The organism is Actinobacillus lignieresii (genome assembly GCF_900444945.1).
In the GTDB taxonomy this organism is placed as follows: domain Bacteria; phylum Pseudomonadota; class Gammaproteobacteria; order Enterobacterales; family Pasteurellaceae; genus Actinobacillus; species Actinobacillus lignieresii.
Map to the genome: position 1 here is coordinate 879,898 of NZ_UFRM01000001.1, position 57,671 is coordinate 937,568.

General features: G+C 41.1%; 46 protein-coding genes, 1 tRNA gene and 1 riboswitch (2 of these 48 only partly in view). Of the genes, 26 read left to right on the top strand and 21 right to left on the bottom strand.

Annotated features, from left to right (window positions below; all coding sequences use genetic code 11):
• On the bottom strand, window positions 1–813 hold the 5' portion of the coding sequence (gene mepM, locus DY200_RS04030) for a murein DD-endopeptidase MepM (protein ID WP_115587012.1). Its footprint begins 678 nt before the window's first position; the window shows 813 of its 1,491 coding nt (coding positions 1–813); it begins with the start codon at window positions 811–813; the stop codon falls past the left edge of the window.
• A gap of 203 nt (window positions 814–1,016) precedes the next feature.
• Here mepM and znuC point away from each other — a divergent pair, with 203 nt between their 5' ends.
• From znuC to sucD, 6 genes are all read left to right on the top strand, one after another.
• Window positions 1,017–1,817: a zinc ABC transporter ATP-binding protein ZnuC gene (gene znuC, locus DY200_RS04035; protein ID WP_005596575.1), complete on the top strand. Its 801-nt coding sequence runs from the start codon at window positions 1,017–1,019 to the stop codon at window positions 1,815–1,817.
• A gap of 242 nt (window positions 1,818–2,059) precedes the next feature.
• Complete coding sequence (gene sucA, locus DY200_RS04040) at window positions 2,060–4,870, top strand: 2-oxoglutarate dehydrogenase E1 component (RefSeq protein WP_115587013.1); 2,811 nt, start codon at window positions 2,060–2,062, stop codon at window positions 4,868–4,870.
• Window positions 4,871–4,989: 119 nt separating this feature from the next.
• A complete protein-coding gene (odhB, locus tag DY200_RS04045; protein ID WP_115587014.1) occupies window positions 4,990–6,219 on the top strand; it encodes a 2-oxoglutarate dehydrogenase complex dihydrolipoyllysine-residue succinyltransferase in 1,230 nt (409 codons plus the stop codon).
• A 142-nt stretch (window positions 6,220–6,361) separates the two neighbouring features.
• Window positions 6,362–7,228 (top strand): VirK/YbjX family protein, encoded by an 867-nt coding sequence (locus DY200_RS04050; protein WP_115587015.1) that lies wholly within the window; start codon window positions 6,362–6,364, stop codon window positions 7,226–7,228.
• A 143-nt stretch (window positions 7,229–7,371) separates the two neighbouring features.
• Window positions 7,372–8,538 (top strand): ADP-forming succinate--CoA ligase subunit beta, encoded by a 1,167-nt coding sequence (gene sucC / locus DY200_RS04055; protein WP_115587016.1) that lies wholly within the window; start codon window positions 7,372–7,374, stop codon window positions 8,536–8,538.
• A gap of 2 nt (window positions 8,539–8,540) precedes the next feature.
• Window positions 8,541–9,413, top strand: a complete 873-nt coding sequence (gene sucD / locus DY200_RS04060) for a succinate--CoA ligase subunit alpha (RefSeq protein ID WP_115587017.1) — start codon at window positions 8,541–8,543, stop codon at window positions 9,411–9,413.
• Between the two features lie 134 nt (window positions 9,414–9,547).
• Here the strand turns inward: sucD and DY200_RS04065 are convergent, their stop codons facing one another.
• Both DY200_RS04065 and DY200_RS04070 read right to left on the bottom strand, forming a co-directional pair.
• Window positions 9,548–10,519: a substrate-binding domain-containing protein gene (locus DY200_RS04065; RefSeq protein ID WP_115587018.1), complete on the bottom strand. Its 972-nt coding sequence runs from the start codon at window positions 10,517–10,519 to the stop codon at window positions 9,548–9,550.
• Between the two features lie 204 nt (window positions 10,520–10,723).
• Window positions 10,724–12,241, bottom strand: coding sequence for a Na+/H+ antiporter NhaC family protein (locus DY200_RS04070; protein ID WP_115587019.1), 1,518 nt, complete (start codon window positions 12,239–12,241; stop codon window positions 10,724–10,726).
• Between the two features lie 124 nt (window positions 12,242–12,365).
• Window positions 12,366–12,537: riboswitch (Lysine riboswitch) on the bottom strand.
• Between the two features lie 260 nt (window positions 12,538–12,797).
• On the opposite strand from DY200_RS04070, the gene DY200_RS04075 reads away from it, so the two are divergent.
• The 5 genes from DY200_RS04075 to DY200_RS04095 all read left to right on the top strand — a co-directional run bounded on the left by DY200_RS04075 (window position 12,798) and on the right by DY200_RS04095 (window position 18,406).
• Complete coding sequence (locus tag DY200_RS04075) at window positions 12,798–13,205, top strand: H-NS family histone-like protein (RefSeq protein ID WP_005600535.1); 408 nt, start codon at window positions 12,798–12,800, stop codon at window positions 13,203–13,205.
• A gap of 467 nt (window positions 13,206–13,672) precedes the next feature.
• Window positions 13,673–15,268, top strand: coding sequence for an L-lactate permease (locus DY200_RS04080; protein WP_005600534.1), 1,596 nt, complete (start codon window positions 13,673–13,675; stop codon window positions 15,266–15,268).
• Window positions 15,269–15,437: 169 nt separating this feature from the next.
• Window positions 15,438–16,163: a (Fe-S)-binding protein gene (locus DY200_RS04085; protein ID WP_005596552.1), complete on the top strand. Its 726-nt coding sequence runs from the start codon at window positions 15,438–15,440 to the stop codon at window positions 16,161–16,163.
• A 9-nt stretch (window positions 16,164–16,172) separates the two neighbouring features.
• Window positions 16,173–17,582 carry a LutB/LldF family L-lactate oxidation iron-sulfur protein gene (locus DY200_RS04090; protein WP_005611665.1) on the top strand — a complete coding sequence of 470 codons (1,410 nt, stop codon included), beginning with the start codon at window positions 16,173–16,175 and terminating at the stop codon, window positions 17,580–17,582.
• 125 nt (window positions 17,583–17,707) lie between these two features.
• Complete coding sequence (locus DY200_RS04095; protein ID WP_005596547.1) at window positions 17,708–18,406, top strand: LutC/YkgG family protein; 699 nt, start codon at window positions 17,708–17,710, stop codon at window positions 18,404–18,406.
• 272 nt (window positions 18,407–18,678) lie between these two features.
• On the opposite strand, the gene DY200_RS04100 is transcribed toward DY200_RS04095, so the two are convergent.
• Together DY200_RS04100 and DY200_RS04105 are read right to left on the bottom strand one after the other, a co-directional pair.
• A complete protein-coding gene (locus DY200_RS04100) occupies window positions 18,679–29,319 on the bottom strand; it encodes a YadA-like family protein (protein ID WP_115587020.1) in 10,641 nt (3,546 codons plus the stop codon).
• A 259-nt stretch (window positions 29,320–29,578) separates the two neighbouring features.
• A complete protein-coding gene (locus DY200_RS04105; RefSeq protein ID WP_115587021.1) occupies window positions 29,579–30,268 on the bottom strand; it encodes a SanA/YdcF family protein in 690 nt (229 codons plus the stop codon).
• A gap of 291 nt (window positions 30,269–30,559) precedes the next feature.
• On the opposite strand from DY200_RS04105, the gene metX reads away from it, so the two are divergent.
• Window positions 30,560–31,636, top strand: a complete 1,077-nt coding sequence (gene metX / locus DY200_RS04110; protein ID WP_115587022.1) for a homoserine O-acetyltransferase MetX — start codon at window positions 30,560–30,562, stop codon at window positions 31,634–31,636.
• A gap of 79 nt (window positions 31,637–31,715) precedes the next feature.
• On the opposite strand, the gene DY200_RS04115 is transcribed toward metX, so the two are convergent.
• From DY200_RS04115 to gap, 7 genes are all read right to left on the bottom strand, one after another.
• Window positions 31,716–32,513, bottom strand: a complete 798-nt coding sequence (locus tag DY200_RS04115) for a class II glutamine amidotransferase (protein WP_115587023.1) — start codon at window positions 32,511–32,513, stop codon at window positions 31,716–31,718.
• Window positions 32,514–32,691: 178 nt separating this feature from the next.
• On the bottom strand, window positions 32,692–33,477 hold the full coding sequence (gene znuB / locus DY200_RS04120) for a zinc ABC transporter permease subunit ZnuB (protein WP_115587024.1): 786 nt from the start codon (window positions 33,475–33,477) through the stop codon (window positions 32,692–32,694).
• A gap of 81 nt (window positions 33,478–33,558) precedes the next feature.
• Entirely contained in the window at window positions 33,559–34,899 is a 1,341-nt protein-coding gene (locus DY200_RS04125) for a replication-associated recombination protein A (RefSeq protein WP_115587025.1), read from the bottom strand.
• Window positions 34,900–34,911: 12 nt separating this feature from the next.
• Complete coding sequence (gene mreD, locus DY200_RS04130; RefSeq protein ID WP_005596506.1) at window positions 34,912–35,400, bottom strand: rod shape-determining protein MreD; 489 nt, start codon at window positions 35,398–35,400, stop codon at window positions 34,912–34,914.
• Window positions 35,400–36,449, bottom strand: a complete 1,050-nt coding sequence (gene mreC / locus DY200_RS04135; RefSeq protein ID WP_005596505.1) for a rod shape-determining protein MreC — start codon at window positions 36,447–36,449, stop codon at window positions 35,400–35,402. Before mreC ends, mreD begins: the two co-directional genes overlap by 1 nt.
• Before the next feature lie 116 nt (window positions 36,450–36,565).
• Window positions 36,566–37,618 (bottom strand): rod shape-determining protein, encoded by a 1,053-nt coding sequence (locus tag DY200_RS04140; RefSeq protein ID WP_115587026.1) that lies wholly within the window; start codon window positions 37,616–37,618, stop codon window positions 36,566–36,568.
• A 195-nt stretch (window positions 37,619–37,813) separates the two neighbouring features.
• A complete protein-coding gene (gene gap, locus DY200_RS04145) occupies window positions 37,814–38,818 on the bottom strand; it encodes a type I glyceraldehyde-3-phosphate dehydrogenase (RefSeq protein ID WP_005619027.1) in 1,005 nt (334 codons plus the stop codon).
• Window positions 38,819–39,040: 222 nt separating this feature from the next.
• On the opposite strand from gap, the gene msrB reads away from it, so the two are divergent.
• A complete protein-coding gene (msrB, locus tag DY200_RS04150; RefSeq protein ID WP_005619026.1) occupies window positions 39,041–39,436 on the top strand; it encodes a peptide-methionine (R)-S-oxide reductase MsrB in 396 nt (131 codons plus the stop codon).
• A gap of 123 nt (window positions 39,437–39,559) precedes the next feature.
• On the opposite strand, the gene leuB is transcribed toward msrB, so the two are convergent.
• Window positions 39,560–40,642 (bottom strand): 3-isopropylmalate dehydrogenase, encoded by a 1,083-nt coding sequence (gene leuB, locus DY200_RS04155; protein WP_115587027.1) that lies wholly within the window; start codon window positions 40,640–40,642, stop codon window positions 39,560–39,562.
• A gap of 114 nt (window positions 40,643–40,756) precedes the next feature.
• On the opposite strand from leuB, the gene DY200_RS04160 reads away from it, so the two are divergent.
• Window positions 40,757–40,987 (top strand): YceK/YidQ family lipoprotein, encoded by a 231-nt coding sequence (locus DY200_RS04160; RefSeq protein WP_005613725.1) that lies wholly within the window; start codon window positions 40,757–40,759, stop codon window positions 40,985–40,987.
• A 45-nt stretch (window positions 40,988–41,032) separates the two neighbouring features.
• Here DY200_RS04160 and DY200_RS04165 read toward each other — a convergent pair.
• The 3 genes from DY200_RS04165 to DY200_RS04175 form a co-directional block, all read right to left on the bottom strand.
• A tRNA-Ile gene (locus DY200_RS04165) sits at window positions 41,033–41,109 on the bottom strand.
• A 97-nt stretch (window positions 41,110–41,206) separates the two neighbouring features.
• Window positions 41,207–41,944: a peptidoglycan editing factor PgeF gene (pgeF, locus tag DY200_RS04170; protein WP_115587028.1), complete on the bottom strand. Its 738-nt coding sequence runs from the start codon at window positions 41,942–41,944 to the stop codon at window positions 41,207–41,209.
• 27 nt (window positions 41,945–41,971) lie between these two features.
• On the bottom strand, window positions 41,972–42,361 hold the full coding sequence (locus DY200_RS04175) for a RidA family protein (protein ID WP_039196471.1): 390 nt from the start codon (window positions 42,359–42,361) through the stop codon (window positions 41,972–41,974).
• A gap of 92 nt (window positions 42,362–42,453) precedes the next feature.
• Between DY200_RS04175 and yejK the strand changes: the two genes are divergently transcribed.
• From yejK to DY200_RS04195, 4 genes are all read left to right on the top strand, one after another.
• Entirely contained in the window at window positions 42,454–43,455 is a 1,002-nt protein-coding gene (yejK, locus tag DY200_RS04180) for a nucleoid-associated protein YejK (protein ID WP_115587029.1), read from the top strand.
• 70 nt (window positions 43,456–43,525) lie between these two features.
• Window positions 43,526–43,870 (top strand): outer membrane protein assembly factor BamE, encoded by a 345-nt coding sequence (gene bamE, locus DY200_RS04185; RefSeq protein ID WP_005596488.1) that lies wholly within the window; start codon window positions 43,526–43,528, stop codon window positions 43,868–43,870.
• 303 nt (window positions 43,871–44,173) lie between these two features.
• Window positions 44,174–45,514 carry an NADP-specific glutamate dehydrogenase gene (gene gdhA, locus DY200_RS04190; protein ID WP_115587030.1) on the top strand — a complete coding sequence of 447 codons (1,341 nt, stop codon included), beginning with the start codon at window positions 44,174–44,176 and terminating at the stop codon, window positions 45,512–45,514.
• A 95-nt stretch (window positions 45,515–45,609) separates the two neighbouring features.
• Entirely contained in the window at window positions 45,610–46,068 is a 459-nt protein-coding gene (locus DY200_RS04195) for a DUF5358 family protein (protein WP_005596484.1), read from the top strand.
• Window positions 46,069–46,136: 68 nt separating this feature from the next.
• Here the strand turns inward: DY200_RS04195 and purF are convergent, their stop codons facing one another.
• From purF to argG, 4 genes are all read right to left on the bottom strand, one after another.
• Entirely contained in the window at window positions 46,137–47,654 is a 1,518-nt protein-coding gene (gene purF / locus DY200_RS04200; protein ID WP_115587031.1) for an amidophosphoribosyltransferase, read from the bottom strand.
• A 13-nt stretch (window positions 47,655–47,667) separates the two neighbouring features.
• Window positions 47,668–48,171 carry a CvpA family protein gene (locus tag DY200_RS04205; RefSeq protein WP_005600518.1) on the bottom strand — a complete coding sequence of 168 codons (504 nt, stop codon included), beginning with the start codon at window positions 48,169–48,171 and terminating at the stop codon, window positions 47,668–47,670.
• 156 nt (window positions 48,172–48,327) lie between these two features.
• Window positions 48,328–48,789, bottom strand: coding sequence for a ribonuclease HI (gene rnhA / locus DY200_RS04210; protein WP_005596479.1), 462 nt, complete (start codon window positions 48,787–48,789; stop codon window positions 48,328–48,330).
• A 122-nt stretch (window positions 48,790–48,911) separates the two neighbouring features.
• Window positions 48,912–50,243: an argininosuccinate synthase gene (gene argG / locus DY200_RS04215; protein ID WP_011848374.1), complete on the bottom strand. Its 1,332-nt coding sequence runs from the start codon at window positions 50,241–50,243 to the stop codon at window positions 48,912–48,914.
• A gap of 243 nt (window positions 50,244–50,486) precedes the next feature.
• Here argG and DY200_RS04220 point away from each other — a divergent pair, with 243 nt between their 5' ends.
• A complete protein-coding gene (locus DY200_RS04220; protein WP_115587032.1) occupies window positions 50,487–51,515 on the top strand; it encodes a glycosyltransferase family 9 protein in 1,029 nt (342 codons plus the stop codon).
• Window positions 51,516–51,606: 91 nt separating this feature from the next.
• Window positions 51,607–52,428, top strand: a complete 822-nt coding sequence (locus tag DY200_RS04225; protein WP_115587033.1) for a D-alanyl-D-alanine carboxypeptidase family protein — start codon at window positions 51,607–51,609, stop codon at window positions 52,426–52,428.
• A gap of 62 nt (window positions 52,429–52,490) precedes the next feature.
• Here the strand turns inward: DY200_RS04225 and DY200_RS04230 are convergent, their stop codons facing one another.
• Window positions 52,491–53,249, bottom strand: a complete 759-nt coding sequence (locus DY200_RS04230; RefSeq protein WP_115587034.1) for a glycosyltransferase family 2 protein — start codon at window positions 53,247–53,249, stop codon at window positions 52,491–52,493.
• A 121-nt stretch (window positions 53,250–53,370) separates the two neighbouring features.
• On the opposite strand from DY200_RS04230, the gene yhbY reads away from it, so the two are divergent.
• The 6 genes from yhbY to DY200_RS04260 all read left to right on the top strand — a co-directional run.
• Entirely contained in the window at window positions 53,371–53,688 is a 318-nt protein-coding gene (gene yhbY / locus DY200_RS04235) for a ribosome assembly RNA-binding protein YhbY (protein WP_115587035.1), read from the top strand.
• 91 nt (window positions 53,689–53,779) lie between these two features.
• Window positions 53,780–54,484, top strand: a complete 705-nt coding sequence (locus DY200_RS04240) for a phosphatase PAP2 family protein (RefSeq protein WP_172539925.1) — start codon at window positions 53,780–53,782, stop codon at window positions 54,482–54,484.
• Window positions 54,485–54,486: 2 nt separating this feature from the next.
• A complete protein-coding gene (gene nagK / locus DY200_RS04245; protein ID WP_005596465.1) occupies window positions 54,487–55,404 on the top strand; it encodes an N-acetylglucosamine kinase in 918 nt (305 codons plus the stop codon).
• 58 nt (window positions 55,405–55,462) lie between these two features.
• Window positions 55,463–56,170, top strand: a complete 708-nt coding sequence (gene gloB / locus DY200_RS04250) for a hydroxyacylglutathione hydrolase (protein ID WP_005611589.1) — start codon at window positions 55,463–55,465, stop codon at window positions 56,168–56,170.
• Between the two features lie 171 nt (window positions 56,171–56,341).
• Entirely contained in the window at window positions 56,342–57,055 is a 714-nt protein-coding gene (locus tag DY200_RS04255; RefSeq protein ID WP_005619022.1) for an undecaprenyl pyrophosphate synthase, read from the top strand.
• Window positions 57,056–57,079: 24 nt separating this feature from the next.
• Window positions 57,080–57,671, top strand: the 5' portion of a protein-coding gene (locus DY200_RS04260) for a phosphatidate cytidylyltransferase (RefSeq protein WP_005596459.1). The gene runs 278 nt beyond the window's last position; the window shows 592 of its 870 coding nt (coding positions 1–592); the start codon lies at window positions 57,080–57,082; its stop codon lies beyond the right edge, outside the window.

The following is a 57,671-nucleotide window of genomic DNA, read 5'->3' on the forward strand; positions in this document are numbered from 1 at the left end:
TCCGACCGCCAACTGATTTACTTGCCGTTCCGAAAGCCCCACTTCTTTAAGACTTGAAGAAAAAGAACCGCTAATTACACCACGTACCACATCTTGTCGCCATTCGCCTTTCTTCTCTATTTTTTGAAAGACCCATTTACCGTTATCTTTACGCTCATAAATACGTTCTTCTTTTTCAGATACCAACCAGTTCATATATTCCAACTCGCCGTGGTTATCCAAAATCCAGTAGAATTGCTGACCGCCGTCTAAATTAGCCAATTCCGGAAAACGTTTAATCATAGCTCTGGCATCACTTGCACCTAAACCGGACTGCTCCAAAACATCTTTGAGCTTATCACCGCGACCGACGGTATAACTGAATTGATCCTGAATGCGTAACGCTTCGTCCGCGACGTCTAAAATATCGTTTAAGACTTTCTCAGCCTCTTGAGGCAACTTTTCTTCATTCTCTTTATTTTCGACTTTAGAGATCTCGCCCTCTTGCCCTTCAACCTCATCATCTTCCGCTAAAAGATCATCATAAGAGGTTGCGGAGTTATCTTCTGCGGCTAATTCCGAATTTTTCTCGTCTTCGGAAACTTCTTCATTAGCTTCCGTATTTACATTATTAGTAGAGGTCTTATCCGCTGCTGGATCCTGATCTTCTGCGGATGTTAATTGTGTCGTCTCTTCCGGTTGTTCCGGATCATCTTTTTGATCCGCTTGTTGCTCGTCCAATACAACGTATTGTTCGTAATTCGCCGTTGTATTTATAGAAGGTTGATTTTTTAACGCAAGTACAATACCAATAAAAATTGATAAGATCGCCATCAAAAAAACCAAACCTTTTAACCGAGATTTTTTCCGACGTCGATCTCTTGCCAATATAACGTGTTGCAAAATATGTCCTATCGTATCATTTATTTCTTACAGGAGAATCCGACAAAATTTCTTTCTTAAAATTCATTCTTGTCAGAATCTAAAAAATCCGCTAATTTGTCACTTATTTATTATATCCCTAAAATTTTTAAATAATGCAAATTAAACGACTTACGCCCGTCCCTAAAGAAAAATCCAAAGGTCATCCGCTAGTTCAGCTTCAACAAATCGAAGTATCCTTTAACGAGCAAAAGGTTCTGCACAATATCAATTTAGCGATTTATGCTAATTCCATTACGACCATTGTCGGTCCTAACGGCGGAGGTAAATCCACTTTATTAAAAGTATTATTAAAATTACTTACGCCTGACAGCGGTAAAGTTATTCACCAAAAAGGCTTAAAAATCGGCTATGTACCGCAAAAATTGCATCTTGATCATTCCATGCCGATCACCGTTTGGAAATTTCTATCCTTGAAACCTGACGCTACGACGCAAGCGATTCAAGAGGCGCTTTCGCTATTCTCTATTACGCATTTAGCGCAAAACAGTATGCAAAAACTCTCGGGCGGCGAACTTCAACGCGTATTACTCGCCAGAGCGGTACTAAATAAACCGCATTTACTGGTTTTGGACGAGCCGATGCAAGGTGTGGATATTACAGGGCAAACCGAACTCTATCAACTATTAAATAATACTCGTTCGTGGTTAAATTGCGCAATTTTAATGGTTTCGCATGATTTGAATATCGTAATGGCGAATACCGACGAAGTTTTATGCGTCAATAAACATATTTGTTGTGCCGGTACGCCGGAAATGGTCACTAACGATCCGCATTTTATTCATTTCTTTGGCGACCAATTCGCTAAAAATGTGGCGTTTTATTCACATCACCACAACCACCATCATAATTTGCACGGCGACGTATGTAGCGGTCAATGCGAATGCCAACATTAGTCCTTCTTCCAAGCGGTTAAATTTTTAAAATTCTTTGTAAAAGAACGCAAAATTTAACCGTTTTGTTATCAATTTGTTAAAAACAAGACTTAGCTCACATTCTTTTCTTTTATTTTAAGGCATAATATAAATATCGCTTTATAAATTGATTAATTACACGGAGTTTTAATCCAATTTATTCGCATTAGCGTATATAATGACGCCCATAACTCGTAAACACATCAATACAAGGTTAGGTCTATATGCAGCATAAAAATTTTGAAGATTGGTTGGCTTCTTCTCCGTTCGGAGGTTCCAACCAGACTTATGTTGAAGAAATCTATGAACAATATCTAGAAAATCCGGCAAATGTCGATGCTAGTTGGCGTGTCATTTTTGATACCCTTCCGAAAACGCAAGTCGTAGAACAGCCCCATTCTCAAGTACGTGATTATTTCCGTAAACTCGCCCGTGAAAACGTCCCCGAATCCGTTACCGTGATTGATCCGGAAGCCAGCGCAAAACAAGTGCGTCTATTACAATGGATTAATGCTCATCGTTTCCGCGGATACTTGGAAGCAAAACTCGACCCAATCAACTATTATCGCTGGAAAACGTCCGTCGTGCCTGAGCTGGATTATCGCCATCATGGTTTTACCGAGGCGGATTTGAACGAAACGGTAACGATCGGCAAATATGTTTACGGCAAAGAAACCATGAAGTTCGGTGAGCTCGCCGATGCGTTAAAACAAACCTATTTAGGCACAATCGGTTTAGAGTTTATGCACGTGCAAGATATGGAGCAACGTAACTGGTTACAAGCTAAAATCGAAAGTACTTTAAATAAACCGTTATTTACGCATACCGAAAAAGTTAATTTACTGACCGAATTAACCGCTGCCGACGGGCTTGAGCATTATCTCGGTGCGAAATTCCCCGGTGCAAAACGCTTCTCATTAGAAGGTAGCGATGCGTTTATTCCAATGATGAAAGAGATTATTCGCCATGCCGGTCGTCAAGGTATGAAAGACGTAGTAATGGGTATGGCGCACCGCGGACGTTTAAATATGTTAGTAAACGTACTAGGTAAAAGACCGGCGGAATTATTTGATGAGTTTGCAGGTAAACACGCCGACGATAACCGTACCGGTGACGTAAAATATCACCAAGGCTTCTCATCCGATTTCGATGTGGACGGCGAACGCGTACATTTAACTCTTGCTTTTAACCCGTCGCATTTGGAAATTGTGAGTCCGGTGGTTATCGGCTCGGTACGTGCACGCCAAGAACGTATTCGCGATACCGAACATAATAAAGTCCTAGCGGTCACGGTACACGGTGATTCTGCGGTAGCAGGCCAAGGCGTAGTACAAGAAACCTTAAATATGTCGAATGCTCGCGGTTATAAAGTCGGCGGTACAATTCGTATCGTGATCAATAACCAAATCGGTTTTACCACCTCTAACCCGAACGACACTCGTTCAACCGAATTCTGTACCGATATTGCCAAAATGATTCAGGCACCGATCATCCATGTAAACGGTGATGATCCGGAAGCGGTCGCTTTTGCCGCTCGTATGGCGGTCGAATATCGCACCTTATTCAAACGTGATATTTTTATCGATTTGATTTCTTATCGTCGCCACGGTCACAATGAAGCGGACGAACCGTTAGCTACTCAGCCGATGATGTACAGCATCATCAAAAAACACCCGACACCTCGCAAGGTCTATGCGGATCGTTTGGTTGCCGAAGGCGTATTAAATCAAGACCAAGCGACCGAAATCATGAACAACTACCGTGATGCGTTGGATAACGGCGATCGTGTCGTACCGGAATGGCGCGAAATGGATATGGCGGCGGTGGATTGGTTGCAATATCTCAATTATGACTGGACAGCACCTTATGAGAGCAAATTCCCGCAAGATCGTTTCTACACCTTAGCTAAACGTGTGTGCGAATACCCTGAAAGTTTACGCCCGCATTCTCGTGTCGAAAAAATCTATAGTGACCGTAAAGAGATGTACGAGGGCAAAAAATTGCTGGATTGGGGTATGGCGGAAACCATGGCATACGCAACTCTATTAGACGAAGGCACGCACGTACGTTTATCGGGCGAGGATGCCGGTCGCGGTACGTTCTTCCACCGCCATGCGGTTGTACATAACCAAAATGACGGTACGGGCTATGTTCCGCTTGCGCATTTACACGCCAATCAAGGACGCTTTGAAGTATGGGACTCGGTACTTTCCGAAGAGGCGGTCTTAGCGTTTGAATACGGCTATGCGACAACCGATCCGAAAACATTAACCATTTGGGAAGCGCAATTCGGTGACTTTGCCAACGGTGCGCAAATCGTAATCGACCAATTTATCAGCTCCGGCGAACAAAAATGGGGCAGAATGTGCGGGCTAGTGATGTTGTTGCCGCACGGTTATGAAGGACAAGGTCCGGAACATTCTTCGGCAAGATTGGAACGTTATTTACAGCTTTGCGCACAACAAAATATGCAAGTGTGCGTACCGAGTACGCCGGCACAGGCTTACCATATGTTACGTCGCCAAGCGATTCGTAAAATGCGTCGTCCGTTAGTGGCAATTACACCGAAATCTCTGTTACGTCATCCGCTGGCGGTATCATCTCTCGAAGAACTGACCGAGGGAGAATTCCAAAATGTAATTGGTGAAATCGATAGCAATATTACGGCGAAAAAAGTAAAACGTGTGGTGATGTGTTCCGGCAAAGTTTATTACGACTTACTCGAACAACGTCGTCAAAACGAACAAACTGATGTGGCGATTATTCGTATTGAGCAACTTTATCCATTCCCATATGAGGATATGAAAAAAGTATTAGAACCTTACGCACACGTGAAAGATTTCGTTTGGTGTCAAGAAGAACCGCAAAACCAAGGCGCATGGTATTGCAGTAAACATAATTTTGAGGCTTCGATTCCTGAAAAAGCGAAATTAACCTATGCGGGTCGTCCTGCTTCGGCTTCACCGGCGGTAGGTTATACCTCTTTACATGCTCAGCAACAAAAACAACTTGTCGATGACGCCTTAACACTTTAAGCATAAATAAGCGGTCGATTTTTAATAAACTTTTGCAAAAAATCTTACGAAAACGACCGCTTACTCAATTATCGGTTTAGGTAAAACCTATACCGGCAAATTAAGAAAGGAACCAAACCATGACTATTGAAATTTTAACTCCCGTGCTACCCGAATCCGTCGCGGATGCTACCGTTGCGACTTGGCACAAAAAAGTAGGCGATACGGTTAAACGTGACGAAGTACTTGTTGAAATTGAAACGGATAAAGTCGTTTTAGAAGTGCCGGCACCGAATGACGGCGTATTAGCGGAAATCAGCCAAGAGCAAGGCGCAACCGTTACTTCTAAACAGTTACTTGGGAAAATCTCAACCGTTCAAGCGGGAGATTTTACGCAAGAAACTATCAAACAAGCTAACGAAGCGACTCCCGCCGATCGTAAATCCGCCGCCATCGAATATGATCACTCGGATGCCGACTCTCAAGGTCCGGCGATTCGTCGTTTATTAGCGGAACATAATATCGAAGCGCATTTAGTCAAAGGTACCGGTGTCGGCGGTCGTATTACCCGTGAAGATATCGAACACTATCTTGCACAACGTCAGGCTCAAAAAACCAAACAAGCGATGGCAAGCGAACACAATACGGTAAGTACCGTAGCTTACTCCGCTCGTAGCGAAAAACGCGTGCCGATGACACGTTTACGTAAACGTATTGCCGAACGTCTGTTAGAAGCGAAAAACACTACTGCAATGCTGACCACCTTCAACGAGGTGGATATGCAGCCGATTATGAGCTTACGTAAAACTTACGGTGAGAAATTTGAAAAACAACACGGCGTGCGTTTAGGCTTTATGTCGTTCTATATTAAAGCGGTGGTAGAAGCGTTAAAACGTTATCCGGAAATCAATGCTTCGATTGACGGCGATGATGTGGTATATCACAACTACTTCGATATTAGTATTGCGGTATCCACTCCGCGCGGATTAGTCACGCCGGTGATTCGTAACTGCGATAAATTATCGATGGCGGATATTGAGAAAACCATTAAAGCACTTGCCGAAAAAGGACGTGACGGTAAACTAACCGTAGAAGACCTAACCGGCGGTAACTTTACCATTACTAACGGCGGCGTATTCGGTTCGTTAATGTCCACTCCGATTATCAATCCGCCGCAAAGTGCGATTTTAGGTATGCATGCGATTAAAGATCGCCCTGTCGCAGTAAACGGTCAAGTGGTGATTCGCCCGATGATGTATCTTGCCTTGTCTTATGACCACCGCTTAATTGACGGTCGTGAATCGGTAGGTTTCCTCGTTGCAGTCAGAGATTTATTAGAAGATCCGACCCGTTTACTACTTGAAATCTAATTGTCGTTTTACACTCATTTTTAACCGCTTGTACTTAAACAAGCGGTTATTTTTTGCAAGAAAGTAATATTCACCGAAATTTGTAAGATATGTAAACTTATGTTATAGTAAATGTATAGAACGCTTACTTAGACTGAAATTTATGACCTATTATTACCCGACGGCAAATAACGTTTATCCCGATCAACCTCATAAGTCTTACCGACTAAAACGCTTTCGCTTTTGGTTGCGGTCCGTCTTACATGCTTCACAAGTCAAAAAATTTAGTCGGTTTGCAAACCGACACCCTGAACTTTCCGAGTTGCTTAAAGCTTACCCTAATTATAGTTATCCGGTCATTCATCGTTTTTTGGATAAGCGTTTTAATGCGGAGCAACGTTTGGAAATTGTGTGTGATAACCTTACTTTTTTACCTCAAAAATTTGCGCAGTATCATCTTCCTCCGCTTTGGGTTAAACCGATCAGCTTCGGCGAATTTATTCCTGATTTTGAAATCCGCTTAAATATAAACGAATATCAAGCGATGGAAGGTTTTTGGGCGTTGGAATTACGCCAAAAAAGCAGCCGCCGGCTCGTTTATTTATTAACATTCGGCAAAATAGAACAATCACTGCTTATCGGAGTGATTCAAGGCGCCAATACGGAAAACGCCAAAGATTTAGTTAAGTTTTTAACCAAACAATGTCACGGCTTACGTCCCGCATATTTATTAATCGAAGTCATGAAGTTACTCGCTCATACGCTCGGCTACCAGTTATTAGGTATTCCGCACAAATACCAAAATAAGTCGCGCTTTATTCAAAGCAAACGTTATACCGTCAATTATGATACGTTATTCAGCGAATCGGGCGGGTTACTGCAAGAATACTGGCAATTACCGCTTGCTTTAAACAAAGACTTGACGGACGTACCGAGTAAAAAACGTTCAATGTATCGTAAACGCTTTGAAATGTTAGACAAATTAGCGGACGTCATTCAGCAAACATTTCCGTTACCGCCGTCTTCATAGCCATAAATAACAGACCGTTTTACAAGCGGTCTTTTTTCTTTGATTTTTTGCCTATCTCCTCCTATTTTAACGTTTGCTTTTTTATAGTAGATGGATTAAATTCTTGAACATTATCCTAATCATTATCCTATACAGGAAAGCTTATGAATCTACACGAATATCAAGCAAAACAAATTTTTGCACAATATCGACTTCCCGTAAGTAAAGGTATTGTTTGTCATTCTCTCGATGACGCCGTTTCAGCCATTCACACATTAGCTGGCGACACTTGGGCGGCGAAATGCCAAGTTCACGCCGGCGGTAGAGGCAAAGCGGGCGGAGTAAAATTAGTGCGCAGTGAAGCGGAAATTCATGAGTTTTGTAATCAATGGTTGGGACAGCGTTTAGTCACTTTTCAAACCGATAAAAACGGACAACCGGTAAATACGATTTATCTCGAAGAAACGTGCCTAATAGAACGTGAATTATATTTGGGTGCAGTAATTGATCGTTCTTCACAAAAAATTGTTTTTATGGCGTCAAGTGTCGGCGGTATGAATATTGAAGATGTCGCCGCACAAACACCGGAGCTTATCCATAAAGCGACCATTGATCCGCTTACCGGTGCGCAAGCTTTTCAGGGTCGTGAATTAGCTTTTAAACTCGGTCTGTCCGGCGATCAAATCAAACAATTCGCTCATCTTTTTGTACAACTTGCCAAATTATTTATTGAAAAAGATCTTGCCTTACTCGAAGTAAATCCGCTCGTATTGACCAAACAAGGTCAATTACTTTGTTTAGATGCCAAAATGGTAATTGACAGTAATGCGCTTTATCGCCATCCGGAGCTAAAAGCCCTACAAGATCCAAGCCAAGAAGATGCGCGAGAAGCCGATGCGGCAAAATGGGATCTTAACTATGTCGCATTAGACGGCAATATCGGTTGTATGGTTAATGGTGCAGGCTTAGCCATGGGAACCATGGATATCGTGAAACTACACGGTGGTCGTCCGGCAAACTTTTTAGATGTCGGCGGCGGCGCAACGAAAGAACGTGTTTCGGAAGCCTTTAAACTGATTCTTTCCGATCAGAATGTTAAAGCCGTCTTAGTCAATATTTTCGGCGGCATCGTCAGATGCGATTTAATTGCGGAAGGTATTATTGCGGCGGTTAATGAAGTCGGGATAAACATTCCGGTCATCGTGCGTTTAGAAGGTACTAATGCGGAATTAGGTCGTGAAATTTTAGCAAACAGCGGCTTACGTCTCATTGCGGCAAATACATTAACACAAGCGGCACAACTTGCAGTCAAAGCAGCGGAAGGAAAATAAACATGGCGATTTTAATTGATAAGAATACTAAAGTGATTTGCCAAGGTTTTACCGGCGGACAAGGCACATTTCATAGCGAACAGGCTTTAGCATACGGTACGAAACTTGTCGGCGGCGTTTCGCCGAACAAAGGCGGTACAACGCATTTAGGTTTACCGGTATTTGATACCGTACGTGAAGCGGTCGAAAAAACCGGTGCGACTGCAAGTGTAATTTACGTTCCCGCTCCCGGCTGTAAAGATGCGATTTTGGAAGCGATTGATGCAGGTATCCAGCTTATCGTTTGTATTACCGAAGGTATTCCTACGTTAGATATGGTTTGTGTCAAACAGAAATTAAAAGAAAGCGGTGTACGAATGATTGGTCCGAACTGTCCGGGAATTATTACCCCTGACGAGTGTAAAATCGGCATTATGCCGGCGCATATTCATAAGAAAGGTAAAATCGGTATTGTTTCTCGTTCCGGCACGCTTACTTATGAAGCGGTAAAACAAACCACGGATGAAGGATTCGGGCAATCTACCTGTGTCGGTATCGGTGGTGATCCGATTCCAGGCTCAAGTTTTATCGACATTTTGAAACTCTTCCAAGCCGATCCTGAAACCGAAGCGATCGTAATGATTGGTGAAATCGGCGGTAGCGCCGAGGAAGAAGCCGCCGAATTTATCAAAATGCACGTAACAAAGCCTGTTGTCAGTTATATCTCCGGCGTTACCGCACCGAAAGGAAAACGAATGGGACACGCAGGTGCAATTATTAGCGGCGGTAAAGGCACGGCAGATGAAAAATTTAAAGCATTAGAGAATGCCGGCGTGAAAACGGTGAGAAGTCTTGCCGAAATCGGTAGCGCATTAAGAGAATTGCTGCACAAATAAATCTCGTTCAATAATCGGTCGTTTTTTCATAATGATTTGCAAAAATGATAAGATGACCGTAATTGAGTTCAAACGAAAGGACTGAGTTGCGATAAATATCCCATCCCTCAGTCCTTAATATCTTTTAGATAGTATTAAAAATCGCTAATATTGCTTCTATCGATAGACATTGCCGGAATCCGCAACACTCTGTTCTCAAGTTTCCATTGGCTATTTTCCGGTAATTCCCCTTTTGCAAGTAAGCGAGAAAAATCAATAATCGCTCTACTTTGAGAACGCCAATCGTTGGTGACCGTACCGGCTAATTTTCCTTTTCTGATTAAATTAAGTGCTTCCGGGGTCGCATCCACACCGTAAATAGGCAATGCTTTATTTTTTTCGGTTACCACCTCTAACGCACCTATCGCCATACTATCGTTATTAGAAATAATCACTTCAATATTATTTTGCGGTGTCGATAACCAAGCGTTTACTTTAGTTTTCGCAATTTCTTTATTCCATACGGCGGATTCTAATGCCAATTGTTCCGTCTTAATACCCTGTATTTTTAATTCTTCAATTACGGCTTTGGTACGTTTTTCCGCATCCGGATGCCCTACTTCCCCTTTTAATAACGCATATTGCATTTTTCCGTCGTGATTTAAATCTAACGCTTCACTGCTTTTCCAATGATTGGCAATCATCTTAGCCTGTGCTTTTCCTGCTTCTTCCGGATTAGACCCGACATAATAAACCTTTTTATAACTATTGATTGCTTTCGCGCCCGGATCTTTATTGAACAAGATAATCGGTAAGTTCGCATCTTTAGCCTTACCGATCACTGTTGCCCATGCATTCGGATCAACTAAATTTACCGCAAGCACATCTACTTTATGATTAACTAAAGTTTGTACTTGGTTATTTTGCATAAATTGCGAATTTTGCGCATCATTCATTAATAGAGAAAGAGAAGGATTTTCTGACGTATATGCGATTAATTCATCATGCATTAATCGAATAAAATTATCGTCGTACTGATATAAGCTCACACCCAGCGTATCTTGAGCGATAACGGAAGAAGACAAACTTATCCCGACGGCTAATGAACATATTGCTAATTTTTTCATATTATTCCCCCTCAAGATTATCAATAAGACTTTTAAATTAGAACTACTATATAAAAGATAGTACACAATTAAATAGGGAAATAATGTGAGGTAATTCACACATTTCAGAAATCATTACGAATAAGCAACAATAAAAAACAAGCGGTGAAATTTGCAAAAATTCTTACAAATTTCACCGCTTGTCAAAAAGGATTGCATTAAACCTTAAGCCGTCATTTTTTTAGATCTAAAGATAAAAATCAATACCATCATCACAACAGCCGTGGTAATAAATCCGGATACGGCGGATCCGGTAAAGCCAAGCACTAAATATCCGATAATGGAAGCAACCGCAACAAGTAACGCATAAGGTAACTGTGAAGTTACGTGATCGATATGGTTACATTGTGCGCCGGTTGAAGATAGGATCGTCGTATCAGAAATCGGAGAACAGTGATCGCCACATACCGCCCCTGCCATAACCGCAGACATACACGGAATTAAAAGGCTTGCATCCACATTAATCGCCATTGCCGCGGCAATCGGTAACATAATCCCAAATGTCCCCCAGCTTGTACCGGTTGCAAATGCCATAACGGTCGCAAGCACAAATAAAATAGCAGGTAAAAAAGCCGGATTAATATTGCCGGCAACAAGCGTAGATAAATAATCACCGGTATGCATATCTTTTACGACACTACTGATTAACCAAGCAAGCGTTAAAATTAAAATCGCACCGAACATAGATCTGCAACCTACCCAAATCGCTTTCGGATAATCTTCCGCTTTAATTAAACCGAGCGTACAAAGCATTACTGCCAATACCCCCGCCGATCCGCCGATAACTAAAGAGAGATTGACATTGGTATTTTCAAACGCACCCAATAAGCTAAAGGCTTCCAATGCCTGCGCTCCGGTATAAATCATCGAAGTAACGGTGGTTACAATCAACACAAGAATCGGTACGATTAAAGCATATACTCGACCTTTGGATTCGACATCCGCATCTTCATTCGTATGTGTTTCCGAAGCCAACGCTTTTCTTTCAAAACGACTCATCGAACCGATATCAAATGAGAAATAAGCTACGATAAACACCATAATTAAGGCAAATAACGCATAGTAGTTCATCAAACTCATTGAAGCAAATGCGCTGATCGCCGTATATTCGGTAATATTATAAGTCGCCAATAAACCGCCGATTGTTGCGATAATTGAAGCTCCCCAGCTGGAAACCGGCATAAGCACGCACATCGGTGCGGCGGTCGAATCAAGAATATAAGCTAATTTTGCACGCGAAACTTTAAATTTATCCGTTACCGGTCGAGCAATCGCCCCAACAGCCAGACTATGGAAATAGTCGTCGATAAACGTCACGAAAACTAAACAGGCAGTTAATAATTTCGCACCGCGGCGCCCTTTAATATGTTTCTTCGCCCAATTGGCAAAAGCCTGATTACTGCCCGAATACGTTAATAAAGAGGTAAATACGCCTAATAAAAGTAAGAAAATTAAGATCTGTACTTTTCCGAACGAATATTCGCCGTCAGCATAAACCAAACCGATAGCAATATTTTTTAAATAAACGAAACCGTCCGCAAATGTTGCCGAAAGCATAAAGGCACCGACTAAGATACCGACACTTAAAGACAGCAGTACTCGTCGAGTAACCATAGCCAATAGTAAAGCAAGCGATGCCGGTATAATCGACAGCAACGAACTTGAATAATCAATTAAATTCATAAAACCTCTAAAAAAGTTACTTTGTAATGAAATACTAGCCAAACAAAGAAGAGGATCTACTGAGAGAATTTATGCAACGCATAAGATGAGGTAGGCAATCTGAAATAATAAGAATAGAACCGACCCTAGCAGTAGCACTCCGTAATACAAGGATTACGACAGTGTCGTCCCTTTCGGTAACGACCCCAACCAATTAAGATGACGCTTAACTGATTTCGGCAAATACGCCTTTCCTTTTTCCTCCTCGTTCTCCACTCAGAAAAAGTACTTATCGGATTTGCACCTCTACGATTTGTAGGACTTTGTAAGATTACCTTAATCTGCCTCGATTGCCAATAGCTAAACGCTATATTTTTATTAACATTTCGCGAATAACCAGACGAATAATAAATTATTCCATTTCATAAAATTAAAAAATAATGACTCGCTTACTTTACCTTAAATAACTATTCCGTTAATATATAAAATATATTTTCAGGATAATTATCATTCTGAAATGTCACAATAATTATACTATTTTCTATTATTTTATATGGTCTTTATTTGGAGATAAAAAATGTCAGACATTTTAAAAACGTTATCAAATATCCGTAATCTAAGAGCGCTTGCGAAAGATTCAACCTTAGAACAAATGGAATCTTTACTTGAGAAAGTATCGATTGTCGTTGAAGAAAAGCGTGAATTAGTAAAAGCGCAAGAACTTGAGCAAGCGAAAGTCATGGAAGGACTAAAGAAATATAAGGAGTTATTAGCACAGGACGGAATCTCGGCCGAAGAACTCGTAGCATTATTGAATAATGCCACGGAACACAAGAAACGTGAGCCTCGCGCACCTCGTCCTGCAAAATACAAATATGTTGATGAAAACGGCAATGAAAAAACTTGGACGGGACAAGGACGTACGCCTCGCCCGATTCAAAAAGCATTGGATGAAGGCAAAAGTTTAGCATCGTTTGCTATATAATTTTTCATCATAAAAAACGGGACTAATATAATATTAATCCCGTTTTTTTATTTTACTTAATTTATATAATATTAATCTTTTAAAATAACCAATAATTATTTCTCTATAATATCAAAGGCTAACGCTTAATATTCCCCATCACTTATAATGCTACATTTTTTAAATAAAGTCTATTAATTTCTACATTTCATATTACATAGTTTAGGAATTAAATCATCTTCCTACAAAATTTTGTGTGCTTCCATAATAACTATTTATTACCTAACTCATTAGAGTTAAAACAAAAAAATAGTAAAAATTCCACTAATTTTAGTGGTCATTTTTTAATCAATCATTATAAAAAAGTGTGATCTTCATCATAAATTTACACATCCCCTCTATTTTTTTGAAAAATCTTACATACAATGCAGTTACCTATTTAACATTATTTTAACCATTCATTATTAAATTGCATTACGAGGCTTTTTATGGCGTTATTCCTTAGTATTTTCCCAATCGTTTTACTCATTTATTTAATGGTAAAACGTAACGCATTACCATCCTATGTTGCATTACCGTGGGTTGCGGTAGTCGTACTGATTATCCATCTGCTTTTCTTTGCAACCGATATTACCATTATCAGTGCAAATATCTCATCAGCTATTATGTCGGTATTTACTCCGATTACCGTTATCTTCGGTGCGATTTTATTCAACCGCTTCTCCGAAGCGTCAGGCGTAACCAATACATTACGCAAATGGTTAGGTACGATTAACCCGAATCCGGTGGCACAACTTATGATCATCGGTTGGGCGTTCGCATTTATGATTGAAGGTGCGAGCGGTTTCGGTACGCCGGCGGCAATTGCCGCACCGATTTTAGTCGGTTTAGGCTTTAACCCGATTAAAGTGGCGATCCTTGCATTAATTATGAACTCAGTGCCGGTATCATTCGGTGCGGTAGGTACGCCGACTTGGTTCGGTTTCGGTTCGCTAAACTTAGCGGAAGCGCAAATTCTTGAAATCGGTTCAATGACCGCATTAATTCATGCTTTTGCCGCATTAGTGATTCCAGTAATTGCTCTAAGCTTTATCGTCACTTGGAAAGAAATCCGTCAAAATATCGTATTCGTTTATTTAAGCGTATTTGCTTGCGTTATTCCTTATTTCTTCCTTGCACAAGTAAACTACGAATTCCCGTCGTTAGTCGGCGGCGCAATCGGTATGTTTATTTCGATTTTCCTTGCAAATAAAGGCGTAGGTTTAGCGAAAGTTGAAAATACATTAGATAACTCGTCAGTAACGGCAAAAGAAGTCGCAAAAGCATTACTTCCTACCGGCTTACTAATCGGCTTCTTAATCGTAACGCGTATCCAACAGTTACCGTTTAAAGCGATGATGAACAACACGACCGCTTGGATCAGCACTCAATTAGGTTCATTAGGTCAATTTGAAATCAGCCAAGGTTTAGTATTCAGTTTAAAAAATATCTTCGGTACGACGGTAAGTGCAAACTATAAATTACTTTATGTGCCGGCATTAATCCCGTTTGTAATTACCGTATTAATTTGTATCCCGTTATTTGCGTTAAGCGGTTCAAAAGTAAAAGACGTATTTGCAGGTAGCTTTAAACAAACCAAAAACCCATTTATCGCATTAGTCGGTGCGTTAATCATGGTGAATTTAATGTTAGTCGGTAACGACGGTTCAATGGTGAAAATCATTGGTAAGAGCTTTGCAGCGGCAACCGGCGAATATTGGACAATCTTCGCTTCATACTTAGGTGCGGTAGGTGCGTTCTTCTCCGGTTCTAACACGGTATCTAACTTAACTTTCGGTAGCGTACAGTTATCAACCGCAGAAATTACCGGCTTATCCACTTCATTAGTGCTTGCATTACAATCCGTAGGCGGCGCAATGGGTAACATGGTATGTATTAACAATATCGTAGCGGTAAACTCAGTATTAAATATTCAAAATCAAGAAGGCGCAATCCTTAAGAAAACTGTCTTACCGATGTTTATCTACGGCGTGATTGCGGCAATCGTTGCTTTAACGATTATTCCAATCTTCTTTAACGTGTAATAACAAAGTGGTAGAGAAAGATTTCTAAAAGACGTGATACACTAACAAGCGGTTAAATTTAAACTTTTTCTACCTATATTAAGTAAAAGGAAGTCAGCTGACTTCCTTTTGTCATTTTTGGCATTTTAAATACGATTGTTTCTTATTTTTATTTAAGTGGGAATTCTTTATGAACGTAAATTTCTATGTGACCTGTATTGCCGACATTGTCAAAGCCGGCGTAGCAAAAAACAGCGTACTTTTACTCGAAAAATTGGGTTGTAACGTTGTTTTCTTAGAGAAACAAGGCTGTTGCGGACAACCGGCAATGAACAGCGGCTATGCGAAACAAGCGATTCCAGGTATGAAAAACCTTATCGAAACTTTTGAGGTAAACGACTACCCTATCGTTGCACCGGCAGGTTCATGCGTCTATGCAATCAAAAACTATGCGGAATACTTAAACCGTTTCGGCGAACCGGAATGGGCGAAACGTGCGGAAAAAATTGCCGCACGTCTATACGATTTAACCGATTTTATCGTAAACGTATTAAAAAGAACGGATGTCGGCGCAAGCCTCACCGGTAAAGCGGTTTACCACCCGTCTTGCAGCTTAAGTCGTAAACTTGGCATTGTGGACGAACCTCTCACCCTTTTAAAAAATGTTAAAGGCTTAGAATTACTTCCGATTCACAACCAACAAACCTGTTGCGGTTTCGGCGGCACGTTCTCGGTAAAAATGGCTGAAATCTCAGGTGAAATGGTCACTGAAAAAGTGGTTAATATTACCGAAGTGGAACCTGAATATCTAGTTGGAGCGGATGTTAGTTGCTTAATTAACATTGCCGGTCGTTTAAACCGTGAAGGTAAAAACGTAAAAGTTATGCACATCGCAGAAGTATTAATGCAAGAGTAAGGAAGCCCTATGTCACATTTACAAACCAGTACCCTACCCTTTAAGCAACGTGTAGAACAGCAAGTTCATAACGACATCATGCGCAAGGCGGTGGTAAAAGCACAAGAAACCATCGGCGCAAACCGTCAAAAAATGGTGGATGAACTTGGAAATTGGGAAGAATGGCGTGATCTTTCAAAACAATTCCGTAACCACGTTTTAGCAAATTTAGACGCTTATTTATACCAATTAAGCGAAAAAGTGACTCAAAACGGCGGCCACGTCTTTTTTGCAGAAACCGCTGAAGAAGCGACCGCTTATATCCGTAAAGTTGCGCTTGAGAAAAAAGCAAAGACCATCGTTAAATCCAAATCAATGGTAACCGAAGAGATCGGCTTGAACCACGTATTGGAAGCGGAAGGCATGAAAGTGGTGGAAACCGACCTTGGCGAATACTTGCTTCAAATCGTGGGCGATAAACCTTCTCACATCGTGGTACCGGCGATCCACAAAGATCGTCATCGTATCCGCAAAGAATTACACGAGGTATTAGGTTATGAGGGAACCGAGCAACCGGAAGAAATGAACGCTTTCGTACGTAAAACGCTACGCAAAGACTTCTTAGCCGCCGATATCGGTATTTCAGGTTGTAACTTCGCCGTGCCGGAAACCGGTTCCGTTTGCTTAGTAACCAATGAAGGTAACCTTCGTTTAGCCACAACCCTACCGAAAACACATATTGCGGTAATGGGGATGGAACGTATTGCTCCGACTTTCAAAGAAGTGGACGCACTGATTACTATGTTATGTCGTAGTGCGGTAGGTGCAAAATTAACCGCTTATAACACTTGGCTGACAGGTCCTCGTCTTGAAGGCGAAACCGACGGTCCGGAAGATTTCCATCTTGTGATTGTCGATAACGGTCGTTCAAAAATTTTAGAAAGCGAATTCTCGGAAGTTTTACGTTGTATTCGCTGCGGTGCTTGTTTAAACACTTGCCCTGCTTATCGTCAAATCGGCGGTCACGGCTACGGCTCCATCTATCCGGGTCCGATTGGCTCGGTTATTTCGCCGTTACTTGGCGGTTATGAGGAATTTAAAGAATTACCGTATGCTTGTTCGCTATGTACCGCATGTAATAGCGTTTGCCCTGTAAAAATTCCTCTAGCGCAATTGATCCTTAAACACCGTGAAAAAATTGCCGAAGCCGGTTTAACGCCGTTCTCGGAACGTCTTTCAATTAAAGGTTTCACCTTTGCCAACTCAAATCCGTCCGTATGGAATATGGGAGTTAAAGTGGGTGCGAAGATCGCCGGTAAATTCATTAAGAACGGTAAAGCGCCGATTCAAGTCGGTGCCTTAGCCGAATGGACAAAAGCGCGTGACTTACCGGCAGCGGACGGCGAAAGCTTCCGTGAATGGTTTAAAAATCGTAAATAATTTGACTTGAACCACAGCCTCTACAAACAAGCGGTTATTTTTGAATAAAAATTTGCAAAAATTCCGCCGAATTTAACCGCTTGTCAACGAGGTAAAATGTATTGTGGCAAAAATAGGACAGCACAATGGACTTACAGAATCGTGAAAACTTTTTAAATAAACTGGCGCAACGTATGGGCAGAGAACGTAAATTAGTCCCTGACCAAATGGAAGCACCGGTAAATAATCATCCGACAACCCGCTTAACCCATCTTTCTCAGCAAGAACTTTGCAACGAATTTATGAATTTCGCAAAAGTGTTATTGGTTGATGTGGTTGAAACCAAAGAAGCTGACGTAGCACAAGCCGTATTAGAAGTTTGTGAAAAATACGGCGGTGGAAATATCGTATTAAATAACGATGCTCGCCTTGAAACTTTAGGCATTACCGATGCGGTAAAAGCGAAATTCGACAGCTATATCTGGGATTTTACCAATCGTGAAGAAAATATTTCTCGTTCGGAACAAGCAAATATCGGCATCGTCTATGGCGAATACGGTTTAGCCGAATCGGGCGGTATCGTGTTATTCGCCTCTAAAGATAACGGTCGTTCAACCAGCTTACTACCGACAACATCTATCGTCATCGTACGTAAAAGTACCGTATTACCTCGCGTAGCACAGCTTGCGCAAATTCTGCATGAGAAAGCTCAAGCCGGCGAACGTATGCCGTCTTGCGTAAATATCATTTCAGGTCCGAGTGCAACCGCCGATATTGAATTAATCAAAGTGGTCGGCGTACACGGTCCGGTATCTAAAATCTATGTTGTGATTGACGATCTATAATTAGTTATCCCATTACTGAGATAAATGACAAGCGGTCTGATTTGCAAGAAATTTAGCAAATCAGACCGCTTGTTTATTTCAAGTGATATATCCATTTCATCATTTTTCTTTTATTAATCATATCTGTTCTAACAATCTTTTTTCATCCTCTCAATTGGATAAAGTCAATCTCATTCTTTTCTCTATTTAATATATTTGACCATAATTTGGGTATAAAAAAATGCAGCCCGAAGACTGCATTTTTATTAAGTTAAACTACAAGAGCCGATTAATTACCACTGATAACCTACACCGACAGAACCACCTAAGTCGCCTCGTGTATTAGCGTTACCTTGAAGTTTCAAGATAACTTTTCCGTTATCACTTGAACGTGAATAACCTACCGCTAATGCACTTTCGTTCTTATAAGTACCCGCCGCGACGGCCATCATTGATTTACCAGGCATATAAGCTTGAGGTAAGCCTGCCGCTGCATTCGCACCCGCAATACCTGCACGTAAATCTTTGTTCACTTTATTGATACGTTGATTTACATAACCAACCGCACCCTTTAATTGAGATACATTCACTGCATCCGTATCGGCTTGACCAGCTTTAACGTTAGTAATTCGATTACCTGCAGCGTTAATACCCGATTTGGTTACGCTTGGACCGTCTTTGATAGTTACACCATCAGAATTAATCGTCGTATCGCCCGCTTTTACGGTATTAGCGTTTACTGTATTTGCATTTACAGTTTTCGCTTCTACTGAATCAACTTTGATATCTTTAGCCAATTTAACAGCAAGCGTACCTTTACCATCAGAAACTACCCCGATATTATTTTCAGAGAGTTTAGAAGAATCTTGTACACCGCCCTTAATTGTTACGGTAGAACCAAGTTTACGCTCAGAAGCAGCACCCGTATCACCAGCAAAGGTTAGCGGTTTAACCACTTCGTTATTTAAGTTGGTAATTGCATCACCGACATTATTTGCAGTCGTTGTATTGCCATCAACTTTGGTAATCGTATAAGTCGGAGCAATTACATTACCCTTATCATCAAGTTTAGAACCGCCGCCTAAGTAGTTAGCAATGTTTTGGTTTGCATCATAAAGCTGCGAACCATTGATCGCTTGCGTACTATTCGGTGAAATATCACCGTCAGCTACGCCGCTCACTTTACCGTTTGACGATACAGTAACATCACCCACTTTCACTTTATCATTATTGATAGTGGTATCACCGATTGTGAGACTACCGTCTTTACCCAAGTCCACATCCTTGTTCAAGTTCACGGTTAATGCACCGTCTTTTACCTCCGTACTGATGTTCTTACCGTCACCTTTCACAGGGATAGTCTTACCTAAGTTTTGTTTCACTTCTTGACCGTTGTCATCCGCTAATCCAAAACCGCCGCCTTGTGAGGCATCCGTTACGCTAGACACCGCCGTTTGTAAGTCGCCGATATTCGCCGCATTGGTTAAAGTATCACCCTCAGCTTCCGACAGTTTCTTACCGCCTAAACCGCTTGCTACGTTGGTGATTTGTTTGTCGCCAGCATTAATGCCGGTTGTTGCTGAAATGGTCACATTACCAGCTTTTAAACCGTCTTTGGTTAAACTCACGTTATCACCGACTTTCACACCTTCATTGTTCACGAGGGTATCGCCGGCTTTGATGCTACCGTCTTTACCTAAATCAACTTGTTTCACTAAGCCGACAGTGACTTTAGTTCCATCGTTAGTAATTGCGATGTTGTCACCGTTTACAAAGTTCACGGTATCGCCCGGTTTAACGTTGGTTGTATCGTTACCGTTAGTTTGGATGTTCCAACCTTTATTCGCCACTTCGCTGACCGCATACAATTGGCTACCGTTTACCGCATCCGTACTGTTTGCGTTCACGTCACCTGCTGCAACGTTAATAACTTTGTTACCGCCGTTATTTAAGCCGGTAGTGGTTAAACTTACGGTATTGCTTGCATTGCCACCTTTAGGCGTAATAGTTAAGCCGTTACCATCAACCACAGACTTATTGCCATCCTTGTTAGTGAAAGTTGCGCTGGTTAAGTCGGTTAATGCTTTCGCCATGTTAATGATAAGCTCGTCCCCTACGTTATCTACACGTAAGTTGTTTGCCGTCACGTCTTTAACCGCCGTACTTAAGTTACCTTTAATCGCTAAAGTTTCGTTAAGTTTCTTCGCAATCACTTTACCGTCGTTACCCACGAAGTTTAAGCCGTCGTTAAGCGTTGCCACTTCTTCAGTAGTCGGTTTGCCGGTTTCGTCTTTGGTTTCATAAACGATACGCGTTTTCGTTTCGCCGTCTTTACCATCTACACCCGGTTTACCTTGTTTAACGGTGATAGTGCCGTTAGAGCCGTCTTTACCGTTGATGCCGATTGTGCCGTCTTTACCGTTTAAAGCTACGCCGGTTTTACCGTCTTTGCCTTTCACCGCAACCGTACCGTCACCGTCTTTACCGTTGATAGATACTGCATCTTGACCATTTTCACCTTTAATGCCGATACCGTCTTTACCGCTGATAGAAACGCCGTCTTTGCCATTTTCACCTTTAACGGTAATCGTACCCGGTTCTTTATCGTTACCCACAGTGACGTTATTGGTTAAGCCGATTTGAAGTGCTTTCTTACCGTCTTTCTCAACAACTTCCGTCTTCACGCTACCGTCACCTTGAACCGTCACAGTTTTGCCTAAATCCGCTTTAACATCATTACCTTTTTCATCCGTTAAACCGAAACCACCGGTAGTTGCGTTGGTTAAGTTGTTCACCGAATCTTTTAAGTCGCCGACATTTACTGCGTTATTGAGTACGTCACCGCTTGCATTCGCCAAGGTTACGTTATTGCCGTCACGGTCTTTCAAGCCGGTGCTGACATTCGTCACTTGGTTGTTACCGTTATTTAAGCCTTTATCGGTTAAGCTGACGGTATTGCCTGCATCACCACCGTTAGGGGTAATCGTCACACCGTTACCGCCGATAGTTGTATTGCTGTTATCCGAACCGAATGTCGCATTGGTTAAATCCGTTAACGATTTCGCCATCTTAACGATAAGCTGACCGTTTTCGTTATCCACGCGTAAGTTCTTATCGGTAACAGCTGCCGTCGCAGTTAAGTTACCTTTAATCGCTAACGTTTCGTTCAGTTTCTTCGCAATCACTTCACCCGTATCACCCACGAATTTTAAGCCGTCGTTAAGCGTTGCCACTTGCTCTTTATCACCGTTCGGTTTTTCGTAAACGATACGGGTTTTGGTTGTACCATTTGCACCATCGTTGCCGGCAATGCCTTTTTCGCCTTGTTCAACTTTGATTGACACTTGACCGTCTTTACCGTCTTTGCCATCTACACCGTTAAACACCACCGCATCTTTAGTAATTTTAGTGCCGTCCTTACCATCTGCGCCTTTCACGCCGATTGAACCGTCTTTACCGTCCTTACCGTTTACCGTGACATCACCTTGTAAAGCGACTTCTAATGACTTATTAGCAACATCTGATGTGACCGTAACGCCGTCTTTACCTTTAATTTGGATAGTCTTACCTAAGTCTTGTTTCACTTCGGTATTATTATCGTCTTTCAAGCCAAAGCCGCCGGTGGTTGCGTTAGTGAGGTTGTTTACGGTGTCTTTTAAGTCACCCACATTCACTGCATTTGTCGTCGTTGCATTCGCTAAATCGGATTTTTGGCCTGTACTGTCGGTTAAACCGCTTGTCACATTGGTAATTTGGTTATTACCGTTGTTTAAGCCTTTATCCGTTAAGCTGACTTCTTTCTCAGGCTTATCTGATGAAATCGTCACACCGTCTTTGCTTACCACCGTATTATCCGTATCCGTATTACCGAATGTCGCGGTCGTTAAGTTCGCTAAGTTTTGGGCTAATTTCACCACTAATGCGCCGTCTTGGCTATCTACGCGTAAGTTCTCTGAACTTGCCGCCGCATTATTTGCCAAGTCGCCTTTCACAGTTAAGGTTTCATTCAGTTTCTTAGCAATCGTATCGCCTTGGTTACCGACAAAGTTTAAGCCGTCGTTCAAGGTAGAGACATTGTGTGTCGTACCTTTCGGGTCAGTATAAACAATTCGGGTCATGCCGTCTTTGCCATCTTTACCGTCCGTACCATCTACGCCAACCGGACCGTTTGCAACCGTGATAGTCGCATTCGCACCGTCTTTGCCGTCAGCACCTTTTGCACCGGTTAAGCCGATTGAACCGTCTTTGCCGTTTAAGGTTACGCCGGTTGTGCCGTCTTTACCTTTCACACCGATTGTACCGTCTTTACCGTCCTTGCCGTCTTTACCCGCAGGACCACCGACCGTTAAATCGTTGTTTAGGTTGAAGGTGACATTGTTATTGTCCGCCGCTTTAGTAATGACAACGTTGCCGTCCGTATTATTGAAACTCACACTACCTTTCGGTGCCACATTCGTTTCATTTTGACCGTTCGCCGAAATATTCCAACCGGCATTAGCCGTGTTTTTTACTTCTTTTAACTGGCTAACGTTTACCGCATCCGTATCATTTTCACCGGCTTTCACATTGGTAATGGTGTTATTGCCGTTATCTAAACCTTTATCGGTTAAGCTCACTTTGTCACCAGCTTTAGGTGTAATCGTTAAGCCGTTACCGCCAATAACCGTGCTGCTGTCATCCGAACCGAATGTCGCATTGGTCAAATCCGTTAACGATTTCGCCATCTTGATGATTAACTCACCATTTTTGCCTTTATCGTTATCTACACGTAAGTTCTTATCAGTAACAACTGCCGCCGCATCTAAGTTACCTTTAATCGCTAACGTTTCGTTCAGTTTTTTCTGAATAACTTGACCTTTATCACCGACAAAGTTTAAGCCGTCGTTAAGCGTTGCGATTTCTTCCTCACCGCCACCGTTCGGTTTTTCGTAAACGATACGCGTCTTAGATTCGCCGTCTTTACCGTTATTACCGTCCAGACCTTTCGTGCCATCGACCACTTTAATCGTCGCTTGTGCATCTTGGCCGTCTTTACCCGGTGCACCGGTTAAGCCGATTGAACCGTCTTTGCCGTTTAAAGTTACGCCGTCTTTGCCGTTTTCGCCTTTAACGGTAATCGTACCCGGTTTGTCTTGACCGCCTACAGTCACATTTTCTGTTAAGCCAACTTGAAGCGCGCTTTGACCGTCTTTCTCTACGACAGTAGTTTTCACGCTGCCGTCACCTTGTACTTTAACCGTTTTACCTAAATCCGCTTTAACGTCTTTATTATCTTCCGCCGTTAAACCGAATCCGCCGCCTTTACCTTCTTCGGTAAGATTGGTTACGGTTGTTTTCAAGTCACCTACATTGACTGCATTAGTTAATACATCACCTTCCGCTTTCGATAGCTCAACCGGATTACCGTCACGTTTAACTAAGCCGCTTGTCACATTAGTAATTTGGTTATTACCGTTGTTTAAGCCTTTATCCGTTAAGCTGACCTCTTTCTCAGGTTTATCTGATGAAACCGTCACGCCGTCTTTATTGATGACCGTTTTATCCGTATCGGTACTACCAAATGTCGCATTGGTTAAATCGGTTAAAGATTTGGCTAATTTCACCGTTAAGGTATCCGTACCGTTCGAGATAACCGCTAGGTTATTGTCCGAAAGTTCGCCTGTTGCGCCACCTACTACATTCGTTTGCTCGCCTAACGCACGAGTAAAGTTATTGGTTTTACCCGTTACAGCTGTGTCTAATCGGTCACCCGCATACACGGTACCTTTCGCAATATTGTCCGCATTCTTCGTAATATTAGCCGCGTTGTTCGTGACATTTTGATTTGTCGCATAAAGTTGGCTACCGTTTACCGCATCTTTACTATCCGCCGCTAACGTTCCGTTCGTCACATTCGTTACTTTGGTGTCACCGGCGTTAATACCGTCGTTATTAATGCTGACTTTGTCGCCTACCTTCACACTATCAAATTTCACGTCTTTTGCCGTAGCAACGGTAATATCATTACCTGTACGGGTAATTTTGATGTTTTCGCCATCAATAAATTTAACCGTATCTCCCGGAGCCACTTTGGTTGCCGTATCCTTATTGGCTTGGATATTCCAACCTTTTTGTACTTCATCAGAAACTAGTTTTAACTGTTCTTGTGTTGCAGCCTTACCACCTTCATATTTAGTATCTGGATCCCAAGTCGTATTGGTTAAGCCACTAATTTCACCGGTTGTACCATTAATAGTTACCGGATTACCACCATTAGTTTTATCTTTACCGATAACAACCGTATCAGCCAGTTTTACATCATACTGTTTACCACCTTCCGGATTTGTAGTTGTTTGAGTAACTACAAAATTAGTATCACCCGCTACAGAACTGTGTTTTTGACCATTCGCAATATCGTCTTTCGCTTTTTGGCTTAAATCAACTTTAACATTGGTTCCTTCAAGTTCTGTCACAACGCCGACGGTATTTACAGAATCCGCATTCGCTGAACCTTTCACCGCAACCGTACCGCTATCCGGTACCGCTGTATTATTCGTACCATCAGAAATATTCCAGTTATATGCGCTATCTGTAATCGCTTTAGTTAGCTGATCTACATTCACCGCATCCGTACCAGCCTTACCTTCCGCAACATTAGTAATTTTATTACCGCCGTTATTCAAACCACCGTCAGTTAAACTCACAGTTTTATTTGGATCCGTACCGTTCGTAATGGTCACACCATCTTTGTTAATAACGGTGTGATCATTTGCATCATTACCGAAAGTCGCACTAGTTAAACCTTCTAAAGTTTTTGCTAGTTTTACGGTTAATGTATTTGCACCATTCGATACAACACCAATATTTTTGTCTGACAGATCATCCTTAGATGCGCCCCCTACAACATTGGTTTGATTACCTAATGCTTGAGTAAACTCATTTTTCACCGAGTCATCTTTAGCATAGTCACCGGCATAAACAGTACCTTTAGCAATATCCGCCGTATTTTTCGCAATATTGTTGGTATTATTAGTTACATTTTGGTTAGTTGCATAAAGTTGGCTACCATTTACCGCTTCTTTACTATCGTTAGTAACATTACCGTCAGCTACATGCGTAATTTTCTTATCGCCGGCATTAATACCATCTTGGTTAATCACTACATTGCCTGATTTAATCGTATCACCGTTTACCGTCGTCGCATTTACTGTGGTTGCATTTACGGTTGTAAAATCAACATTTTCTTTCGTTGCAACTGTAATACCTGTTGTAGATGGAGTTAATTCGATATTTTTACCGTTGATAAAGTTAGCTTTATTGCTATTTTTATTAACTGTTTGGGCAGTCGTACCATTTACGGTCGTTACAATTTCTTGTAACGCACTTTCTGCACTTACTACTGCATCCTGTAATTTTTTAGTTGCAGCAACAGAAACTTTACCTGCTTCGACGGTTGTATTAATTAAAGTCTTATCGCCATTAATTGCTAGTGTTTCTCCTAATTTACGTTCAGTAGGAGTACCTGCATCCGCAGTAAAAGTAAGACCTTTTGTCGTAACTGTAGTATGAGCATCAACACCTTTTTGAATATCATCTTTCGTTGTTTTAGAAAGATCTAAATCATAAGTTGTAACTGTACCAGTTGTCGTTGGGGTAGCAGTAATTGTTGTACTATTATTAATAACAGTAGTTTTTTCAGACTTATTAATCGCATCAGCAACTTGATCTGCTGTAGCAAAGTTATCACCTTTATTTCCAGCAGTTACAGTACCATTTTGAGCAACATTTAAATCTGATTTATTAACAGAATATTTTACAGTTGATGTTTTTCCTGCATCGGAAACTTCAACTGATGCTGTTGTGCCGACACCATTAGCAAAGCTAACATTATCGCCACTATTTACTACATCTTTTTGAGTAGAATTTTCTTTAATATTCCATTTACTTTCAGGAATATTCGTTTTTAATGCTTCTGCCACCGCATAAAGTTGGCTACCGTTAATTGCATCCGTCGATTGATCTGAGATTAAGCCCGGTGCTACATTTTGGATACGACGAGTTAATTTTTCTCCTTTCTCATTTATACCACCAACACTTACAACACCCGCAGTAACCTCTCCACCGGCAAATTGGACTGCCTTACCATTCACCGTATCAGATGTATATGTCTTTTCTAAGCCTTTAGTTGTTTCACCAGCTACAACATATCCGGAAACACTCCCTAAGAAAACAGAGTCATTTGCGGTTTTTTTGACATTATTACCTAAAATAAATACGTCATGCGTCACATTCTGCACAATATTATTGTTACCAAGAATTCCAATACCTCTAGCAGCATTAATCGTATTATGATCACCTTGAATATTTACATATCCAGTCTCATCCGCAGTACCAATTAAATTAATATTATTTTGGTTACCTATTACCGTACTATTTTTTGCATTTGTATTTAATGTAACGCTATTTCCTAGTACAAATGTATTATCTGAAGCAAGAACATTGTTATTACCCACACTATATGAATTAGTTCCATTCACAACTGTCGGGTCACCGATTGCACCGGAGTTTGCACCATTTACCGTATTTCCCGTACCGATAGAAATAGTATTAGTATTTAATGCTTTTGCGCCTGTACCGATTGCAATGGCATCATCGCCTTTAGTTTGTGCTGATGAACCGATTGCAGTTGAATTCGTACCATTTGCAGTGGCGTTATATCCGCCTGCAAATGAATTTGTAGATTCAGCTGTTGATTCCGCACCAACTGTTGTTGAATTTAGACCAAGTGCTTCCGCATCATAACCGATCGCTGTTGTATGTTCACTTTTTGCATGTGATTTTGCACCAACTGCCGTGGCTTCAATATTTTTCTTACTATCAATACCAACAATTTTGCCATCTTTTACAACTGAAGATTTATCTCCGCCACTACCAGCCGTAGCTGCCACACCAATTGCCGTTGAGCCGTCGCTTAACGCTTGACCATGCACACCAACTACAACTGCACCATTACCGGTTGCCGCTGATTCTCTATATTTTTTGACTTCTTTATTGTCTTTAATAGCAATAAGACCTATATCTAATTGATATCCAGCAGTATCACCTGAACCATGAGGTAATGAGTCATCACCACCAATTACAATTGCACCAACACCAGAAGCAAAAGCATCATTACCTAATGCCATTGCTTGACGGTTAAGAGCCTCAGCACGCGAACCTAAAGATATTGCTTGATCTCCGTTAGAAATAGTCTGGTAACCAATAGCAATAGCTCCACTATTTAAAGAATTTCTAGATGTGCCATCAGCATCATCATTAAATACTGCTTGTGAGCGAGTACCAATCGCAATAGAGTCATGCCCATAAGCATAGGCATTAGTCCCCATTTCAATCTTGTCTTGTTGTGCACCATCTATATTTTTAGCAAAATTTTGCTGCTTATACCCAGTACTTGCCACATCAACTTTTGCTACACCGTATTTTTTAAGTCCTTGCGTACCAGCCTGATTACCAATCGCAATACCGCCTTCTGCTTGATCATTAGTAATTTGCGTACGAGAACCAATCGCAATAGCATCTAATGCTTTAGATTTAGCTTCAAAACCTATACTGATTGCTCCACCTACTGTTGATTCGGTACGAGTACCAAAAGCGATTGTATCAGGTGCATCTGTACGAGCCGTTGTACCAATAGCTATCGCACGAGTACCATTAGCAATGACTTTTGTGGCATTTACACGATCCGCATTTGTTGTATCTTCCGCGTTACCGATAGCGACAGAATAATTGCCTTGCGCATAAGAGCTTTTACCTATTGCAGACGAGTTTTTACCTTCCGCAACAGCATCATCACCGATAGAAGTTGAATAATCGCTATATGCTTTAGCTGCATGACCTACTGCTGTAGTATTTCTATCTCGTGCATGTGCTAATGCACCTACCGCCGTAGCTTCGATATTTTTATTAGGATCAATATCTTTAATACCACCTTCTACAGTATCATCTCTCACAAGTGATGTTTTACCGCCGTCCCCCGAAGTTGCGGCAACCCCGATAGCCGTTGAGCCTTTACTTAAAGCCTGGCTATGTACACCGACTACGGTTGCACCATTGCCACTTGCTGCAGAAGGTCTATACCATGGTGCATAATTTTTATCCGGATTAGGATTAAAGCCTGTTTCAACTTTATAACCGCCATAATCCGTTGAGCCGTTTAAGAAAGTACTTCCCGGAACATAAGATGAATCATCTCCCCCAATTACCACGGAACCGACACCTGATGCAAATGAGTCATTACCAATCGCTACACTTTGACGATTACGAGCAGCAGCTCTCGAACCTAATGCAACGGATTGGTCGCCACGTGAAATAGCTTGGAAACCGATAGCAACGGCACCACCGTTATTAGAACTTTTTGAATTATTAGTCATCCTTGCATCAGATTCATTGTAGTTATTCTCATATACAGCTTGGGCATTAGTACCAATTGCGATAGAATCATGACCTGCCGCAAAGGCATAGGTCCCCATTGAAATTAAGTTATTTTTTTCACGAGTATTATCCTTGAGGTACTGAGTACTTAATTTTTCATAATCGTTATCTGTGTGATTGGTATTATTATCGCCATCAGAAGCTTTATCACCATCAGGTCTCTGTTTACCTGCATTTTTTCCTATGGCAATGGATTGAGTTCCTACTGCTGTTGCACTACCCTGACTAACTTTGTCATCCGAAGCAGCTTCAATAGACACAGCCGCATACGCTACAGAAATAGTAGAAATCCATAAGGAAGAAATAACACTTAATTTAAAGCCTGTTCCAATTACAGAAGACACTCCATTCTTCTTCGCATCAGAAACCGAAGCTTTCGCTTTACTTTTACTACGTGTTAATTCAGATACCACGACAAAAGTTTGTGTTGCGTGACTCCAAATTACTTTAAAAATTTTATTCATTACAAAATCCTTACTTCAAAAAAATGATTTATCTATACTTTATATGTTATAAATCAATATAAGATATAGATTGTCTAATTTTAAGCTAACCAAACAACAACTCAACAAAATTTACATAGATTACAGTTTATCTCCCCTTTGTATCATACGCTTTATAAAAAAAGCCGATTCAAAATGAATCAGCTTAAAAAATAATAACGATATTAAATATATTTGTTCACACCATTTAAATGAGAACCTGAATTTAGTACTTTTATCTCTATTTCGATTTTACTTTATCTAATGTTTCCGGCTTGGTCCAAACTAGGAAATCCCAAATCATACCGATTCTTGCCAAAAATTCTCTTAATCTGACTTTAATATGCCCTTCGGGATATTTAGCCGCAAAACAAACGGCATTAATATTATGATATTTAGCAATAAATAACGCTCGCTCGCAATGAAATTGCTGAGATACGATAATAAAGGGTTCTAATTTATATACCTTACTTGCCCTGACTATCGAATCTAAGGTACGGTATCCGGCAAAATCCTGTTCAATCATATTTTTCGGAATGCCCATCTTATATAAATCGTTTAACATTACTTTCGGTTCGTTATAATAAGGCGTCTTATTATCGCCGCTAACCAATAATGTTTTCGCTTTACCTTTATTAATTAATTGCACGGCAGCTTCTAAACGATATTTATAATATAAATTCGGTGTACCCTTTGCATAAAATTTCGATGTCCCTAAAACAACGGCATTTCGATGTTTCGGTAATTTTTCAATATCGGTATAAATATTATCTTTTACATAAATACCCGTCGCATAATCAATAACAAAAACAGTAATACTTAAAAGAAACACTATTCCAAAGCTGACTAACGCAATACGCGGACAGATTAAAAGACATCTTTTCCGCAAAGACGACTTCGGCAAACTTTCTGTTGCTTGAGTTAATTCCATTCGATTTCCATTTGTTTCATGAAGAACAAGCGGTCTAATTTTTAAGTATCTACTTATTTGACCACCGATAGACTACATAAGTTCTAAAAGGTTCAAAATTTTAGCATAGCTTAGCTATATGAAATTGCAAGTTTAACTTTAATCAGAATTCTAGACGTTTAGACGGCTAAATTTTCTTGACAAAGTGCCGTTTGGAGATTAATTTATGCTTATTTTTAGGCGTTTAGACGTCTATACTGATAATAATAAGCGGTCTGATTTTCGCAAAATTTTGTAACCTTAGGAAAAGCCATGGCGCATAGCATTACTCTTTTTTCAGAAAAACCTCTTTCCCTGATACTCGGCGGAACGCTTTCGCCTATTGATGTCGCTTACCAAACATACGGTACGCTAAATACGGATAAAAGTAATGTCGTCTTACTCTGCCATGCGCTCACCGGCGATGCCGAACCTTATAAAAATGCACCGGAACAAGGTTGGTGGCAGGATTTTATCGGTTCGGGATTAGCTTTCGATACGGATCGCTATTTTTTTATTTGTTCTAACGTACTTGGCGGGTGTAAAGGTACGACTGGTCCGTCCTCTATTAATACTCAAACAGGTAAGCCTTACGGAAGTCAATTTCCAATTATTACGGTGCAAGATATTGTCGAAGTACAAAAGGCTTTGCTCGATGCGTTAGGCATTGGTCATTTACATGCGGTAGTCGGCGGTTCTTTCGGTGGAATGCAAGCGACACAATGGGGGATTAGCTATCCAGATTTCGTGAGCAATATCATTAATTTATGTTCCTCACTCACGCTAAGTGCGGAGGCTATCGGCTTTAATCACGTGATGCGCCAAGCGATTATTAATGATCCGCATTTTAATCACGGCGATTATTATGGCGGTTTACCGCCGGATAACGGTTTAAAAATCGCTCGTATGCTCGGTATGCTGACTTATCGTACCGATGTACAATTAGCCCGTGCTTTCGGGCGTGAAATGAAGCAACAAACCGAAATTTGGGGCGATTATTTTCAAGTGGAATCGTATTTGAGCTATCAGGGAGTAAAATTTTTAGATCGCTTTGATGCCAACAGCTATTTACGTTTGTTACGCGCTTTGGATTTATATGATCCGGCATTAGGCTATGAACATGAAATTGATGCGTTAAAACGAATTAAAGCAAATTACACTTTGGTTGCGATTACCAGTGATCAGCTATTTAAGCAAATTGATGTACTAAAAAGTAAACAGCGTTTAGAAGCTGCCGGCGTGCAGGTGGATTATCACGAATTTCATTCCAACTTCGGGCATGATGCTTTCTTAGTCGATTATGATTTCTTTGAGCCGATGATCAGAAAAGGATTACAAACGGAAACCTAATTTCCGTTTGCTAAAAACAGATAAAAAAAGACCGCTTGCAATAAATAACAAGCGGTCATTTTTTTATGGAATTTTTACACTACACGTGTGTTTGTTCAGGTAATGTTCCTTCAATTTCTTCGATTAAATCACCGTTTTTAAAAAACGCATAGCCGCCGTTTTTCATTTTGACCCATTTTTCGTTTTTGGTAAGCGGTTGTGTCGTGATAATCGTGACTTTATCATTTGCGGTGGTGTATTTGCTAAAATCAATTTCTACGTCATCATCACGTAATGCCGTGCTAAACGGTGCTTTACGTGTTACATAATGTAGATTGGTCGAACAACGAGCAATCATCCAATGTCCGTTCGATAAAATAAAATTAAATACGCCGTGTTTGGCAATTTCGGAAGTAATTTCTACAACCGCATCAAAAATTTCTTTCTCGCTCGGTTTTTTTAAGAAACGTTCTCTAAGCTGAGACACTAAACAGCAAAATGAGGCTTCGGAGTCCGTCGTTCCAATAGGCTGATAATGACATTCCTCACAAACCCCTACGCCCTCAACCGTTCCGTTATGTGCAAACACCCAGTTTTCGCCCCATAACTCTCGAATAAACGGATGTGTATTTTCTAAATTAATATCGCCTCGGGTGGCTTTACGAATATGTGCAATCACATTGAACGATTTAATACGATATTGACTGACAAGATCCGCCATCGGCGAAGAAGCACCCGGTCGGTTATCTCGAAAAATACGTACGCCTTTACCTTCAAAAAACGCGATACCGAAACCGTCCGTATGTTGATCCGTTAAACCGGCGCGGCGGCGAAATCCCTCAAAGGAGAAGGTAATGTCCGTTGGGGTGTTACAATTCATTCCGAGTAATTGACACATAAATTTATTCTTCGTTAGGTAGGGTGATAAAAAAGAAAGACCAGCTGGCTAGCTGGCCTAACGGATATATTGTTGCAAATCCTAAAAATAATTCAATAGAGGCAGATCAAAAATTTTATAGCTTGTAGTCATTATTTATATTTATTTTGCTATATGAATTAATTTTCTTCACTAACCGCTATACTTTCTCTTTTCTAAAGAGAGAAAGTAAGAAGATTGCGCCGGCACAAACGACCACGGAAGGCCCCGCCGGCGTATCTTTCCATGCGGAGAACAGTAATCCCCCCGTAATGGAAACAATACTGAATATAATCGCATATCCGACCATCGCTTCCGGCGTTTTGGCAAAACGACGAGCAATTGCCGAAGGAATAATTAATAAGGAAGTAATAATCAATGCACCGACAAATTTCATACTTAATGCGATGGTTAATGCGGTAAGCAACATCAACAACAGACGTAAGCGCACCACATTCAATCCTTCGATTTGCGCTAATTCGGGGCTAATCGTAATGGAAAGTAGTTTTTTCCAAAAATAGCCTAATACACCGGCGATAAATAACGTTCCGCTACCGATAAATGCCACATCGTCAAAATCAATTGCCAGTAAATCACCGAATAGATACGACATCAGATCAACACGAACATTATCAAGCAAACTAATGGTAATTACCCCCAACGATAAGCTACAGTGTGCGATAATTCCCAATACCGTATCTAAAGAATAAGCGGTTTTATGCTCTAGCCATACCAGTAACATAGCTAAAATCAGAGTCATTACAATAACCGCAATATAAGGATCAATCTGTAAAAAGATACCAAGTGCGACACCAAGTAATGCGGAATGAGAAAGCGTATCGCCGAAATAGGCCATTTTGCGCCATACCACAAAAGCCCCTAGCGGGGCGGTAATAAATGCCAATAATAAGCCGGCCAGCCAAGCTGGGAATAGAATTTCAAACATTTCTCTCTCTATTGTTTTTATTGTTCAGTAAAATACAAGCGGTCCGATTTCTCTAAAATTTTGCAAAAAAATCTTAAAATTTTACCGCTTGTAACGTTGTTGCAAGCTGGATTGATCTTGTGCTTTTAACCACTGCAATTTTTCCTTAATTTGCTTTTCCATTCCCCGTTCCGTCGGGTGATAAAATACCGTATCTTTTAATTCCGGCGGGAAGTAGTTTTCGCCGGCGGCATAAGCGTTCGGTTCATGATGTGCGTAACGATATTCTTCACCGTAACCTAACGATTTCATCAACTTAGTCGGTGCATTGCGCAGATGTTCCGGCACATCGTAATCTTTGCCCTCTTTCGCAAGACGTTTCGCCTCATTGAAAGCGTTATAAACCGCATTGCTTTTTGGCGCAACCGCCAAATAAATCACCGCTTGCGCAACCGCTCTTTCACCTTCGTAAGCCCCAACTCGGGTATAGCAATCCCAAGCGTTAATCGCAACTTGCATCGCTCTAGGGTCAGCATTGCCAATATCTTCCGAAGCGATTGCCAATAATCGGCGCGCAACATACAAAGGATCGCCGCCTGCGGTTAAAATTCTCGCATACCAATACAACGCGCCGTCCGGTGATGAGCCCCGTACCGACTTATGCAATGCCGAGATTAAATCATAGTAACGATCGCCGCCTTTATCAAAGCGCGCTTGTCGCTCTCCCAATACTTCGGCTAACAATGCTTTATTCAGGCGTTTTCCTTGAGGGGAAATCTCTGCCATATCCGACATCAGTTCTAAGCAATTTAAAGCGAATCTCGCATCCCCATTTACGTAATCGGCGAGTAATTCAATCACATTATCTTCGATGTAATAGCTTTCATTGCCTAATCCTCGTTCTTTATTGTAGAGGGCATTTGTTAAAACTTGCACAATTTCGACCACTTGCAATGGCTTCAAAATATAAATTTTTGCACGAGAAAGTAAGGCGTTATTTAATTCAAAGGATGGATTCTCGGTTGTCGCACCGATAAAAATAATGGTGCCGTCTTCAATATGCGGCAGAAAAGCGTCTTGTTGGCTTTTATTAAAGCGGTGTACTTCATCGACAAAAAGTAATGTTCGTCTGCCGGTTTGTCTATTGAGCTTAGCCCGCTCTATCGCTTCTCTGATTTCCTTCACACCGCTGGTAACCGCAGAAAGGCGTTCCACTTCCGTATCAAAATGATGTGCAATAATTTCGGCCAACGTCGTTTTACCTGTGCCGGGAGGTCCCCAAAAGATCATAGAATGAGAATGTCCCGCTTCTATCGCACGACGTAACGGTTTACCTTCTCCGACAAGATGAGATTGCCCGATATACTCCGCCAATGTGCGAGGACGCATTCTGGCGGGTAGCGGTCTAAAATCTGCTGAAAAATCAAAGGATAGACTACTCATAGTCATACTCCATTAACGTAATCTGAGCTGACGACGAATTTGGCGCATAAGTAAGAAGATCCATGGCCATAAAATCCCACTGATTATCGCACCTAAAATTTCTTGAGTATTAAATTCGGCGCTATGTAATACCAATTCAACAAAGAAGATCATGAAACGGATAAGTATCACATAAAGCATCACCAAAATCGCCTGTAACCAAAGCGATAAGTTACGCAAAATAAGATGATGTTTCGCCACAAAATAAATCGCAATAGATAATACTAATGCATGAATGCCTAAAATAGAACCTAAAATTAGATCCCAAACGATACCGGCAACAAATGCCGTTCCGACACTAATTTTATTAGGTAAGGCCAACGCCCAATAGATAAGTACCAGTACGAGCCAACTTGGACGTAAACCTTGCAACCCGACCGGCCATGGCATAATTTCCAATACAAAAGCAATAATAAAAATTAAAAGTAATACTAAAATCTGAAACAATGGATTCGTACGCATTACTCGGCTCCTTGCTCTGTATGATTATTTTCTTCGTTATCCAATTCAAACTGGCTTTCCGGATTGATACTCTCATCCGAACCGTCTAATAATTCTTCCTTGCTTTCCTCTTTAACTTCTTCTTTTTTCTTCTCTTTTAAGCGTTCTAACGGATTTAAGCTGTTACGTCTTTCTTCCACCACATCACGTACTTGTTGCGGCGATAAACTTTGCGCTTTACGTAATTCTTCGCCGGTAGGCCATAATAAGAGCAAATATCTTAAGCGATCAAAAGATGCGAGAGGACGAGCGACAATACGAGCAAATTGGCTTTGCGTATCATTGGTTACCGCTTCGACAATCGCAACCGGATAGCCTTCGGGGAATCTGCCGCCTAAACCTGAAGTAACTAACACATCGCCTTTGATTACATCAACCGAACGAGGTAAATTATCAATAAAAAGCTCGTCGTTATGCCCCGTACCGTTCGCAATACCGCGAACATCATTACGCAATACTTGCACCGGCACGGCGTGAGTCACATCCGTAATTAATAATACTCGACTACTTTTCTCACCAACGGAAATAACCTGACCTACCACACCTTTTTCATCAATAATCGGCTGACCGACAAAGGCACCGTCACTTTTTCCTCGGTTAATAATCACTTGTTGGCGATAAGCGTCCATCTCGGCGGTTAAGACTTCGCCGATCTTTTTATATTCGTCTTGGCGTAACGGCGAACTCAGTAATAAACGTAATCGCTGGTTTTCTACTTTAAGTTGATCTAATAAAAGTAGATCCGCATTTTTTTCTCGCAACTGTTCTTTTAAAACATGATTTTCCATCTGCAACTTATTGTTATCAATAAAGTTGTTACTCACTCCATCTAATACGGAACGCGGCGTATTTGCAAAATAATATAGACCGCTTATTGCAGTTTCCAGCATATTACGGAATTGAATGATCGCGCTGCTTCTACCGTCAAAAGCAATAAGCACGATAGAAATGACGATAGCAAGAAATAGACGTACGCCTAATGACGGGGCTTTAGCAAAAATTGGTTTCATTGTTCACTATTTTGAGAAGTAAATGAGTGAGAGATGGAGATTGATAATAAACAATGGATAATGGACATTTCACTGCCATTATCCATCGTAAATACTCATATCAATAAATAGTCGGCTTATTCATCGCTACTAAAGATATCGCCGCCGTGCATATCAATCATATCAAGAGCCTTACCGCCGCCGCGAGCAACACAAGTTAAAGGATCTTCTGCCACGATTACCGTTACACCCGTTGCTTCAGAAAGCAGAACATCGATATTCTTCAATAACGCACCGCCGCCGGTTAATACCATTCCGCGCTCGAAAATATCCGCAGCAAGCTCCGGCGGACATTGTTCCAATACGGATTTTACCGCTTCTACAATACCGTTTAACGGTTGCTCGATTGCTTCCAATACGTGGGTTGAATTTAATTCGAATGTTCGCGGCGCACCTTCGGCAAGGTTATGACCGTGTACTTCCATTTTACGCACTTCGTCTTCATCACGAATAATCGCCATCGCAATTTCTTTCTTAATACGCTCGGCAGTCGCTTCACCGATTGCAGAACCGAAATGGCGACGTACATAAGCGACAATCGCTTCGTCTAATTTATCGCCGCCGATACGAACGGATGTCGAATAAACAATACCGTTTAATGAAAGTACCGCAACTTCCGTCGTACCGCCGCCGATATCAATAACCATCGAACCTGTCGCTTCATGTACCGGTAATCCCGCCCCAATTGCCGCCGCCATCGGTTCTTCAATTAAATACACTTCACGAGCACCGGCACCGATTGCAGATTCTTTAATCGCACGACGTTCCACTTGCGTTGCACCTGCCGGCACACACACCAATACGCGTGGGCTAGGACGCATAAAATTATTACTGTGCACCTGTTTAATGAAGTGCTGTAACATTTTTTCCGTAACAAAGAAATCAGCAATTACACCGTCTTTCATCGGACGAATCGCAGTAATACTTTTTGGCGTACGACCAAGCATTAATTTAGCATCCGAACCTACCGCCGCAATACTTTTTAAAGAACCGATACGGTCTTGACGTACGGCAACGACTGACGGTTCATCTAAAACAATACCTTGACCTTTCACATAAACCAATGTGTTTGCCGTGCCAAGATCGATAGAAAGATCGTTAGAAAACAATCCTAGAAATTTTTTAAACATATAGAGGAATCCATTGAATTTGGGAGTTGCGATAATAAAAAAAGAATGCTCACAATGGAGCAAAAAATTATTTGTAAATATAACAAAAAAGCCTACTAAACTTCAATGAATAATTTAGGTAAAAGAAAATTACTTGCATTTAAACAAAAAAACGCCACTCTTTTGGAGTGGCGTTTCAAATCAGAAACTAATTAATTAGCCTTTGTAGTTATAAACGTGAGCAACTAAGTCTAATACTTTGTTTGAATAACCTGTTTCGTTATCGTACCAAGATACTAATTTTACGAAAGTATCTGTTAATGCGATACCTGCTTTAGCATCGAATACCGAAGTTTCAACCGCACCGTTAAAGTCTGTTGATACTACCGCATCTTCAGTATAACCTAACACGCCTTTCATTTCTTCTTGTGAAGCGCGTTTAACTTCCGCACAGATTTCTTCGTATGTAGCAGGTTTTTCTAAGTTCACTGTTAAATCAACTACAGAAACGTTTGCTGTCGGAACACGGAAAGCCATACCGGTTAATTTACCGTTTAATGCAGGTAATACTTTACCTACCGCTTTCGCCGCACCTGTTGATGAAGGAATGATGTTTTGTGAAGCACCACGACCACCGCGCCAGTCTTTCGCTGATGGACCATCTACAGTTTTTTGTGTCGCAGTTGTTGCGTGAACTGTAGTCATTAAACCTTCTTTAATACCGAATTTATTGTGGATGACTTTAGCTAACGGTGCTAAGCAGTTAGTTGTACAAGAAGCGTTAGAAACGATATCTTGGCCTGCGTATGCATCGAAGTTTACACCATTAACGAACATAGGTGTTGCATCTTTAGACGGACCGGTTAAAACAACTTTTTTCGCACCTGCAGTAATGTGTTTACGTGCTGTTGCGTCGTCTAAGAATAAACCGGTTGCTTCAACTGCGATATCAACACCGATTTCATTCCATTTTAAGTTAGCAGGATCACGCTCGGAAGTTACGCGAATCGCTTTACCATTAACTACTAATTGACCGTCTTTAACTTCCACTGTACCATTGAAACGACCGTGAGTTGAATCGTATTTTAACATGTAAGCCATGTAATCAACGTCGATTAAGTCGTTGATACCTACAACTTCGATATCATCACGAAGTTGCGCTGCACGGAACACGATACGACCGATACGACCGAAGCCGTTAATACCAATTTTAATAGCCATAGATTTTTTCACCTATATTTAAAGTTAAACAAAATTCGTTCTTCCATACTCTGAAAGTGCAAGGATTATAGCACATATTCTAATATGCCTTTCAACTAAAAGAACGCAATCCAATATAACAGATAAATTTTTTGTGATCTATGTCAAAATTTCAAAATTTGTAACGCTAAAGAGGTAAAAAAACGGTAGAATTGGAGAATAATTTCTATCTTAGGAGTGAAAATGATTAAAGATATTGACGAACTAACGGAAGAACAGGTTGAAATTCTGATTAATCATGGTACGGAAATGCCATATTCCGGCAAGTTTCTTAATGAAAATCGCATAGGAACCTACCGCTGCGCCCGTTGCCATAACGCCCTATTCCGTTCGGATACAAAATTTGATGCCGGCTGCGGCTGGCCTAGCTTCTACGAAGCAGTTTCAGACGACGCATTACGCTATTTGGACGACTATAGTTTAGGTCGCCACCGTACCGAAATTCGCTGCGGTAACTGCGATTCGCATATGGGGCACGTATTTAATGACGGCCCTCCACCGACCGGTTTACGCTTCTGCCTGAATTCCATCGCACTCAACTTTAAATGGGATGAAACCGGTGAAGAAATTGACGGTTAATTAATTTTATAAATTAAATATCATTTTCTACATTAAGCATAAAGACAAGCGGTCGAAATTTAAAGAATTTTTGCAAATTATTTTCAAATTTCGACCGCTTGTTTATACGAAATAATTCACTAGTTACGATAAAATATTTCTCGCAATAATATCGCCCATTTCACTGGTAGAAACTGGCGTATTTTTATTCGCTAAATCACCTGTGCGATAGCCTTCCGCTAACGCTTTTTGAATCGCCGCCTCAATCGCATCCGCCGCTTCATTTAAATTAAAGCTATAGCGTAACATCATTGCCGCCGATAAAATTTGTGCAATCGGATTCGCAATATTTTTACCGGCGATATCCGGTGCCGAACCGCCCGCCGGCTCATATAAACCGAAACCATCTTCATTTAAACTTGCAGACGGCAACATACCCATTGAACCGGTAATCATTGCCGCCTCATCCGAAATAATATCGCCGAAGATATTCGAACATAATAAGATATCAAAACTTTCCGGTGCTTTAATGAGTTGCATTGTCGCATTATCAATATACATATGTTCTAACGTTACTTCCGGATAATCTTTTGCAATTTCGCTTACCGTTTCACGCCATAAAATTGAGCTTTGCAATACGTTTGCTTTATCAATAGACGTTACTTTCTTATTACGTTTCATTGCAGATTCAAAAGCAACGCGCGCAATACGCTCAATCTCATATTTATAGTAAACTTCGGTATCAAACGCCTTAGTCTGCGAACCTTCGCCCTCACGTCCTTTCGGCTGACCGAAATAAATGCCGCCGGTTAATTCTCGTACTACAACCATATCGAAGCCTTTTGCCGCAATATCCGCTCGCAACGGACAGAATTTCTCTAAACCTTTATATAAAGTGGCGGGACGTAAATTACAGAATAATTTGAAATGTTTACGTAACGGAAGTAATGAACCACGCTCCGGTTGTTCATCCGGCGGTAAATTTACCCATTTAGGCCCGCCCACAGAACCAAACAGAATCGCATCGGCTTCTTCACAACCTTTTAAGGTATTTTCCGGCAACGCTTTACCTTGTGCGTCAATTGCCGCACCGCCGATATTAAAATGATTAAAATTTAATTTAAAACCGAATTTTTGCTGTGTCGCTTCAAGCACTTTGATCGCCTGAGCCATAATTTCAGGACCAATACCGTCCCCCGCTAAAACCGCAATGTTGTAAGTTTGCATATAAATATCCTCTTATTGTTATGTAAAGATTTAAACATTCTACCTTAAAATTTCGGTTATTGGGTGGGAAATGATGAAATTTGATTTAGAATGCCGTGTGATGAGAGAGGTAATATGCAAACATCATTGTTAAAAATACTGTCATTGGCAATTTTGAGCCAAAATTTGACCGCTTGCGGCACGATTGTCAGCCTAACTGAGGGCGATTATTCCGTTTATGCCGGAGTGACTAAAGACTTTGAAACAATCCAAAACGGAGGAATCTTAAGTATTCCGGCAGTTGTCGATTTACCACTCAGTTTTGTATTGGATACCTTAATATTGCCGGTAACCTTAAGCCAATAAAAAATAAGGAATAGCTTAGAGAAGAATAAAATAGAAAAGTTAAGTTGGTCCCCCCTACCGGACTTGAACCAGTGACCAAGCGATTATGAGTCGCCTGCTCTAACCGACTGAGCTAAGGGGGGATAAAGAAATGAGGTTGGATTATAGGGAAATTTTGGGTGTTCGTCTAGCGTTAGGCAAACACCCGCATAAAAAACATACTAGCGAATAAATTACACTTTATTCCGTACGCCAAATAAGGCTTGCCATACGTCCTGTCCGTTTATCTCGTCGATAAGAGAAAAAATCTTCCCGTTCGGTCACGGTACAATGCTCTCCGCCGGAAATTTCGGTAATGCCAAGTTTACGTAATCGCTGCCGAGCAATTTGGTAAAGATTTCCTAAAAATTTACCGCTTGCTGTCGGGTCAACAACAAATGCCTGCTCCGCTTGCGGATCAAAGGCACAAAACTGTTCAATCACTTCTTTGCCGACTTGGAATTTAGTTGGACCGATTGCCGGCCCTAACCATGCACAAATATCCGTCGGCGAACAAGCAAATTCCGCTACCGTATTTTCTAATACACCATCGCACAAGCCTCGCCATCCGGCATGAGCCGCCGCGACTTCTTTTCCGTCTTTACTATAGAAAAGTACCGGCAAACAATCTGCCGTCATCACTAAGCAAACCTGATTCGGTTGATCGGTATAAACCGCATCCGCTTCCAAATTATCACCGTCATACGGTAGGCGAATCACACGAGTACTGTGTGTTTGCGTTAAAAATAGCGGAAAATGCGGCAAGCCGAACTGCTCTACCAATAACCGGCGATTTTGTTTCACATCCTTAGGATTATCACCGACATGATCACCTAAATTAAAGCTATCAAAAGGGGGTTGGCTAACACCACCTGTTCTAACGGTAGTAAAAGCACGAATATGTTCCAGCGCATGCCAATTGGGCGTAATGTTTTTCATTGCAAAATTTTCTCTAAAAATGACCGCTTATTTGCGTACCGCAATCGCTTCAATCTCTAAACCGACATCTTTCGGTAAACGAGCGACTTCAACGCAAGAACGCGCCGGAAATGCCGGATGATTATTTTCACGGAAAAACGCTTCATATTCAGCATTAACGGTTGCGAAATCATTCAGGTCTTTGACAAAAACGGTTGTTTTAACAATATCCGCCACACTTAAACCGGCTTGTTCAACAATCGCTTTGACATTTTCTAATGATTGGCGCGCTTGTTGCGTAATATCAGTTGGAATCTCGCCCGTTTGCGGATTAACCGGAATTTGTCCTGATGTTAGAACCAAATTACCTAAATCAACCGCTTGTACGTATGGACCGATTGCCGCCGGTGCTTTTTCCGTATGAATAACTTTAGTCATAGTGAATTCCTTCTTTTAGTAATGAAAAATAGTGCGTTTAATGATAATATCTCCCACCTTTTATTTCTACCCCTAATCTCAAGAGAAATAGTATGAGCATTAACGTTACTGAAATCGTCCTGCACCAGATTCATCAAACCGAAGGCGAAACACCTGAGTTAAATACGGTACTTCGCGACAATCTACTTGCCATCAGTCCTGAAGTGGAGCAAATGATGTTACAACTTCACCAAGCTTACCAAAGTAAAGCGAAGGCTTACGGTATATTTAAAAATGAATCTATTTTTGCTCAGCAACTTAATCGCTTATTAGAACAGGAAACTGATTTTTTACCGTTCAGTCACAGTTGTGCGAAAATGCTTTCTAGCGAATTAGCCAAATATCCTTTTGCATCAGGCGGGACTTTTATTCTTTGTCGCTATAACTTTTTAGCAACGGATTATTTATTTATCGCATTGATTGATAGCCGTACTTCTATGCTGGTGGACGACCAATTAGAGATAAAACGTACCGAATATTTAGATATTACCCAGTATGATATTGCTTGCCGTATCAATTTGACCGAATTAAAAATCAATGCGCAATCAAACCGCTATCTCACCTTTATTAAAGGACGAGTCGGACGAAAAATTGCGGACTTCTTTATGGATTTTCTGAGTGCGGAAGAAGGTTTAAATCCTCAATTACAAAATCAGACGCTTTTACAAGCGGTGAGCGATTATTGCGATCAAGGCGAATTATCCGCACCGCAAACACGTGAAGTGAAAAAACAAGTATTTGAATACTGTAAAGGACAAATTAACAGCGGTGAGGAAATCGCACTAAGTGAATTATCCGAAGCGCTACCGACACTCAACGAAGTTGATTTTGCACAATTTACTCAAGAACAAGAATACGGACTTGAAGAAAATATTCCGCCGGTACGTAATGCGTTAAAAACCTTAACCAAATATTCCGGCTCGGGCAAAGGCGTAACCATTAGTTTTAATGCGGAATTACTCGGCGAACGTTTAATTTGGGATGAACTAAACGATACATTAACCATCAAAGGATTGCCGGCGAATTTGCGTGATCAGTTAGCACGCAATAAGTAATGGAAAATTTTTATTAGTTTGGGTATTATCTATCCAATCATTTTGAACAATTCAAAGGTCGATAAATATTATGAAAATGAAATCTCTGTTAGCTATCGCACTACTTGCGGTGGGGGTAACCTCTTGTTCTACCGTAAAAAAAGTCGTGTATCGTATTGATGTTCCGCAAGGCAATTACTTAGAACAAGAAAAGATTGACCAAGTTAAAGTCGGTATGGATAAAACGCAAGTACAATATTTGCTTGGTACGCCGATGCTAAAAGATACCTTTAATCAAGATCGTTGGAGTTATGTTTATATCAAACGCGAAGGCTATAATGATCCTATCCAACATACGCTTTTTGTTAATTTCGATAGTAAAGGTCTTGTAAGTAATATCACCTTAGACAAACCTATTACGAATGAAGCGCAATAATCATTGACAACTTCAAACGCCCACTTTATATAGTGGGCTTTCTTTTACCCATTACCTTTAATTAGTTTTTTTTATCATACAAAAAGTATGTATGATTTCAGCTTATCTAGATGAAAATTAACTAAATTTATGCCAATTTGACTATTAAACAACCAAATAATAAATTTTTATCATATATTTGATAAATTTTTTTAATTATTGCTTTTCAAATCCAAAATAGCTTGATAGACTCCTTGCCATGCTAAACACACTACTATTTGATAAATATTTTTCATTTTAAATATAAATACGCAGGAGTACTTTATGAGCGACTTAAACGCACTGTTCCAAAAAATCAAACAACGTGACCCTGACCAAGCGCCTTTCCACCAAGCGGTGGAAGAAGTTTTCGGTTCATTAGCACCATTTCTTGCCAAAAATCCTAAATATACGCAACAAGGTATTTTAGAACGTATCGTTGAGCCGGAGCGTGTAATTACTTTCCGTGTCACTTGGGTTGATGATAAAGGTCAAGTGCAAGTAAACCGCGGTTATCGTATTCAAATGAACTCTGCGATCGGTCCTTATAAAGGCGGTATTCGTTTCCATCCTTCCGTTGATTTAGGGGTTTTAAAATTCTTAGCGTTTGAACAAGTTTTCAAAAATGCATTAACTACATTACCGATGGGCGGTGGTAAAGGCGGTTCGGATTTCGATCCTAAAGGTAAATCTGATGCGGAAGTCATGCGTTTCTGCCAAGCATTTATGACGGAATTATCTCGCCATATCGGTGCGGATACCGACGTACCGGCGGGCGACATCGGTGTCGGCGGTCGTGAAATCGGTTATATGTACGGTCAATACAAAAAATTACGCAATGAATTTACCTCAGTCTTAACCGGTAAAAGTTTAACTTGGGGCGGTAGCTTAATTCGTCCGGAAGCAACAGGTTACGGTGCGGTTTACTTTGCAGACGCAATGTTAGCAACTCGCGGTCAAGGCTTTGACGGTAAACGTGTAGTTATCTCAGGTTCCGGTAACGTAGCGCAATATGCAGCTGAAAAAGCGATTCAAAAAGGTGCGAAAGTATTAACCGTGTCCGATTCAAACGGTTATGTCTTATTCCCTGATTCGGGTATGACCGAAAAACAATTAGCGGATTTATTAGTACTGAAAAACGAACGCCGTGAACGCTTATCCGTATATGCGAAAGAACAAGGCGTCCAATACTTTGAAGGTCAAAAACCATGGGGCGTTAAATGTGATATTGCGCTGCCGTGTGCGACACAAAATGAATTAGACGGCGAAGCGGCGAAAGAATTGGTTAAAAACGGTTGTTTCTGCGTGGCTGAAGGCGCGAATATGCCGACCACACTTGAAGGTGTTGAAGTGTTTATCGCAGCGAAAATTCTTTATGCTCCGGGTAAAGCGGCAAATGCCGGCGGTGTAGCGACTTCAGGTTTAGAAATGAGCCAAAACGCAATGCGCTTGGCTTGGACTCGTGAAGAAGTGGATCAACGTTTATTCAACATTATGACCGCCATTCACCAAAACTGCGTGGAAAACGGTACGGAAACGGACGGTTATGTAAACTATGTGAACGGTGCGAACATCGCAGGCTTCAAAAAAGTGGCTACTGCAATGTTAGAACAAGGTATCGTATAACAATTTTATATAATATAAACCCTCTTCGGAGGGTTTCTTTTTGCGCAAAATAAAAAGTTTATGCTATGCTGTGACAAACAGATATAGGAATAAATATGATGAGAAAAATTCTATTTACATTAGTTTGTGCAACATTAGCTCATACCGGTTTTGCAAATTCTGCGGAAAATTCGACCGCTTATACGGAGCAAGTTAAATATAAAATATCCGAAACGGATATAAAAATACTTATACGTCAGCTGAATAATATCGAACAATGTATATTTCCGGATCTTGCTAAGCCCGACTATCAAAAGATCTATGATAATTGGTCGGTTGCCGAAAATATGACGATGTTCTATTTTCAGCAAAATCTCTTAACAGAGCTGATCGGCGAACAAAATGCGCAATTTATTGAAAAAGATAAACTCTCACGCCAATATTTTGAACAAATGCACGAGAAATACAACCATCAAAAAGCCAGTGTAGATAAATCCCGCTGTGAAGATTTCAAACCGATATATGCGCAAATCAAACAGCGAATTGAATACTCTATACCGCAGGTGTATAAGTAAGATAAAAATATCATACAGAAAAGCCCTTGATTCCTCTCGGACTCAAGGGCTTGTTTTTATGCTTTAATTTAGTTTTCGTTATGAATTTCTAAATTGGTTGCTTGTTTTGCAGCTTTGGCTTTCGCTTTATCGTTACGTGCGCAAGCAATCGCATCAAGGTAAGCTTTATCTACATCTCCGGTAATATATTCGCCGGTAAATACCGAAGCATCGAAATGATGAATTGCCGGATTTTCGGTTTGTACCGCTTTATAAAGCGCTTCAAGATCTTGGAAAATCAGTTTATCCACACCAATCATTTCCGCGACTTCTTCCACCGAGCGGTCATAAGCTACGAGTTCTTCGCAAGTCGGCATATCAATACCGTATACGTTCGGATAACGAATTTCCGGCGCGGCTGAAGCGAAGTAAACTTTCTTCGCACCGGCGGCACGTGCCATTTCAACGATCTGTTCGGATGTTGTTCCGCGAACGATAGAGTCATCGACTAATAACACGTTTTTGCCTTTAAACTCGCTGGCAATCGCATTTAATTTACGGCGTACCGAGCTTTTACGCTGCGCTTGTCCCGGCATAATAAAGGTACGAGCGACATAGCGGTTTTTCACAAAACCTTGGCGATAAGGTTTGTATAAAACGTTTGCGATGCGTACCGCAATATCGTTTGAGGTTTCAGGAATCGGAATCACTACATCAATTTCATCGACCATTCTGCCCCATTCGCGTTTAATTTTTTCGCCTAATAATTCGCCCATATGTACACGCGCACCGTAAACGGATACGCCGTCAATCACGGAATCCGGACGAGCGAAATAAACGTACTCAAAAATACATGGGTTTAATTTCGGATTATCCGCACAAATTGCGGAATGTAATTCGCCGTCGAAGGTAATATAAACCGCTTCGCCCGGATTTACGTCACGGACAAATTCAAAACCGACAATATCTAAAGCAACGCTTTCGGAAGCAAACACATACTCCGTTTTGCCTTCTACAACACGTTTACCTAATACTAGCGGACGAATACCGAACGGATCTCGGAATGCCACCATACCGTGACCGATAATCATCGCGATACACGCATAAGCACCGCGAATCGCTTCGTTGGTTTTACGTACCGTTTCAAAAATATTTTCCGGCGTTAAATGTGATGTCGGATATTGATCCAAATAATGCGCAAAAATATTCAGTAACGATTCCGAATCCGAATTGGTATTCACGTGACGACGAGCTTCTTTGAATAAACGTTCTTTTAATTCGGCGTTATTAGTTAAGTTGCCGTTATGGACTAAGGTTAAACCGAAAGGCGAGTTTACATAGAAAGGTTGTGCTTCCGAAACACTGGACGAGCCGGCAGTCGGATAACGAACATGTCCGATCCCCGCATTACCTTGTAATCTGAGCATATGCTCTTGACGAAATACGTCACTTACCAAGCCGTTAGCTTTACGTAGGCGGAAGCGGTTTTCATCATCAATTGTGACGATACCTGCGGCATCTTGCCCGCGATGTTGAAGTAATGTTAAGCCATCATAAATCGCCTGATTAACCGGCGATCCCCCAATAATGCCGACAATGCCGCACATATAAAAAACCTCTCTATTTAGTCGAATTTAAAAAGCTGGAATTAGCTTGTAATTGTTCAAAAAACCATTTCACAATAAAGTCAAAATGCGGAATCAGTTGAGACTCTTTCCATAATTCCGTTTGACTCGCTGATGAGAAGGTATCTAAGAAGAATAAGATTGCCGCAACAATCAGAATACCGCGCAATGCGCCGAAAGCACCGCCTAATACGCGATCGGTTGCAGATAACCCCGTCGTATCAATTAACTTGCTTAACAGTGCGGTAATAATGCCGCATACAATCAATGTAAGTATGAAAAGTACTGCGGCGGCAACACCGTTACGTAGATATTCCGAATTTTGAAGATATACCGAATTTACTTGTGTGAGATAGCTACTAAGGTAAGGATAAAAACCGCTTGCCACAAAAAACGCTACAACCCAACCGGCAAGTGAAAGCACTTCGCTAATAAATCCTCGCCAAAGACTGACTAAGATGGAAAATGCAATTAATCCGATTACAATAATATCAACCATAAAAACCTCTAAAGGTTAAGAACCTATATTCTACAAAAAAAGAAAACGTTTGCGTAGAGCAAACATCGTAAAAAACGCATAATATATGCCAAAAAATTTACAAGCGGTTCAAATTTGCAAAAATTTTATCATATTCGACCGCTTGCCTCTTTTAGGCTAATCCGCATTATATCCTATATCTTCTAAGGTCGGGTTATTTGCTCCCGCCTTAGCCAACTCATCGCAAATTTCATTTTCACGATGACCCGAATGGCCTTTTACCCAAGTCCATTCGATTTTATGACGTTGAATCTCTTGATCCAATGCGATCCACAGCTCTTTATTTTTAACCGGCTTACCGTTAGCGGTTTTCCAGTTGTTTTTCTTCCAGTTAAAAATCCATTTGGTAATGCCGTCTTTCATATATTGGCTGTCCGAATTCAACTGTACTTGACAAGGCTCTTTTAACATTGCCAACGCTTCAATCACCGCACGCAATTCCATACGATTATTGGTCGTCTGCAAGTAACCCTTGCTGACTTGCTTCTCGTGTCCGTTATAACGTAATACAATGCCGATTCCGCCTTTGCCGGGATTGCCCAAGCAAGATCCGTCCGTAAATATTTCAACTAATTTCATTTGCAAAACATTCTTAATTTTTGACCGCTTAATTTAAAAACTGATGAAAAAATTAAAGCCCCAAAGCATAAACTATTGGGGCTTTTGATTGATTCTAAGTTTTCTAAAGCATTAGATCAAGATTACTTTTTACCAAGTTGCGGTAATACGTTATTTTGAACGGATAATAAACCCGTTTCGGTATAGATACCTAATTTACCGCGCGTATCCACGATATCTAAGTTACGCATAGTTAATTGACCGATACGATCCGCCGGTGTAAACGGTGCATCTTCTACTTTTTCCATACTTAAACGTTCCGCTTCGTAAGTTAAGTTTGGTGACTCGGTATTTAAAATGGTGAAGTCGTTACCACGGCGTAATTCTAAAGTTACTGTACCGGTAATCGCTTTCGCCACCCAACGTTGCGCCGTTTCACGTAACATTAATGCTTGCGGATCGAACCAACGACCTTGGTAAAGTAAACGGCCTAAACGTAAACCGTTAATGCGGTATTGTTCGATTGTATCTTCGTTATGGATACCGGTTACTAAACGCTCGTAAGCGATGTGTAATAACGCCATCCCCGGTGCTTCATAGATACCGCGAGATTTCGCTTCGATAATACGGTTTTCGATTTGATCCGACATACCTAAACCGTGGCGACCGCCGATACGGTTTGCTTCTAAAATTAATTCAACCGCGTCTTCGATACGTTTACCGTTTAATGCTACCGGCACACCTTCTTCGAAGGTTACCGAAACGGTTTCAGGTTTAATTTCTACAGATTCGTCCCAGAATGCTACGCCCATAATCGGTTTTACAATTTTCATACCGGTGCTTAATTCTTCTAAGTCTTTCGCTTCGTGAGTCGCACCTAACATATTTGAGTCTGTCGAGTATGCTTTTTCTACCGACATTTTATAGTCGAAACCGTTCTCGATTAAGAATTGAGACATTTCGAAACGGCCGCCAAGCTCATCAATGAAAAGTTGGTCTAACCAAGGTTTGTAGATTTTTAATTTCGGGTTGGTTAATAAGCCGTAACGATAGAAACGCTCGATATCGTTACCTTTAAAAGTTGAACCGTCCCCCCAAATGTTTACGTCATCTTCTTTCATCGCCGCAACAAGCATTGTACCGGTTACCGCACGACCAAGCGGTGTTGTATTGAAATACGGAATACCGCCAGTTGAAATATGGAACGCACCGCATTGAATCGCTGCAATACCTTCGTGTGCCAATTGCGCACGGCAGTCGATTAAACGTGCGTTTTCCGCACCGTATTCCATCGCTTTTTTCGGAATTGCGTTGTAATCGTCTTCATCCGGCTGACCTAAGTTTGCAGTGTAAGCGTAAGGCACCGCACCTTTTTTACGCATCCAAAGTAATGCTGCTGAAGTATCTAAACCGCCTGAAAATGCGATACCTACTTTTTGACCTAACGGGAGAGATTCTAAAATTGTTGCTGACATACGAATTCCTATAAATTTTAAAACATAAAAGAAAACTGACGCAAACGGTTGCATTTGTGCCATTCCGTCTATTCTAGTTCAATTTCGTAAAAATTACATCTAAAATTTCGGCGGAAATACGCTAACAAGACGGAATAACATCGTAAATACCGAGCAAGCGGTCAAATTTCCTTAATTTTTTACCGAAAATTTGCATTAAAAAATGTTAAACTGATACGTAATTTATTTTAAAGGTTGATATAGATGAAAAAAATTCTCGTGATTCGCAACGATAAAATCGGCGATTTTATGGTTTGCTTTCCGGCATTCGCTATGCTGAAACAATCTATGCCGAATGTAGAAATTACCGCATTAGTACCGAGTTACACTGCGCCGCTCGCCGAACTCTGCCCTTCGATTGATAACATTATTATCGATACTCCTAACAAAAAAGATAAAACCGAATTTAATCGCGTTTTACAAGCGGTCAAAAATGCGCAATTTGATGCGGTGATCTGTTTTGTTTCCGATTGGTACAATGCCAAACTGACTTGGAAAAGCGGCATTAAACATCGCCTTGCGCCGGCAACTAAAGTCTTTCAATTTTTATATAACCAGCGTTTAACGCAACGCCGTTCTCAATCAGCAAAAGCGGAAAGCGAATATAATCTCGATTTGGCGCGTGCTTTTCTACAAAAACACCGTATTGCGGTGGTTGAGCCTAACCCGCCTTACTTACAATTCAGCGAAGCCCAGCTTACGCAACAAAAAGCCAAATTAGCAAAAAATCTGCAAATTTCGACCGCTTGTAAATGGCTGTTTGTGCATGCGTCCACCGGCGGTTCGGCAACCAGCTTATCGATTGAGCAATATGCGCAAATGCTTAATGGTATTGCGAGCGAAACCAATTGTGAAATCGTGCTGACAGCCGGTAAAGGCGAAAGCGAGAAGGCGTATCAGTTAGCCGCACAGATTACCGCAACCAAAGCGGTGGTGTACGATAAAAATGACGGTTTACAAGATTTTGCTCGCTCGATTGCTTGTGCCGATCTGTTTATTGCCGGTTCGACCGGACCGCTGCATATCGCCGGTGCATTGAATGTCGCAACTATCGGCTTTTACCCGAGCCGATTATCGGCATTGCCTCGCCGTTGGCGCCCGATTAATGAAGAAGGCAAACATTTAGCCTTTATGCCGCCGGAAGCGAAAGAAAAAGCGCAACAAATGAATTTGGGCTTAATCTCCATACCCGAGGCTCTCAAAACTATTGTGCCTTTTGTAAAGAATATTTAGCATTCATAAGAATTGTTTAATAAATAGCTAGAAAGTCAAAAGTCTGTTAAAATGACAAGTCTTTTTTAATTGAAGTGAACTTAATAACAATATGCTAAAAAAATTACTCTCCCTTTTATTGCTGTTCCCAAGTTTAGCAATGGCACAATCTTACGTCGTGTATGATTTTACCCATGATAGAATTTTGGAAAGCCGTGCCGCAAATAATGTACAACCTATTGCTTCCGTTACTAAATTGATGACGGCGAATATTTTCTTAGAAAATAATAAAAACAAAAATTGCAGTGCCTCTATTTCCGATCAAGATTTTGATCATATTAAAGGAACCGGTACAAAGTTACCGAAACATACGCCGATTGCTTGTGACGAATTGTTAAAAGCGATGCTAGTCCATTCGGATAATTATGCCGCCCATGCGCTTTCTCGTTCCGCCGGTATGAGCCGTGCGCAATTTATCCAAAAGATGAACCAAAAAGCACAGCAACTAGGTATGCGTTCGACACGTTTTAGCGACAGTTCCGGTTTATCCAGTGCGAATATTTCCAGTGCGCTGGATTTGGTCAAACTGGCAAAATATTCGCTTAACAATGCCAAAATTCAAGAACTTTCCAATACGAAAGCGGCTTACGTACGAGCAGGCAAACGTAACGTTTTTATGCAAAATACCAGTGCCTTAGTACGTGAAGAACTGTTCGATGCGGCGATTAATAAAACCGGTTATATTCGTGAGTCCGGCTATAACTTGGTGTTTGTCAATAAACATCAATGCAATCATGCGACCATCGGTGTCATCAGCTTGAATAATCGCAGCTCCGCTACCCGTTCAACCTTTACCAAAAACAAATTGGAACAGTACGGTTGCGTTTCCTTAGCTAAGGAAGATTTCAATTATCACGAAGAAGAAGATATTTAAGAAAAAGACCGCTTGTGCATGATCAGCATTACAAGCGGTCTTTTTTTGGCAATTTTTTGCAATTAGTTACGCGTTCTGTTCCAAAGATCCGCATATTTAACGAAAGTCGAATGGGCGGAAAGCACCGCTAACAGAAAGCCTTGTTTACCGTCTAAAAAGCCGGCTTTTAGCAAGTACATTTTCACAAAACAGCCTAAAGCGTGTGTTACGCCGTCTAATAAACTCGCAGTTTTACCTGCATTTTGTCGCTGAATTGCCCATGCTTTTGCATAACTTGCCGATTTCACTAAATAGTGATGAATATCTTTATAAGTAAAATGCAGTAAATCGCCGGTTAATTTTTTCACCGTAGCATTTTTCGGATAATGCACTTTTTCATGCACCAATTCCTCACCGTATTTCGCAAAATCGGTACGATACAAACGCACCACATAATCAGGATACCATCCCGAATGGCGAATTTGTTTGCCGAATACTTCGCTTAAACGACTTACTTGATAGACGGTATTTTCTTCATTTTTTTCGACCGCTTGTAAAATGCTCCGTTTTAATTCGGGTGTTACCCGTTCATCCGCATCCAGCCATAAAACATAATCGCTTGTCACATACTGCTGAGCTAATCGGCGTTGTTTGCCAAAGCCTTGCCAGTCGCTATTGACATAGACCTTTGCACCGAAACTTTCGGCGATTTGTACGGTTTCGTCACTACTACCGCTATCCAGCACAATAATTTCATTTACCCAACCTTGCACGGTTTCAAGACATTTCGCTAAATCTTGAGCCTCGTTTTTTACAATCATCGCAACACTTAACGTCGGCATAATCTTTCCTTTTTCGGTTTATTTTGTTTGTCGTTCATTGCATTTTACTTTAAAATTCGCCTCTTTTGTGCTATTTTCTACGCCAAATTTTATTCACAAACAAACCACAGGTTTAAAAACAATGTCTATTACATTAACAACGAAACAAAAACAATTTTTAAAAGGTTTAGCACACCACTTAAGTCCGGTTGTCATGCTTGGCGGCAACGGCTTAACCGAAGGCGTGTTGGCTGAAATCGAAAACGCATTAGATCATCACGAATTAATTAAAGTAAAAATTTCAGGTGCGGAGCGTGAAACCAAACAATTAATCATCGATGCGATTGTGCGTGAAACAAAAGCCGTTCCGGTTCAAACCATCGGTCACGTTCTCGTGCTTTACCGCCAAAGCGAAGAGAAAAAAATCAGTTTACCTAAAGCAACTAAAGCCGTTTCATAATTTATTTTTATTCAAATCTGACCGCTTGTAAGCGGTCTTTTTTATGAGGAAATTTTCCGTGGTTAAAAAACTCTCGATTTTCACGTCTTTGATGTTGCTTATCCCGTTATTCACTTGGGCGACCGGTTGGAAGTGGACCTTCGGCGGTATGGATTACCACCTTTATGATCTTGATTTCTGGTTATTTTTCTTAACCGAAACTGGCTCCACCCCTTACGCATTAATTACCTGCGTCCTCTTTATGCTTTGGTTAATGTGGCTGACTCGTAAACATTATTCGTGGTTTTTAGTCGGATTTATTTGTGCCGGATCCGTAGTCGGTACGCAAATCATCAAAGAAGGGGCGAAAGCGGTGTTTAAAGAGCCTCGCCCGTTTGTAACGGAAATGTTCCAAGCACAAACGGAACAATTTTATGCCCTACCGGAAGCGGAACAAGCTCAAGCGGTATTAACCCTTGCGGAAAAAACGCATCCGAATGATGCGGATTTTGTCGTCTCACACCAAGCCGGCGAATTAGGTTATTCCTTCCCTTCCGGTCATACCATTTTTGCCGTTTCTTGGTTATTGGTTTTCGGCGGATTACTCTTCGGTTTAAGCGGCAAAGCGGTCGTTTTTGCGCAAATTTTTACCATTTTATGGGCAGGTTTGATGTTGATCAGCCGCTTACGTTTGGGAATGCATTATCCTATTGATTTGTTTGTCAGTACGTTAATTGCTTGGTTATTCCACATTATCGTATTTGTTTGGGTAATTCCTTTCCTAGAAACCTTTAAAATCTTTCAAAAACGAGGTTAATTATGGCTGTTTATTACGGTTTAGATGTAGGCGGTACGAAAATTGAGTTGGCGGCATTTAATGCTCAACTGGAAAAACTGTATAGCGAGCGAGTGCCGACACCGCAAACCAATTATGAAGATTGGTTGAATACGGTGGAAACCTTAGTGCTTAACGCCGATCAAAAATTCGGTGAGCAAGGTTCCGTCGGTTTAGGCTTACCCGGTTTCGTAAACCGTGAAACCGGTATTGCGGAAATCACCAATATTCGTGTTGCCGACGGTAAAGCGATTTTAAAAGATTTAAGCGAGCGTTTAGGACGTGAAGTACGCGCGGAAAACGATGCAAACTGCTTTGCCCTTTCGGAAGCGTGGGATCCGAATAACCAACAATTCTCAACCGTACTCGGTTTAATTATTGGCACTGGTTTCGGCGGCGGCTTTGTGTTTGACGGAAAAATTCATTCCGGCAGAATCGGTATGGCGGGCGAAGTCGGTCATATGCAACTCAATTATCACGCTTTAAAACTATTAGGTTGGGATAAGGCGCCGATTTATGATTGCGGTTGTGGGAACCGAGCTTGTTTAGATACTTATATTTCCGGTCGCGGTTTCGAGATGCTATTTAGAGATTTGGTCGGTGAAACGATTTCGGCGAAAGAAATTATCGAACGTTTCTATCAAAAAGAGTCGAAAACTATCGAATTTGTGGATAAATACATCGAATTAATGGCAATCAGTATCGGTAATCTGATCACGATTCTTGATCCGGATATGATCGTATTCGGCGGCGGTTTATCTAATTTTGATCATATTTATGAGGCATTGCCAAAAGCACTTCCTCCGCATTTAATGCGTAGTGCCAAAGTGCCGGTCTTTAAAAAAGCGATTCACGGCGACTCGGGCGGTACTCGTGGTGCGGCGGCACTCTTCTTAAAATAATTTGTTTTTACCGAATACATGGGACTTCCCGTGTATTCTTTTTATATAGGAAAGTATTATGCTAAACATTACTCCGATTCCGGCGCTCTCCGATAATTACATTTGGGCGATTCAAAAAGATAATGACGTGATTATTGTCGATCCGTCAGATGCCGTTCCCGTATTGGCGTTTATTGCAAAAAATCAGCTAAATTTGACCGCTATTTTATTAACGCATAATCATCACGATCACACCGACGGTATGCCGGAATTACTCTCACGTTATCCGCAATTATCGGTTTACGGCCCGCAAGAAGTCGCACAATTTGCTAATCGGATTGTGCAACCTGAAGATCATCTCACTTTATTTGATTATGATGTCCGAGTGATTGAAAGTGCCGGTCATACCGCTCAGCACGTCAGCTATTTATTCGGTAACGAATACCTATTCTGTGGTGATGCGTTATTCTCCGGCGGCTGCGGTCGTGTCTTTACCGGTAATTATCAAGCGCAATTTGATGCGTTGCAACGTTTTAAAGCGTTACCGGAATTTGTCGAAATCTTCCCTGCGCATGAATATACGTTAAGCAATCTAAAATTCGCCGAAGCGGTTTTAGCGCCGAGTTGCGCTCTGTTTGAAATTCAAGAACGTGCGGAAATCTTAAGATCCCGCAATCAGCCTACACTTCCGACAACGTTGGAAAGAGAGCTGCAAATCAACCCGTTCTTACAAGCGGTCGATTTAGATCAATTTATTGCATTACGCCACCAAAAAGATAATTTCTAATCCATAATCAACGGGAAATAAAGCTTTCCCGTTTATTTCTCCTCCTGCCAAACTTTTTATTTTTTATACTGTCAATTCCTCCTGTATCTATCTTAGAATCTTATCCTATGATATAGTTATCTTCATTTGTATTAATGATTAATTTACTATCTAACTAAAGCGAGAACTCCTGTGAATTTTGATCCTCAAAAGATGCCTCAACATGTTGCGATTATCATGGACGGTAACGGTCGTTGGGCTAAACAACAAGGGAAATTACGTGTTTTCGGTCATCAAAACGGTGTGAAAGCGGTACGTTCCGCGGTAAGTTTTGCTGCCAAACACGGGATTAAAGTTTTAACGCTTTACGCTTTCAGTAGTGAAAATTGGAGCCGCCCCGAAGCGGAAGTTTCCGCACTGATGGCTTTGTTTATGCGGGCATTGGATTCCGAAGTAAAAAAGCTGCATAAAAATAATATTCGTTTGAATATTATCGGTAATAAGAGTGCTTTTAGTGAAAGTTTACAGAAACGTATCGCCGAATCGGAAAAACTTACGGAAAATAATACGGGTCTGATTCTCAATATCGCTGCGAACTACGGTAGCCATTGGGATATCACGCAAGCCGCTCAACAACTTGCTATAAAAGTAAAATTAGGCGAAATAACGGTTTCGGACATCACGCCGGAACGTTTACAAAATGCATTGGTAACAGGCACGCAACCTCTGGTCGATTTATTAATCAGAACCAGCGGAGAGCAACGTATCAGCAACTTTTTATTATGGCAAATCGCTTATGCGGAGTTGGTTTTCAGCCCCGTATTATGGCCGGATTTTAATGATGACTCTTTTAGTGAAGCCATCATTGCTTATCAACAACGTGATCGTCGTTTCGGCGGTTGTTAATAAAATAATTATAAGGATTTTTTAATGCTTAAAGAACGAGTACTTTCTGCGATTGTGATGGTTATTGCCGTCTTAGCAGGTATCTTCTTACTTTCTCCGCTCCCTCTTACCATTGCCTTAGCCGCAATTATTACCGCTGCAATGTGGGAATGGGCGCAATTTGCCGGCTTTAAACGTTCATTACCTAGAGCGGTTGTGGCATTCGTTACGGTTTGTTTATTTATCTTATTAATTTTCGCCAATACCAACTACATTAGAGCGGCTCGTTTCCTAACGGACGAAACCGTTCCGCTCCTGTTTATTTCATGCGTCTGGTGGTTAATCGCCTTTATTTTAGTCGTCACTTATCCTCGTTCCGCAAATGTTTGGGCAAAATCCGTTATTGCTAAATTTATTTTCGGGTTCTGTACGCTTATTCCCTTCTTTATTGCTGCGCTCGCGTTACGTTTTAATAATTATGCGGTAGATGAATTCCAAGGAACTTATTTATTACTTTATGTTTGTTTACTGGTTTGGGGAGCCGATTCCGGAGCCTATTTCTTCGGCCGAGCATTCGGTAAACATAAACTTGCGCCGAAAGTTTCGCCGGGAAAATCTTGGGAAGGTGCAATCGGCG

What these genes read in the sequence shown, in the direction of transcription:
- DY200_RS04220 (WP_115587032.1), top strand. Translation starts at nt 50,487, where the DNA reads ATGAAAAAAATTCTCGTGATTCGCAACGATAAAATCGGCGATTTTATG.
- DY200_RS04125 (WP_115587025.1), bottom strand. Translation starts at nt 34,899, where the DNA reads ATGAGTAGTCTATCCTTTGATTTTTCAGCAGATTTTAGACCGCTACCC.
- leuB (WP_115587027.1), bottom strand. Translation starts at nt 40,642, where the DNA reads ATGCAAACTTACAACATTGCGGTTTTAGCGGGGGACGGTATTGGTCCT.
- znuB (WP_115587024.1), bottom strand. Translation starts at nt 33,477, where the DNA reads ATGTTTGAAATTCTATTCCCAGCTTGGCTGGCCGGCTTATTATTGGCA.
- metX (WP_115587022.1), top strand. Translation starts at nt 30,560, where the DNA reads ATGGCGCATAGCATTACTCTTTTTTCAGAAAAACCTCTTTCCCTGATA.
- yhbY (WP_115587035.1), top strand. Translation starts at nt 53,371, where the DNA reads ATGTCTATTACATTAACAACGAAACAAAAACAATTTTTAAAAGGTTTA.
- bamE (WP_005596488.1), top strand. Translation starts at nt 43,526, where the DNA reads ATGAAAATGAAATCTCTGTTAGCTATCGCACTACTTGCGGTGGGGGTA.
- mreD (WP_005596506.1), bottom strand. Translation starts at nt 35,400, where the DNA reads ATGCGTACGAATCCATTGTTTCAGATTTTAGTATTACTTTTAATTTTT.
- mreC (WP_005596505.1), bottom strand. Translation starts at nt 36,449, where the DNA reads ATGAAACCAATTTTTGCTAAAGCCCCGTCATTAGGCGTACGTCTATTT.
- DY200_RS04070 (WP_115587019.1), bottom strand. Translation starts at nt 12,241, where the DNA reads ATGAATTTAATTGATTATTCAAGTTCGTTGCTGTCGATTATACCGGCA.
- yejK (WP_115587029.1), top strand. Translation starts at nt 42,454, where the DNA reads ATGAGCATTAACGTTACTGAAATCGTCCTGCACCAGATTCATCAAACC.
- argG (WP_011848374.1), bottom strand. Translation starts at nt 50,243, where the DNA reads ATGTCAGCAACAATTTTAGAATCTCTCCCGTTAGGTCAAAAAGTAGGT.
- DY200_RS04105 (WP_115587021.1), bottom strand. Translation starts at nt 30,268, where the DNA reads ATGGAATTAACTCAAGCAACAGAAAGTTTGCCGAAGTCGTCTTTGCGG.
- pgeF (WP_115587028.1), bottom strand. Translation starts at nt 41,944, where the DNA reads ATGAAAAACATTACGCCCAATTGGCATGCGCTGGAACATATTCGTGCT.
- sucC (WP_115587016.1), top strand. Translation starts at nt 7,372, where the DNA reads ATGAATCTACACGAATATCAAGCAAAACAAATTTTTGCACAATATCGA.
- DY200_RS04140 (WP_115587026.1), bottom strand. Translation starts at nt 37,618, where the DNA reads ATGTTTAAAAAATTTCTAGGATTGTTTTCTAACGATCTTTCTATCGAT.
- DY200_RS04065 (WP_115587018.1), bottom strand. Translation starts at nt 10,519, where the DNA reads ATGAAAAAATTAGCAATATGTTCATTAGCCGTCGGGATAAGTTTGTCT.
- DY200_RS04075 (WP_005600535.1), top strand. Translation starts at nt 12,798, where the DNA reads ATGTCAGACATTTTAAAAACGTTATCAAATATCCGTAATCTAAGAGCG.
- DY200_RS04115 (WP_115587023.1), bottom strand. Translation starts at nt 32,513, where the DNA reads ATGTGTCAATTACTCGGAATGAATTGTAACACCCCAACGGACATTACC.
- DY200_RS04050 (WP_115587015.1), top strand. Translation starts at nt 6,362, where the DNA reads ATGACCTATTATTACCCGACGGCAAATAACGTTTATCCCGATCAACCT.
- znuC (WP_005596575.1), top strand. Translation starts at nt 1,017, where the DNA reads ATGCAAATTAAACGACTTACGCCCGTCCCTAAAGAAAAATCCAAAGGT.
- DY200_RS04240 (WP_172539925.1), top strand. Translation starts at nt 53,780, where the DNA reads ATGTTGCTTATCCCGTTATTCACTTGGGCGACCGGTTGGAAGTGGACC.
- DY200_RS04080 (WP_005600534.1), top strand. Translation starts at nt 13,673, where the DNA reads ATGGCGTTATTCCTTAGTATTTTCCCAATCGTTTTACTCATTTATTTA.
- gap (WP_005619027.1), bottom strand. Translation starts at nt 38,818, where the DNA reads ATGGCTATTAAAATTGGTATTAACGGCTTCGGTCGTATCGGTCGTATC.
- DY200_RS04225 (WP_115587033.1), top strand. Translation starts at nt 51,607, where the DNA reads ATGCTAAAAAAATTACTCTCCCTTTTATTGCTGTTCCCAAGTTTAGCA.
- gdhA (WP_115587030.1), top strand. Translation starts at nt 44,174, where the DNA reads ATGAGCGACTTAAACGCACTGTTCCAAAAAATCAAACAACGTGACCCT.
- DY200_RS04205 (WP_005600518.1), bottom strand. Translation starts at nt 48,171, where the DNA reads ATGGTTGATATTATTGTAATCGGATTAATTGCATTTTCCATCTTAGTC.
- DY200_RS04230 (WP_115587034.1), bottom strand. Translation starts at nt 53,249, where the DNA reads ATGCCGACGTTAAGTGTTGCGATGATTGTAAAAAACGAGGCTCAAGAT.
- DY200_RS04085 (WP_005596552.1), top strand. Translation starts at nt 15,438, where the DNA reads ATGAACGTAAATTTCTATGTGACCTGTATTGCCGACATTGTCAAAGCC.
- DY200_RS04090 (WP_005611665.1), top strand. Translation starts at nt 16,173, where the DNA reads ATGTCACATTTACAAACCAGTACCCTACCCTTTAAGCAACGTGTAGAA.
- DY200_RS04195 (WP_005596484.1), top strand. Translation starts at nt 45,610, where the DNA reads ATGATGAGAAAAATTCTATTTACATTAGTTTGTGCAACATTAGCTCAT.
- DY200_RS04095 (WP_005596547.1), top strand. Translation starts at nt 17,708, where the DNA reads ATGGACTTACAGAATCGTGAAAACTTTTTAAATAAACTGGCGCAACGT.
- sucD (WP_115587017.1), top strand. Translation starts at nt 8,541, where the DNA reads ATGGCGATTTTAATTGATAAGAATACTAAAGTGATTTGCCAAGGTTTT.
- nagK (WP_005596465.1), top strand. Translation starts at nt 54,487, where the DNA reads ATGGCTGTTTATTACGGTTTAGATGTAGGCGGTACGAAAATTGAGTTG.
- gloB (WP_005611589.1), top strand. Translation starts at nt 55,463, where the DNA reads ATGCTAAACATTACTCCGATTCCGGCGCTCTCCGATAATTACATTTGG.
- rnhA (WP_005596479.1), bottom strand. Translation starts at nt 48,789, where the DNA reads ATGAAATTAGTTGAAATATTTACGGACGGATCTTGCTTGGGCAATCCC.
- DY200_RS04100 (WP_115587020.1), bottom strand. Translation starts at nt 29,319, where the DNA reads ATGAATAAAATTTTTAAAGTAATTTGGAGTCACGCAACACAAACTTTT.
- odhB (WP_115587014.1), top strand. Translation starts at nt 4,990, where the DNA reads ATGACTATTGAAATTTTAACTCCCGTGCTACCCGAATCCGTCGCGGAT.
- DY200_RS04175 (WP_039196471.1), bottom strand. Translation starts at nt 42,361, where the DNA reads ATGACTAAAGTTATTCATACGGAAAAAGCACCGGCGGCAATCGGTCCA.
- msrB (WP_005619026.1), top strand. Translation starts at nt 39,041, where the DNA reads ATGATTAAAGATATTGACGAACTAACGGAAGAACAGGTTGAAATTCTG.
- purF (WP_115587031.1), bottom strand. Translation starts at nt 47,654, where the DNA reads ATGTGCGGCATTGTCGGCATTATTGGGGGATCGCCGGTTAATCAGGCG.
- sucA (WP_115587013.1), top strand. Translation starts at nt 2,060, where the DNA reads ATGCAGCATAAAAATTTTGAAGATTGGTTGGCTTCTTCTCCGTTCGGA.
- DY200_RS04160 (WP_005613725.1), top strand. Translation starts at nt 40,757, where the DNA reads ATGCAAACATCATTGTTAAAAATACTGTCATTGGCAATTTTGAGCCAA.